This is a genomic window from Kocuria marina, from assembly GCA_014652975.1.
In the GTDB taxonomy this organism is placed as follows: Bacteria; Actinomycetota; Actinomycetes; order Actinomycetales; family Micrococcaceae; genus Kocuria; species Kocuria marina.
Genome location: BMZV01000001.1, coordinates 512,874 through 568,915 on the forward strand (window position 1 = coordinate 512,874; position 56,042 = coordinate 568,915).

The 56,042-nt window shown below is 69.1% G+C and carries 54 protein-coding genes, 1 tRNA gene, 2 pseudogenes and 1 riboswitch (2 of these 58 cut by a window edge); of the genes and pseudogenes, 23 read left to right on the forward strand and 34 right to left on the reverse strand.

Annotation, left to right across the window (positions count from 1 at the left end):
• The 5 genes from IE157_RS02440 to IE157_RS02460 all read left to right on the forward strand — a co-directional run.
• Positions 1-697 carry the 3' portion of a BCCT family transporter gene (locus IE157_RS02440; RefSeq protein ID WP_193519011.1) on the forward strand. 1,292 nt of this gene lie to the left of the window's left edge, so 697 of the gene's 1,989 nt are visible here — the last part of the coding sequence; its start codon lies off the left edge, out of view; the stop codon is at positions 695-697.
• Positions 698-823: 126 nt separating this feature from the next.
• A complete protein-coding gene (locus tag IE157_RS02445; protein ID WP_193519012.1) occupies positions 824-1,720 on the forward strand; it encodes a TetR/AcrR family transcriptional regulator in 897 nt (298 codons plus the stop codon).
• A gap of 40 nt (positions 1,721-1,760) precedes the next feature.
• Positions 1,761-2,252 carry a low molecular weight protein-tyrosine-phosphatase gene (locus IE157_RS02450; protein ID WP_193519013.1) on the forward strand — a complete coding sequence of 164 codons (492 nt, stop codon included), beginning with the start codon at positions 1,761-1,763 and terminating at the stop codon, positions 2,250-2,252.
• Positions 2,249-2,875: a nucleoside/nucleotide kinase family protein gene (locus IE157_RS02455; RefSeq protein WP_193519014.1), complete on the forward strand. Its 627-nt coding sequence runs from the start codon at positions 2,249-2,251 to the stop codon at positions 2,873-2,875. The genes IE157_RS02450 and IE157_RS02455 overlap by 4 nt, the downstream gene beginning before the upstream one ends.
• A complete protein-coding gene (locus IE157_RS02460; protein ID WP_318281268.1) occupies positions 2,872-3,825 on the forward strand; it encodes an aminotransferase class IV in 954 nt (317 codons plus the stop codon). The genes IE157_RS02455 and IE157_RS02460 overlap by 4 nt, the downstream gene beginning before the upstream one ends.
• Positions 3,826-3,909: 84 nt before the next feature.
• Here IE157_RS02460 and IE157_RS02465 read toward each other — a convergent pair whose 3' ends face one another.
• The 10 genes from IE157_RS02465 to IE157_RS02510 all read right to left on the reverse strand — a co-directional run bounded on the left by IE157_RS02465 (position 3,910) and on the right by IE157_RS02510 (position 14,307).
• On the reverse strand, positions 3,910-4,713 hold the full coding sequence (locus tag IE157_RS02465) for an energy-coupling factor transporter transmembrane component T family protein (protein WP_193519015.1): 804 nt from the start codon (positions 4,711-4,713) through the stop codon (positions 3,910-3,912).
• Positions 4,710-6,476 (reverse strand): ABC transporter ATP-binding protein, encoded by a 1,767-nt coding sequence (locus IE157_RS02470; RefSeq protein ID WP_193519016.1) that lies wholly within the window; start codon positions 6,474-6,476, stop codon positions 4,710-4,712. The genes IE157_RS02465 and IE157_RS02470 overlap by 4 nt, the downstream gene beginning before the upstream one ends.
• Positions 6,473-7,096, reverse strand: a complete 624-nt coding sequence (locus IE157_RS02475) for an ECF transporter S component (protein WP_035964079.1) — start codon at positions 7,094-7,096, stop codon at positions 6,473-6,475. Before IE157_RS02475 ends, IE157_RS02470 begins: the two co-directional genes overlap by 4 nt.
• A gap of 58 nt (positions 7,097-7,154) precedes the next feature.
• A riboswitch (TPP riboswitch) is annotated at positions 7,155-7,261 on the reverse strand.
• A 118-nt stretch (positions 7,262-7,379) separates the two neighbouring features.
• On the reverse strand, positions 7,380-7,652 hold the full coding sequence (locus IE157_RS02480; RefSeq protein ID WP_035964077.1) for a DUF4235 domain-containing protein: 273 nt from the start codon (positions 7,650-7,652) through the stop codon (positions 7,380-7,382).
• Positions 7,653-7,779: 127 nt separating this feature from the next.
• A complete protein-coding gene (gene mnhG / locus IE157_RS02485; protein WP_035964074.1) occupies positions 7,780-8,145 on the reverse strand; it encodes a monovalent cation/H(+) antiporter subunit G in 366 nt (121 codons plus the stop codon).
• The gene (locus tag IE157_RS02490; protein ID WP_035964181.1) at positions 8,142-8,405 is read right to left on the reverse strand and encodes a monovalent cation/H+ antiporter complex subunit F; all 264 of its coding nucleotides are present in this window, start codon (positions 8,403-8,405) and stop codon (positions 8,142-8,144) included. The genes mnhG and IE157_RS02490 overlap by 4 nt, the downstream gene beginning before the upstream one ends.
• 2 nt (positions 8,406-8,407) lie before the next feature.
• Entirely contained in the window at positions 8,408-9,055 is a 648-nt protein-coding gene (locus IE157_RS02495) for a Na+/H+ antiporter subunit E (protein WP_064847505.1), read from the reverse strand.
• Positions 9,052-10,689: a Na+/H+ antiporter subunit D gene (locus IE157_RS02500; RefSeq protein WP_064847504.1), complete on the reverse strand. Its 1,638-nt coding sequence runs from the start codon at positions 10,687-10,689 to the stop codon at positions 9,052-9,054. Before IE157_RS02500 ends, IE157_RS02495 begins: the two co-directional genes overlap by 4 nt.
• Positions 10,679-11,209: a Na(+)/H(+) antiporter subunit C gene (locus IE157_RS02505; protein ID WP_064847503.1), complete on the reverse strand. Its 531-nt coding sequence runs from the start codon at positions 11,207-11,209 to the stop codon at positions 10,679-10,681. Before IE157_RS02505 ends, IE157_RS02500 begins: the two co-directional genes overlap by 11 nt.
• Entirely contained in the window at positions 11,206-14,307 is a 3,102-nt protein-coding gene (locus tag IE157_RS02510) for a Na+/H+ antiporter subunit A (RefSeq protein ID WP_193519017.1), read from the reverse strand. Before IE157_RS02510 ends, IE157_RS02505 begins: the two co-directional genes overlap by 4 nt.
• A 219-nt stretch (positions 14,308-14,526) precedes the next feature.
• Between IE157_RS02510 and IE157_RS02515 the strand changes: the two genes are divergently transcribed.
• Positions 14,527-15,894, forward strand: a complete 1,368-nt coding sequence (locus tag IE157_RS02515; protein ID WP_193519018.1) for an MFS transporter — start codon at positions 14,527-14,529, stop codon at positions 15,892-15,894.
• Between the two features lie 36 nt (positions 15,895-15,930).
• Here IE157_RS02515 and dcd read toward each other — a convergent pair whose 3' ends face one another.
• Entirely contained in the window at positions 15,931-16,509 is a 579-nt protein-coding gene (gene dcd / locus IE157_RS02520; RefSeq protein WP_085106262.1) for a dCTP deaminase, read from the reverse strand.
• A 125-nt stretch (positions 16,510-16,634) separates the two neighbouring features.
• On the opposite strand from dcd, the gene IE157_RS02525 reads away from it, so the two are divergent.
• From IE157_RS02525 to IE157_RS02555, 7 genes are all read left to right on the forward strand, one after another.
• A tRNA-Gly gene (locus IE157_RS02525) sits at positions 16,635-16,705 on the forward strand.
• Positions 16,706-16,853: 148 nt separating this feature from the next.
• On the forward strand, positions 16,854-17,306 hold the full coding sequence (gene panD / locus IE157_RS02530) for an aspartate 1-decarboxylase (protein ID WP_085106147.1): 453 nt from the start codon (positions 16,854-16,856) through the stop codon (positions 17,304-17,306).
• 51 nt (positions 17,307-17,357) lie between these two features.
• Positions 17,358-18,278: an AEC family transporter gene (locus tag IE157_RS02535; protein WP_098053692.1), complete on the forward strand. Its 921-nt coding sequence runs from the start codon at positions 17,358-17,360 to the stop codon at positions 18,276-18,278.
• Between the two features lie 158 nt (positions 18,279-18,436).
• Complete coding sequence (locus IE157_RS02540) at positions 18,437-19,753, forward strand: extracellular solute-binding protein (RefSeq protein ID WP_312918465.1); 1,317 nt, start codon at positions 18,437-18,439, stop codon at positions 19,751-19,753.
• Complete coding sequence (locus IE157_RS02545; protein WP_131332297.1) at positions 19,750-20,718, forward strand: carbohydrate ABC transporter permease; 969 nt, start codon at positions 19,750-19,752, stop codon at positions 20,716-20,718. The genes IE157_RS02540 and IE157_RS02545 overlap by 4 nt, the downstream gene beginning before the upstream one ends.
• Positions 20,719-20,723: 5 nt before the next feature.
• Complete coding sequence (locus tag IE157_RS02550) at positions 20,724-21,560, forward strand: carbohydrate ABC transporter permease (RefSeq protein WP_064847496.1); 837 nt, start codon at positions 20,724-20,726, stop codon at positions 21,558-21,560.
• 46 nt (positions 21,561-21,606) lie between these two features.
• Positions 21,607-22,929 (forward strand): ABC transporter ATP-binding protein, encoded by a 1,323-nt coding sequence (locus IE157_RS02555; protein ID WP_241246970.1) that lies wholly within the window; start codon positions 21,607-21,609, stop codon positions 22,927-22,929.
• 354 nt (positions 22,930-23,283) lie between these two features.
• On the opposite strand, the gene IE157_RS02560 is transcribed toward IE157_RS02555, so the two are convergent.
• Positions 23,284-23,934, reverse strand: a complete 651-nt coding sequence (locus tag IE157_RS02560) for a hypothetical protein (protein WP_064847494.1) — start codon at positions 23,932-23,934, stop codon at positions 23,284-23,286.
• 171 nt (positions 23,935-24,105) lie between these two features.
• Here IE157_RS02560 and IE157_RS02565 point away from each other — a divergent pair, with 171 nt between their 5' ends.
• Positions 24,106-25,086 carry a hypothetical protein gene (locus tag IE157_RS02565; protein WP_193519020.1) on the forward strand — a complete coding sequence of 327 codons (981 nt, stop codon included), beginning with the start codon at positions 24,106-24,108 and terminating at the stop codon, positions 25,084-25,086.
• Between the two features lie 118 nt (positions 25,087-25,204).
• Here IE157_RS02565 and IE157_RS02570 read toward each other — a convergent pair whose 3' ends face one another.
• From IE157_RS02570 to malQ, 11 genes are all read right to left on the reverse strand, one after another.
• The gene (locus tag IE157_RS02570) at positions 25,205-27,094 is read right to left on the reverse strand and encodes an NHL domain-containing thioredoxin family protein (RefSeq protein WP_193519318.1); all 1,890 of its coding nucleotides are present in this window, start codon (positions 27,092-27,094) and stop codon (positions 25,205-25,207) included.
• A 169-nt stretch (positions 27,095-27,263) separates the two neighbouring features.
• Entirely contained in the window at positions 27,264-29,525 is a 2,262-nt protein-coding gene (locus tag IE157_RS02575; RefSeq protein ID WP_318281270.1) for a cytochrome c oxidase assembly protein, read from the reverse strand.
• A 55-nt stretch (positions 29,526-29,580) separates the two neighbouring features.
• Positions 29,581-30,852 (reverse strand): Dyp-type peroxidase, encoded by a 1,272-nt coding sequence (locus IE157_RS02580; RefSeq protein ID WP_193519021.1) that lies wholly within the window; start codon positions 30,850-30,852, stop codon positions 29,581-29,583.
• Positions 30,842-31,543: a copper chaperone PCu(A)C gene (locus IE157_RS02585; RefSeq protein ID WP_064847402.1), complete on the reverse strand. Its 702-nt coding sequence runs from the start codon at positions 31,541-31,543 to the stop codon at positions 30,842-30,844. The genes IE157_RS02580 and IE157_RS02585 overlap by 11 nt, the downstream gene beginning before the upstream one ends.
• Before the next feature lie 379 nt (positions 31,544-31,922).
• A complete protein-coding gene (locus IE157_RS02590; RefSeq protein WP_193519022.1) occupies positions 31,923-32,609 on the reverse strand; it encodes a copper resistance CopC family protein in 687 nt (228 codons plus the stop codon).
• Between the two features lie 107 nt (positions 32,610-32,716).
• Complete coding sequence (locus IE157_RS02595) at positions 32,717-33,262, reverse strand: hypothetical protein (protein WP_318281271.1); 546 nt, start codon at positions 33,260-33,262, stop codon at positions 32,717-32,719.
• 226 nt (positions 33,263-33,488) lie between these two features.
• Positions 33,489-33,773: an HU family DNA-binding protein gene (locus tag IE157_RS02600; protein WP_064847404.1), complete on the reverse strand. Its 285-nt coding sequence runs from the start codon at positions 33,771-33,773 to the stop codon at positions 33,489-33,491.
• A 76-nt stretch (positions 33,774-33,849) separates the two neighbouring features.
• The gene (gene rpsN / locus IE157_RS02605; protein ID WP_064847405.1) at positions 33,850-34,155 is read right to left on the reverse strand and encodes a 30S ribosomal protein S14; all 306 of its coding nucleotides are present in this window, start codon (positions 34,153-34,155) and stop codon (positions 33,850-33,852) included.
• Between the two features lie 3 nt (positions 34,156-34,158).
• On the reverse strand, positions 34,159-34,326 hold the full coding sequence (gene rpmG, locus IE157_RS02610) for a 50S ribosomal protein L33 (protein ID WP_012397435.1): 168 nt from the start codon (positions 34,324-34,326) through the stop codon (positions 34,159-34,161).
• A gap of 1 nt (position 34,327) precedes the next feature.
• Positions 34,328-34,564, reverse strand: a complete 237-nt coding sequence (rpmB, locus tag IE157_RS02615; protein WP_012397434.1) for a 50S ribosomal protein L28 — start codon at positions 34,562-34,564, stop codon at positions 34,328-34,330.
• A gap of 585 nt (positions 34,565-35,149) precedes the next feature.
• Positions 35,150-37,381, reverse strand: a complete 2,232-nt coding sequence (gene malQ / locus IE157_RS02620) for a 4-alpha-glucanotransferase (protein ID WP_193519023.1) — start codon at positions 37,379-37,381, stop codon at positions 35,150-35,152.
• Positions 37,382-37,507: 126 nt separating this feature from the next.
• Between malQ and IE157_RS02625 the strand changes: the two genes are divergently transcribed.
• A complete protein-coding gene (locus IE157_RS02625) occupies positions 37,508-38,218 on the forward strand; it encodes an HAD family hydrolase (protein WP_193519024.1) in 711 nt (236 codons plus the stop codon).
• A 47-nt stretch (positions 38,219-38,265) separates the two neighbouring features.
• On the opposite strand, the gene IE157_RS02630 is transcribed toward IE157_RS02625, so the two are convergent.
• Positions 38,266-39,111: an HpcH/HpaI aldolase/citrate lyase family protein gene (locus tag IE157_RS02630; RefSeq protein WP_167318053.1), complete on the reverse strand. Its 846-nt coding sequence runs from the start codon at positions 39,109-39,111 to the stop codon at positions 38,266-38,268.
• Positions 39,112-39,528: 417 nt separating this feature from the next.
• Positions 39,529-40,626, reverse strand: a complete 1,098-nt coding sequence (locus IE157_RS02635) for a glutathione S-transferase family protein (protein WP_098053684.1) — start codon at positions 40,624-40,626, stop codon at positions 39,529-39,531.
• 162 nt (positions 40,627-40,788) lie between these two features.
• On the opposite strand from IE157_RS02635, the gene IE157_RS02640 reads away from it, so the two are divergent.
• Together IE157_RS02640 and IE157_RS02645 are read left to right on the forward strand one after the other, a co-directional pair.
• The gene (locus IE157_RS02640; RefSeq protein WP_193519025.1) at positions 40,789-41,664 is read left to right on the forward strand and encodes a hypothetical protein; all 876 of its coding nucleotides are present in this window, start codon (positions 40,789-40,791) and stop codon (positions 41,662-41,664) included.
• Positions 41,665-41,720: 56 nt separating this feature from the next.
• Positions 41,721-42,206, forward strand: a complete 486-nt coding sequence (locus tag IE157_RS02645) for a MarR family winged helix-turn-helix transcriptional regulator (RefSeq protein ID WP_193519026.1) — start codon at positions 41,721-41,723, stop codon at positions 42,204-42,206.
• Positions 42,207-42,828: 622 nt separating this feature from the next.
• Here IE157_RS02645 and catA read toward each other — a convergent pair.
• Positions 42,829-43,713 (reverse strand): catechol 1,2-dioxygenase, encoded by an 885-nt coding sequence (catA, locus tag IE157_RS02650; RefSeq protein ID WP_064847435.1) that lies wholly within the window; start codon positions 43,711-43,713, stop codon positions 42,829-42,831.
• Positions 43,714-44,109: 396 nt separating this feature from the next.
• Between catA and IE157_RS02655 the strand changes: the two genes are divergently transcribed.
• Entirely contained in the window at positions 44,110-44,724 is a 615-nt protein-coding gene (locus tag IE157_RS02655) for a Rieske 2Fe-2S domain-containing protein (protein WP_318281272.1), read from the forward strand.
• Positions 44,725-45,064: 340 nt separating this feature from the next.
• Here the strand turns inward: IE157_RS02655 and IE157_RS02660 are convergent, their stop codons facing one another.
• The 7 genes and pseudogenes from IE157_RS02660 to IE157_RS02690 all read right to left on the reverse strand — a co-directional run bounded on the left by IE157_RS02660 (position 45,065) and on the right by IE157_RS02690 (position 50,334).
• Positions 45,065-46,165, reverse strand: coding sequence for a mandelate racemase/muconate lactonizing enzyme family protein (locus IE157_RS02660; protein WP_064847413.1), 1,101 nt, complete (start codon positions 46,163-46,165; stop codon positions 45,065-45,067).
• A 31-nt stretch (positions 46,166-46,196) separates the two neighbouring features.
• Entirely contained in the window at positions 46,197-47,078 is an 882-nt protein-coding gene (locus tag IE157_RS02665) for a LysR family transcriptional regulator (RefSeq protein WP_064847414.1), read from the reverse strand.
• A 116-nt stretch (positions 47,079-47,194) separates the two neighbouring features.
• A pseudogene (locus IE157_RS02670) lies at positions 47,195-47,575 on the reverse strand (MFS transporter); the annotation flags it as partial.
• Positions 47,576-47,629: 54 nt separating this feature from the next.
• On the reverse strand, positions 47,630-47,977 hold the full coding sequence (locus tag IE157_RS02675) for an AMP-binding enzyme (protein ID WP_193519028.1): 348 nt from the start codon (positions 47,975-47,977) through the stop codon (positions 47,630-47,632).
• Between the two features lie 163 nt (positions 47,978-48,140).
• Positions 48,141-48,335 carry an AMP-binding protein gene (locus IE157_RS02680; RefSeq protein WP_193519029.1) on the reverse strand — a complete coding sequence of 65 codons (195 nt, stop codon included), beginning with the start codon at positions 48,333-48,335 and terminating at the stop codon, positions 48,141-48,143.
• Between the two features lie 115 nt (positions 48,336-48,450).
• Positions 48,451-48,546: pseudogene (locus IE157_RS13050) on the reverse strand (hypothetical protein); the annotation flags it as partial.
• A gap of 78 nt (positions 48,547-48,624) precedes the next feature.
• Positions 48,625-50,334 carry a long-chain-fatty-acid--CoA ligase gene (locus tag IE157_RS02690; protein ID WP_193519030.1) on the reverse strand — a complete coding sequence of 570 codons (1,710 nt, stop codon included), beginning with the start codon at positions 50,332-50,334 and terminating at the stop codon, positions 48,625-48,627.
• A 156-nt stretch (positions 50,335-50,490) separates the two neighbouring features.
• Between IE157_RS02690 and IE157_RS02695 the strand changes: the two genes are divergently transcribed.
• From IE157_RS02695 to IE157_RS02710, 4 genes are all read left to right on the forward strand, one after another.
• Positions 50,491-51,456: a hypothetical protein gene (locus IE157_RS02695; RefSeq protein ID WP_098055077.1), complete on the forward strand. Its 966-nt coding sequence runs from the start codon at positions 50,491-50,493 to the stop codon at positions 51,454-51,456.
• Between the two features lie 63 nt (positions 51,457-51,519).
• A complete protein-coding gene (locus IE157_RS02700) occupies positions 51,520-52,236 on the forward strand; it encodes a LuxR C-terminal-related transcriptional regulator (protein ID WP_064847420.1) in 717 nt (238 codons plus the stop codon).
• A 19-nt stretch (positions 52,237-52,255) separates the two neighbouring features.
• Positions 52,256-53,563, forward strand: a complete 1,308-nt coding sequence (locus IE157_RS02705; protein ID WP_231885654.1) for a sensor histidine kinase — start codon at positions 52,256-52,258, stop codon at positions 53,561-53,563.
• The gene (locus IE157_RS02710) at positions 53,560-54,585 is read left to right on the forward strand and encodes a hypothetical protein (RefSeq protein ID WP_064847421.1); all 1,026 of its coding nucleotides are present in this window, start codon (positions 53,560-53,562) and stop codon (positions 54,583-54,585) included. Before IE157_RS02705 ends, IE157_RS02710 begins: the two co-directional genes overlap by 4 nt.
• Before the next feature lie 58 nt (positions 54,586-54,643).
• Here IE157_RS02710 and IE157_RS02715 read toward each other — a convergent pair whose 3' ends face one another.
• On the reverse strand, positions 54,644-55,282 hold the full coding sequence (locus IE157_RS02715; RefSeq protein ID WP_193519031.1) for a hypothetical protein: 639 nt from the start codon (positions 55,280-55,282) through the stop codon (positions 54,644-54,646).
• A 217-nt stretch (positions 55,283-55,499) separates the two neighbouring features.
• Between IE157_RS02715 and IE157_RS02720 the strand changes: the two genes are divergently transcribed.
• Positions 55,500-56,042: the 5' portion of a DNA-3-methyladenine glycosylase I gene (locus IE157_RS02720; protein WP_082943480.1), read on the forward strand. It continues 123 nt past the right edge of the window; only the first 543 of its 666 coding nucleotides appear in the window; its start codon is at positions 55,500-55,502; its stop codon lies beyond the right edge, outside the window.

A 56,042-nucleotide genomic window follows, 5' to 3' on the forward strand; every position in this document is an offset into this window, starting at 1 on the left:
CATGTTCTTCGCGAAGAACGGGGCGGACCTCTCCGTGGAAAACGGCGCTGAGTCCATGCTCTTTGGACTCTTCGACCAGCTCCCGCTCACGGCCGTCACCTCGGTGCTGGCCATGGTCGTCATCGGCATCTTCTTCGTGACGAGTGCGGACTCCGCCTCCGTGGTCATGGGCACCATGACCCAGCGCGGGCGCCCGGACCCCAGCAAGTGGATCGTCATCTTTTGGGGCGCGTGCCTCGCCGGCATCGCGATCGTCATGATCCTGGTGGCGGGCAACGACGCCCTGGCCGGTATGCAGCGCTTGGTGATCGTCTCGGCGCTGCCGTTCGCGGTGATCGTGGCCATGATGATGGTCGCCCTGTACCGGGACCTGCGCTACGACCCGGCCACGCTACGCACCAAGTTCGCGTACTCGGCTGTCCAGAAGGCCGTGGCCTCCGGGCTCGCCGAGCACGGTGACAACTTCGCCCTGCAGGTGGAGCGCGCCGAGGGCCATCGCGCCGCCGGCGACGCGTTCGACTCGCACGATCCGGCAATCACCGAGTGGTATCGCCAGACGGACGAGAACGGGGACGAGACCGACTTCGCGTACAAGTCGGCGTGGGTCTCCTCGGCCGTCGACGACATCGCGGACGGCACCCCCGAGGGCGAGGCCCCGTGGGAACAGACCACGCCGAAGCACCGCAACGACCAGTGACACCGATGGCCCGCTGAACCGGGCCCCCTCCCGAACGCGGGGTGCACGTCATGGGACGCGCACCCCGCGTTCGCGTACCGGGACACCGTTTGGTCCCGCACGGCCACGCTGCGTACGTTGGTGCGCATGAACGACGGCCCACCACAATCCCCCGATCCGGATCCCGATTCCCGGCCCCGGCCCATAAGCCCATCGGGAGACGGGCCCGACGACGCCGCGCGCGAGCACGCGCCCGGCGCCCCCGGCACGGGCGGGGCGAGCGGGAAGGGGACCCAACGGCGTCGTGCGTCGCTGTCCCTGGAGACGATCGTGGACACCTCGATCGCGGTACTGGACCGCGAGGGGTCGCGGCGCCTGACCCTGCGCAGGCTCGCGACCGAGCTCAACAGCGGCGTGGCGAGTCTCTACTGGTACACCACCGGCAAGGACGACCTCATGGCCCTGGTCACGAGCGAGGTCCTGGGCCGCGCGCTGGGCCAGTTCCACGCGCTGTGCGGGGACGGCGAGCCGGGGCCGGAGGAGTTCGCGGCCTTCCCGGCACCCAGGGCGGATCCCCGTACGAGCGCGGCCACGGCGCAGGCCCTCGAGGAACTGCAGTGCCTGTGCCTGTGCTTGTTCTCCCAGATGCGCGAGCACCCGTGGCTCGCCGGGCAGCTGCTCAGCACCGCCCGCAGCGAGGAGAACGCGTTGCGCACGTGGGAGTGCACGGGACAGTTGCTGCAGCGCATGGAGCTCGACGCCGAACAGCGGTTCTACGCATCCCTCGCCGTGGCCAACTACGCGTTCGGAACGGGCGCGGGAATCGCCCACCGTCACAACCGGCCCGCCGCGGAGGAATCCGCCCGGCAGGTGCACGAAAAACTGGAACGGGCGGGCCATTCGGGGCCGGGGATGCTCCCGGTGGTGCGTGCCATGCTGGGCTCGTTCGGTGACCACGACGACCGCTCGGAATACATCGCGGGCCTGGAACTGCTGCTCGCGGGCATCGAACGTCAGACGTGGGGTGGCTCCTCGACACCTTGAGGCCACTCACGGGGAACGGATTTTTCGTACAGTGGAGGTCATGTTCTCCATCGTCACGGTTTGCACCGGCAACATCTGCCGCTCGCCCATGGCCGAGGCCCTGCTGCGATCCGAGCTCACCGACGCCGGTTTCGCGCAGCGCGTCCGCGTCAGCTCGGCGGGCGTGAGTGACGAGGAACACGGCAACCCCGTGGATCCCCGCGCCAGCACCGTCCTGAACAGGAACCACCTGGAACTGCCGGAGCATCAGGCACACAAGATCACGGACGCCGAGCTCGCGGACGCGGACCTGATCCTCGCCATGACCCGGTCCCACAGGGACCAGCTGCAGCGCCGACTGCCCACGGACGACGCCCGGAAGGTCCGGCTCATGCGCAGCTTCGACCCGGCCGTGGCCGACTCACAGGCGGACCTCGACATCGCCGACCCGTGGTACGGCGGTTCGGACGACTTCGACACCGCGTGGGAACAGATTACGGCCGCCACCCCGGGCGTGGTCTCGTGGGTCGAGGATCGGATCGACGCGCGGTGATCTCCCCGGACGAGGGTTTCCAGGACGACGAGATCGCCCAGTACCCGGAAGGCGTCAACCTCGCACGGTTGCTGCCCCCACCCACGCGCAAGCCGTTCATCGTGGGCATCGACGGCCGTTCCGGAGCGGGCAAGACCACGCTAACCGAGCAACTCTCGCGGGTGCTGGAGCGCTCGCACGACGTCGTGAGCTTCCACCTCGAGGACATCTACCCTGGGTGGAACGGACTGCTCAAGGGCATGGAACGGTACCGCGGTGAGATCCTCGAACCGCTGCGCCGCGAGGAGGACGCCCACTGGACCGCGTGGGACTGGCTGACCAACGAGCCCGGCACCCCGCGTCTGACCCGCACCGCTCAGATCGTGCTCGTGGAGGGCGTCGGGGCGTGCCACCGCGAGGCCCGGGCGTTGTTGGACGTCTCGGTGTGGGTCGAACTTCCCGCCTCACAGCGCAAACAGCGCGCCCTGGACCGGGACGGCGCCACGTACGAGAAGTACTGGGACGTGTGGGCGGAGCAGGAGGAGCAGTACCTCGGTGAGGACCCCGTGTGGGAGTCCGCCGAGATCCTCCACCCCGGACCCTCACCCCAGGAACCGGGCATGGAACAGCGGGACACCCCGTGATTTCGCCCGGTGCCGGGACGCCCGCTCCGTCCCCCGCAGCACCCGGACCCGCCGCGGCCGTGCTGATCTCCCCGATCGGTGCCCCGCCGCGGCTCGTGGACCCGCATGAGGCCCACGTGAGCCTCGAGGACCAGGGGCTCACCCGCGGGGACGGCGTTTTCGAGACCCTCCACGTCCTGGACGGCACCGCGTACAAGCTCGACGCCCACCTGGTCAGGCTGGGGCATTCCGCGGGGACCGCCCAATTGCCCGCACCGTCCGCGAATACGTGGCGCGAGGCCCTGACGACGGCGCTCGCGGCGGCCGGTCCCGGCGCCCGCGACCCCTCGGCCGATCTCGGGGCGGAGCACACGGTCAAGTTGAGCATCAGCCGCGGTGTCCCCGGTGACCAGCCGTGGGCGTGGCTCACGGTCGCGCCCGTCCCCAAGCGGACGTTCGCCGCTCGGCGCACGGGGGTGTCCGTGGTGTTGCTCGAGCGCGGCCACGACCCCGCGGAGGACGCCGGGTTGCCGTGGCTGCTCCCGGGGGTCAAGACCCTGTCCTACGCGGTCAACATGGCCGCGGTGCGCTACGCCCACGCCCACGGCGCGCAGGACGCCGTGTTCATGACCTCCACGGACCACAGGATCCTGGAGGGCGCCACGTCCTCGGTGGTGTGCGCACGGCACGACGACGGAGCTGCGCCCACCCTGCTCACGCCCGAGCCGTCCCGCGGGGTCCTGCCGGGGACTTCGCAAGCCCGGATCTTCGACGCCGCCCGCGAGCGCGGCTGGGCCGTGGACTACGGACCGCTGTACCCCGAGGACCTCTTCGCAGCGAGCGCCGTGTGGCTCACGTCCTCGGTGCGGCTCGCGGTCCCGGTGACGAGCGTGGACGGGCGGCCCGTGGCCTCGGACCCGCAACTCACCCGCACCCTCACGGATTTCCTGCTGGGCCGCCCGGGGCGCTGAGCGCGCCACGGGTGGTCGCGCCCGCACCGCCCGTCCAATCTCGACATGCCCGGGCGCGAGTGCTCCCCCGTCACCTTCGGCGCATCACTGCCAGATGAAGCGGTGCGCCCCCGTGAGCAGGGACAGCGTCACCGCGGCGACCGCGATGAGCACGGTGGCACACCCCACGACCACGTCCACGCGGCCGAAACGGGGCACGCGCGCCCATGTGCGCGGACCCGCCCCGAAACCGCGCGCCTCCATGGTCATGGCCAGGCGCGTGGCCCGGCGCAAGGACTGCACGAGCAACGTGAACGCGAGACCGGCGAACTCGGTGAGAGCGGCCCACGGGCCCCGCGCTCCCCCCGCACCGCGGGCGCGCCGGGCCGCCGCGAGCACACCCCACTCGGTGACCATGACCTCCACGAGCCGCAGGGCTGCGAGCGCCGCGAGCACGAAGCGTGCCGGCAGCTTGAGGGTTTGGGCGAGACCGTCCGCGAGGTCCGTGGGGTCGGTCGTGAGCAGCACGGTGATCCCGGGCAGCGCGATCGCGAGACCACGCAGGGCGATCGCCCCACCGGCCGCGAGCGACCCCGTGGTGATCGTGATCCACCCCAGGTGTAGCAGGACGAGACCGCCCTCCGGGGAGAGCACCGCGGTCCCCCACCCGCTGATCAGGGCGGCCACCACGATCGGCCATAGGGTCGTGAGCAGCCGCCACGGACCGATCCCGGCGGCAGCGAGCAGGAGCAGTTGGCCCCCGAGCGCCACGCCGCTCGTCACGGGGTCCGCGCTGACCACGAGCACCGCCGTGATCACGAGAGCCCCGAGCAGTTTCACCACGGCATTCGTCCGGGCGAGCAATCCCGTGCGGGCCACGGCGGGCAGCACGCTCGCGACCGTGCTCATGAGCCGAGCCTCAGCTCGTGCGCACCCAGGGCCGCGACCAGATCCCGGTCGTGGGTCACGACCACCACGGCCGTTCCCCCGTCCAGTTCCTCGACCAACAGGTCCACGAGCTCCTTCCAGGTCCGGGCGTCCTGCCCGAACGTGGGTTCGTCCAGGATCAGCACCCGCGGGGACGCCGCGAGAACCGTGCCCACGGACAGCCGCCGCTTCTGCCCGCCGGACAGGGTGAACGGGTTGGCCTCGGCGAGCTCCTCGAGGCGCAGCCGTCGCAGCAGCTCGGCCACCCGGGCGTCGTCCTGGTCCTCCATCGCCTCGAGGGCGCGCGCATCGCGACGGCCCACGCGGCGTCGTCGTTGCCGGGGACCGAACTCGAGTTCCTCGCCCACGGTGGGGCGCAGGAACTGGTGTTCGGGATGCTGGAACACGGTGCCCACGCGGGAGACCAGTTCCGCGCCGTCCCACAGGGAGGGATCAGCGGGCGCGTCGGTCGCGAGGGCGTCCGTGGCCCACACGGTACCGCGCACGGGCAGCAGCAGTCCGGCGAGGGTCAGCGCGAGGGTGGACTTCCCCGCGCCGTTGACGCCTGTGACGGCCAGCGCGTGCCCCGCGCGGACGTCCACGGTGATGTTCTCGGCCGCCGGCGCCGCCCCCGTGCGCACGTCCGGTTCCGGGTACGCTTCCCCGCGCCGCCACGCGGCGAGCGCCCGACGACGCCGCCGCGCGAGCGCCCGCCGGCCCGGTTGGCTCCGGGACACGGCGAGATCGCGGGCGCTCAACAAGGTGGTGCCCGGTGCGACGGCGGCGGGCACGGTGGCAAAACCACCCGTATCCTGCGCAGACTCCGCGACATCCGAAGCCCTCATCGACGACGCGGCCGGCGCATTCTCCGTAGGCGCAGCGGGCGGCGTGATGTCGTGTGGCGCCGCGGAGACAGCCGTCTGCCGTACCGCGGGGTCCATGCCATTCGAGGCATGCACGGGAGTGCGAGTGCGCGGCACCCAGCCGGGGACCCACGTACCCTGGTGCTGCAGCAGCTCCCGGGCGTCCTGCAGGGTCTGCTGCGCGGGACCGTCGAAGGCCACCCGACCGTCGTCGCCCAGCACGATCACACGGTCCACGACCGGTTCCCACAGGGCCACCCTGTGCTCCACGACCACGAGGGTCGTCCCGTCCTCGCGCACCGCATCGGCCACGGCGCGGCACAGCTGCTGCGCCCCCTCGTGGTCCACGCTCGCCGTGGGTTCGTCCAGCAACAGCAGCCGCGGGCACATGGCCAGGGTCCCGGCGAGCGCGAGACGTTGTTTCTGCCCCCCGGACAGCGCCGTGGTGGGGCGGTCGAGCGGGAGCTCCAGACCCGTGCGCGCGAGCGCTTCCCTCACGCGCGGCCAGATCCGCTCGCGAGGGACGGCGAGGTTCTCGAGGCCGAACGCGACGTCGTCCCCCACGCGCGAGAGGACCACCTGCGTCTCGGGGTCCTGATGCATGAAGCCCACCGTGCCGCGGGCGTCGCGCGGGTCGACACCCCCGACGGTCAACCCGCCCGATGCGGAGCGGCCGTCAGGGTCCTGGTCCACACCGGCGAGCGCCTGCAGGAGCGTGGACTTGCCCGCCCCGGACGGGCCCAGGAGCAGGACACGTTCACCGGGCTCGATGATCAGGTCCAGGTCCACCAGACTGGGCGTCTCGCGGCCGGGGTGATGCCATCCGAACCCCTCCAGGACCACCCGCGCGCCCGTGAGCTGCACGGTCGGTTCCGCGGTCATCGGCGCACGGCGCCGGAGGCCAGTGCTCCGAGGACACCCGTGGCCTGCAGGGCCTTCATCACGGCCCACATGAGCAACCCTGCGATCACGGCCCCGGAGAGCGTGGTCAGCGCCGCGTAGACGACCTGCTGATCCAGGGCCCACTCGAAGTTGTACATGATGTTCTCGCTCACGCCCAGGAACAGCCCGGATACCGCCCCACCGATCGCCGCGGTCACGGGACCAAACCGGCGGTAACGGGTCAGGAGGAACACGACCTCCACACCGAGGCCCTGCACCAGACCGGAGAGCACCACGAGCCACCCGAAATGCGTACCCAGGAAGCCCTCGATCACGGCCGCGAGCAACTCGCAGAACAGGGCCGCGCCCGGTTTGCGGATGATCAGGGCGCCCAGGGTACCCGCCACGAGCCAGCCCCCCGCGATGAGGCCCGCGGACGGCGGGTAGGCCACCGTGCCCGCCGAGACCGCCGGGTACAGGAGGTTGGACCACATCCAGAAGATCACGGCGCACACCGCGGCCAACACGGCGGTGACCACGATGTCCACGACCCGCCACGACGAGCTGCGGTTGCCGCCTGCGCGCGGTGTACGGGTGGGGGTGTTACCGACCTGCGTCATGCTGAATCCTCCTGAAGATCCCAGGAGGGGAAGAACACCACCCGCCGTTGCGAGCGGGTCCTTGAGATACTCGACTCCCTAGCGCCGGTACGAGCCGGATCAGGTTCGAGGGTCTGCGCTCACGCGCACTCTCAGCGCCGCGGTGGCGCTCCCCTGTCGTTAAGACGCCAGTCTAGACCACGACGGCGGGTGGCCGGGCATCTCGCGTGCCCGGCCACCCGCCGTCGTACGTGCGTCCTACGCGGCCCCGGCCCACCCGTACGGGTGGCGCGGGACCCGCGGCTCAGATCTCGCTCTGGGAGCTGCGGGAGGGATCGGAGTCCTTGGACTCGAACTTGGCCACCTGGCGGGAGATCCCCACCTTGATGACGGTGCCCACGACACCGGTGATCACGGCCCAGATGATGATGTCGGTCCAGGCCTCGTCCGGGTCCGGGTTCTTGGCGGGGGGCTCGTTGCCCGTGACCTGCTTCCACACCGCGGACAGGCCCTTGTTGGCCAGGGCCACGCCACCCAGGGACGCCACCGTGCCGAAAATGTCCATTGCCTTGTTCATGAGGTTCTCCTTGTCCTGTGGGTGTCGGCGGCACCGGGCGGCCGACGACGTCGTGCTCGTTGCCCAGCATACGAAGCGCCGGGCGCGACGGGGCGGAAGGAACCCGGCCCCACCGAGAATTACGTCCTCAGCGAGATTCTTCCTCGCCGGCGCGCGCGACGACCTCGCGCAGCTCGTCCTCCACGAGGTTCTTCTCGTTCAGGTGCTTGGAGCGGTAGGCGGCGCGGCCCACCATGTGCGCGGACACGGGCACCGTGAGCAGCTGGAACAGCCACGCGAGGATCATCAGCGGGATCATGCCGGGATTGCCGCTCTCGATCGCCACGGCCGTGAGCAGCAGGAGCAACCCCAGGACCTGGGGCTTGGTCCCGGCGTGCATGCGCGAGAGCAGATCGGGGAAGCGCACCAGACCCACCGCCGCGGCCAGGGACATGAGGGAGCCCCCCACGAGGCACAGCAGCGCGATGACGTCCAGGACGGTGTGCCAGTTCATGAGCGCTCCAACCCCACGTTGCGCGCGACCGTCACGGAGCCCAGGAAGCCCACCAGGGAGATGATCACGAGCAGGATGATGTTGCTGGAGTGGTGGTTGTACACCATCTCGATGGCGAGACCCGCACCCACGATCGCGAGCAGCACGTCCGTGGCGATCACCCGGTCCAACAGAGACGGGCCCTTGGCCAGCCGGTAGATCGTGCCCGCGGCCGCCACGGTGAGAATCGCACCGCACACCCACACGGCGACGTCGAACATGGTCATGGCCGCTCCTCCCTGAGGCCGTCCAGGGCCTTGTTCATCTTGGTGGTCGGCGACGCGACGGCGCCGGAGGCGTCCGCGCCACCCGCGTCACCCGAGGCCTCCAGTTTCGCGAGGTCCTCCTTGGAGCCCATGATCTTGATCCACGCCGCCTCGATGTTCAGCGCGGACTCCCGGAACGACTCCGCCTCCTCCGGCGTGGAGACGTCCAGCACGTGGAAGTACAGGATCCCGTTGCCGCGATCCACCTCCACCACGAGCGAGCCCGGGATCAGCGCCATGGTGTGACCCACGGCCGTCATGAGCAGGTCGTTGTTCTGCCGCAGCTTCACCCGCAGCACCGCGTTGTGCACCTTGGGGCCCTGCATGAGCGCCACACCGAACACGTGGACGCTGGCCCGGGCCACCTGCCAGATGAACGTGATCACGAACAGCGCGAAATGCAGGACGTTGAACCGCCCGGACAACCGCACCGGGGGCAGCGTGAGCGTGCGGGTCACGAACACCGCGAGGATCAGCCCGAAGACCAGGTTGCCCACGCTCCAGTCACCCCACAGGGCACCCCACACGACCACGAGCCACAGGATCAGGGGCAGCTCGGCCCGCAGGGAGTTCCGGGAGCGGCGCTGCATCGGGGACGTACTCATCGGCCCTCCTCGCTCACACCGCCGGGACCCACGGGGGCCAGCACGGCATTGACGTATCGATCCGGATTGATCAGGTTCTCGGACGCGTTGTCCGCGAGATCGAACAGCGGCCCGGCGAAGACCGTGAGCGCCACACCCACCGCCACGAGCGCGGTGGTCGCGCCCACCATGGTCCCGGGCAGCAGTACCACCGGGGACCGGCCGGAGAAGCGGCTACCGGACTCGCCCGCGACCGCGCGGGACGTGCGGGGACGGCGGCCCTCCGCGGTGGTGGCGCGCAGCACGGGGTCCGGGTACTCGGCGTCGTCCACGTTGCGCAGGAACACACGGTTCCACACGCGGATCAGGGCCATGAGCGTGAGCAGCGAGACGAACACGGACACGCCCACGAGCAGGTAGCTCAGCCACGTCCCGGCCTCGACACCGGCCTCCAGCAGGCCCACCTTGCCCAGGAAGCCCGAGAACGGCGGGATGCCGCCCAGGTTCAGGGCCGGGATCATGTACAGCACACCCAGCAGCGGGGAGATCTTGAGCATCCCGGCGAGACGGTCCACGTTGGTGGAGCCACCGCGGCGCTCGATCAGCCCGGCGATCAGGAACAGGCTGGTCTGGATCACGATGTGGTGCGCGATGTAGTAGACCACCGCGGCCAGCGCGGCCTGCGTGCCCAGTGCGATGCCGAAGATCATGTAGCCGATGTGACTGATCAGCGTGAACGAGAGCATACGTTTGATGTCGATCTGGGCGAGCGCGCCCAGGATGCCCACGACCATGGTCAACAACGCGACCCACATCAACAGGTCGTTGATCTGCGTCCCGGGGAACAACAAGGTCTCGGTGCGGATGATCGAGTAGACGCCCACCTTGGTCAACAGACCGGCGAACACCGCGGTCACCGGTGCGGACGCGGTCGGGTAGGAGTCGGGCAGCCAGAAGGACAGCGGGAAGATCGCGGCCTTCACCCCGAACGCGATCAGCAGCATCAGGTGCAACTGCATCTGGGTGCCCTGCGGCAGGTCCGCGAGCTTCACGGACAGGTCCGCCATGTTCACGGTGCCCGTGGCGCCGTAGATCATCCCCAGGGAGATCAGGAACAGGATGGAGGAGATCACCGAGACGACCACGTAGGTCACGCCCGCGCGGATCCGCTGCGCCGTACCACCCATGGTGAGCAAGACGTAGGAGGCGGTCAACAGGATCTCGAAGCCCACGTAGAGGTTGAAGAGGTCACCCGCGAGGAACGCGTGGGACACACCCGCGACCAGCAGCAGGAACGTGGGGTAGAAGATGGAGATGGGGCCCTCGTCGTCCCCGCTGGCCACACCCTCACTGACCGCGTAGATCAACACCGCGAGGGACACCACCACGGAGACCACGAGCATGAGCGCGGACAACTGGTCCACGACCATCACGATGCCGTACGGGGCGGCCCAGTCCCCCAGGTGCACGACCTGTGGGCCCTGGTTCCATACGTTCGCGAGCATGAACGCGTTCAGGATCAGCGTGAGCACCATGGCGCCCACGGTCACCCCGCGCTGCAGCCGGTTGCGGTGGACGATGATGAAGTTCAGGGCGGCGCCGAGGAACGGGATCAGGACCGCGAGCGGCGCGAACTGTGCCGGATCAGTGGTCATGCGGGCTCCTCCCTCGCGCCTCGGAGAACTTCTCGGCCCTGTAGTGACCAGGCGATTCGGCGGCCTCTTCCTCATTGTGACGCGACGGCGCGAACCGGGCGTCCGCGTGGTTGAACTCGGAGGTGTCCTGCGGCAGGGCGTCGTCGTCCTCGGCGTCGTACGAGGACTGCTGCGCCACGCGACGGTCCTCGAGGTCGTCCTGGATCTCGTCCCGGCGGGCCAGGATCCACGAACGCCAGATCATGCTGAGGATGAAGGCGGTCGTTGCGAGCGAGATCACGATCGAGGTGAGCACGAGCGCCTGTGGCAGCGGGTCCGAGTACTCCGAGGGGTCGCGGGCGGCGTCGTACAACGGCGCGATGCCGGGCGTGCCGCTCGTGTGCAGGATCAGCAGGTTGGCCCCGTTGGTGAGCAGCATGATGCCCAGCAGTACGCGGGTGAGCGAGCGTTCCAGCAGGAGGTAGACCCCCACGGAGAACAACACACCCATGATCACCAGGAGTGTGAGATTCACGGTCATCGCTGTGCCTCCTGGGGCTCGTCCCCGGAGACCAAGGAGCCCTCGGGAGCATCGGGGTCGTCCACCCGGTGCGCGGTGACCCCGGGGCCGTTACGGGTCAGGCGGATCCGGGCGCCGCGGCCCGCGCGCTTCTTCCGGGACTCCACGGCGGAACGCTCGATGTGTTCGTCGATCCGCCCGCCCAGGGAGCGCAGGATGTCCAGCACCAGGCCCACCACGATCAGGTAGACACCGATGTCGAAGATCACCGCGGTGACGAACTTGACGTGACCGAAGACGAGCATGTCCCACTCGAACGTGTAGCTCTCCATCACGGCCCCGCCGAAGAACACGGGGACGATCGCGTACAGGGAAGCGATCGCCAGGCCCGCGCCGAGCATCCAGCCCGCATTGACCGGGGTCGCGCGTTCGAGTTCGTAGCGTCCGCCCGCGAGGTAGCGCATGGTCAGGGCGAGGGAGGCCATCAGGCCGCCGGCGAAACCACCACCGGGGATGTTGTGCCCCGCGATGAGCAGGTAGAAGGACACGAGCATGAAGGTGTGGAACAGCAGTCGGGCCACGACCTCGAAGATGATCGAGCGCCGCTCCGGGGCCAGCGTTCGACCCGCGAGCAGGAACGGGTCCGCGTCCGGGCGGGAGGTGAACCGGCGGGCGACCTCGAGCTGGCGGGTGTTCGCGTGCGGGGAGTGCGCCGCGGAGTCCGCGCCACGCACGACCTTCAGCTGCTGGGTGTCCAGCTCGTGGCGCTCACTGCGCAAGCGGTCCCCGCGTCCCTTGACGAAGATCAAGGACGCGATGCCCGTGGCGGCCACCGTGAGCACGGTGATCTCACCCATGGTGTCCCACGCGCGGATGTCCACGAGCAGGACGTTGACCACGTTGGCGCCGTCGCCCATCTCGTAGGCCATCCGCGGCAGTTCCAGGGAGATCCGTTCCGCCGACCGCGAGGAGATGGAGAACACCGCGAGCGCCATCATGAACAGTCCGAACACCACGGCGAAGACCGCGCGGAACACCCGGTGCCCGGCGGGCCGGCGGTTCCACAGCGGGCCCGGCAGGGAGCGCAGCGCCAGGACGAACGCCACGAGGGAGATCGTCTCCACGAGCGTCTGGGTCAGGGCGAGGTCCGGCGCGCCGTGGAGCGCGAACGTCAGGGCCAAGCCGTAACCCGTGACCGAGACCAGCAGGACGGCCAGGAACCGCTTGCCCGCGGTGAGCACGAGCAGGGCCGCCACGATCATGGCGATCCCGGTGACCAGCTGAGCCGGGGAATCCGCGTAGCGGAACCCGGCGAGCGGCGGGGTCTCGTACCAGAACAGGGCCACGAGCGGCACCACGATCGCGGTCACGAGGATCACGGACAGGTAGAACATCAGCGAACCACGCTGGGTCCGGCCGGTGAGCCACACCGCGACCATGTCCAGCACGTTGATGATCTTGCGGTAGACGAAGTCACCGGTGGGCAGTTTCGGCAACCGGTCCTGCAACGAGCCCACGGGCCGGCGCGCGACGTACAACAGCGCGCCCACGCCGATGATCAGCGCGGAGAGCCCCAGCGCCGGGGTCAGCCCGTGCCACAGCACCAGGTGCACGTGGGATTCGGCGACGTCCGGGAACTGTTCCTGGTAGCGCACGATCCCTGCCTCCACGGGTGCGGGCCACAGGCCGAACACCACCGTGAGCAGGGCCAGCACCGCGGGCGCCACGAGGAAGGCCCACGGCACCGGGGTGAACTCGCCGATGACCGACTGACCGTCCTCGGCGGCGTCGAGATCGGAGAACTGCGCGGGCTTGCGCGCGAAGCCGCCCCACAGGAACCGCGCGCTGTACGCGAAGGTGAGGATGGAGCCGAGCACCACGCACACGAGCGCGATCATCGCGAGCGGGTCCGCGGCGTGGTCCACGAACGCCGTGAGTACCGCTTCCTTGGTCACGAAGCCGAGCAGCGGCGGGATGCCGGCCATGGACGCCGCACCGATCATGGCCACCACGAACAGCATGGGTGCCGTACGACCCACACCGGAGAGCCTGCGGATGTCACGGGTCCCGGCCTGGTGGTCGATGATGCCCACGCTCAGGAACAGGGTGGCCTTGAACAGACCGTGCGCGATGACCATGCCCATGCCGGCCATCGCGGTGTCCGCCGTGCCGAACGCCACGACCGCGGTGATGAAGCCCAACTGGCTCACCGTGCCGTACGCGAGGATCAGCTTGAGGTCGAACTGGCGCAGCGCGACCCAGCCGCCGAAGATCATGGTGCCCAGGCCCAGGGTCAGGGTGACGGGCAGCCACCACTGGGTGTCCACGAACCCGGGAGCGAGCCGCGCCACGAGGTAGATCCCGGCCTTGACCATGGCCGCGGCGTGCAGGTAGGCGGAGACCGGGGTGGGCGCCGCCATGGCGGCGGGCAGCCAGAAGTGGGTGGGGAACAGCGCGGACTTGGAGACGGCGCCGGCCAGGATCAGCACGAGCGCCACGTCCACCGTGGTGGAGCCCAGGAGCTCGGGGGCCGCCTCCAGGACCCCGGAGATCCGGAAGGTCCCGGCGGCGTTGCCGAGCATCACCAGGCCCACGAGCATCGCCAGACCGCCCGCGGTGGTGATGATGAGCGCCTGCAGGGCCGCTCGACGCGCGGCGAGCTTGGTGCGCGAATAGGAGATCAACAGGAAGGAGAGCACCGAGGTGATCTCCCAGAACACGAACAGCACCATGAGGTCGTCCGCGGTGACCAGACCGAACATGGCGCCCGCGAAGGCCACGAGCTGGGCGGCGAACGGGCCGATGCCCTGGGCGTCCGACTTGAAGTAGCGCGCACAGTACGCGAGGACGAGGGCCCCCACGCCCAGCACCAGCAGGCACATCATGTACGCGAGGGAATCCATCCGGAAGGACAGCGAGATCCCCAGCTGGGGAATCCATTCCACGGTGGTGGTCCACCCGTCCACGTCCGCGTGGGCGCGGGATGTCTGGGTGAAGAGCCAGATCAGACTCGCGAGCGGGACGAGGGCCACGAGGTAGAAGCCGGAGCGTCCGGTGCGCTTGAGGATCGCGGGTGCGCACAGGGCCGCGAGCCCGTGGACAAGCAGCACCGCGATCATGGGACCTTACCTCTCGAGCCACGGTCTATCCACTGGTACCTGAAAATGGGCCCATTGGGATCCGGGCGGAAATGGGGTGTGAGTTTCGAGTTCCCCAGCATAGCAAAGCAGGGTGACGGCCCGTTTCGCTGCACGTCACGGGCCCCTCGCCGCGGCGCCCCCACTGCCCAGGTGCGCCGGGCCCTGGGCGGGAGGGCACAGGGCCCGTAGGGTGAGCCCATGACCGGTCAGCACCCGTCCGCGGCGGCCCCTGGACGTCCCCCGCGCGCCCCACGCCCCGGCGAGGGCAGTTCGCGCGCCCGCGTGCTCATGTGGTGCCTGTGGGACACCGGCACGTCCGCGTACAACGCCGTGATACTCACGTTCGTGTTCACCGTGTACCTCACGAGCCCGGCGTTCGGGTCGAGCGAGTACACGTCCACGGTGCTGAGCGTTGCCATGACCGTCGCGGGTTTCGCGATCGCGTTGACGGCGCCGCTGATCGGCCAGCGCAGCGATTCCCCGCGGTCCCGCGCCACGTTCCTCACCGGCAACACCGTGGTGCTCGTCCTGTGCACGGGTCTCGCGTTCCTCGCCCGACCCGATCCCGCCTTCCTGTTCCTGGGCGTGGGGCTCGTGGCCGTGGGCAGCGTGGCCCAGGAGTTCGCCACGGTCAGTTACAACGCCATGCTCCCCGCGCTGGCCGGTCCCCAGCGCATGGGTAAGGTCTCCGGGTGGGGCTGGGGCGCGGGGTACGTGGGCGGGATCTTCGCCCTCGCTTTCGTCCTGTTCGGTTTCGTCACACCCGGGTTCCTGGGCATCCCCACCGACGACGCCCTCAACTACCGCGCCGTGGCACTGTTCAGCGCGGCATGGATCCTCGCGTTCTGCCTGCCCCTCATGCTCAAGGCGCGAAGTATGCCGTTCCGGGCATCCATCAACGACGCCGCTGCGGTCCCCGCACAGCCCCGCCACCGCGGCATCCTGGGCGCTTACGCCGAGCTCTTCCGCACCATCGCGGCCCTGTGGCGGGTTTCGCGTGCCACGGTCGTCTTCCTGCTCAGTTCCGCGGTCTACCGGGACGGACTGGCCGGGGTCTTCACATTCGGCGGGGTCCTGGCCGCGGGTAGCTTCGGGTTCTCGCTCACCGAGGTCGTCATGTTCGCGGTCGCGGCCAATCTCATCGCGGCGCTGGGCGCGTTCGTGGGCGGCGCCCTCGACGACGCCGTGGGCCCGCGCGCGGTGATCACCGCGTCCCTCGTGGGTGTGCTCGTGGCGGGAACGGCCCTGCTGTTTTGGCACGGCAAGATCGCGTTCTGGGTGTGCGGGCTGGCACTGTGCCTGTTCGTGGGACCCGCACAGGCCGCGTCGCGCACGTACCTGGGGCGGCTCATCCCCCCGGGCCGTGACGGGGAGATCTACGGTCTGTACGCCACCACGGGCCGCGCGGTGAGCTTCATGGCCCCCGGGTTGTTCGGGATGTTCGTGACCCTGATGGGCGCCCAGATCTGGGGCATCCTGGGGATCCTGGTGGTCGTGGCCGCGGGACTCGTGCTGTTGTTGCTCACGCCCCGCCCTCCCGAGGGGTTCACCACGGCCCGCGTGTGAGCCGCACCCACGCGCAGGCTCACTCGATGCGCGAACTCACTCGATGATCGTGCGGTGGAAGTTCAGGTGGCTGCGCGACGCGGTGGGGCCCCGCTGGCCCTGATAGCGGTTACCGTAGGCGCCGCTGCCGTACGGGTGCTCGGTCGCGGAGGAGAGCTGGAAGAAGCACAACTGCCCCACCTTGGAACCTGGCCACAGTTTGATGGGCAGCGTGGCCATGTTGGACAGCTCGAGCGTCACGTGCCCGCTGAACCCCGGGTCGATGAACCCGGCGGTCGAGTGCGTGAGCAGGCCCAGCCGCCCCAGGGAGGACTTGCCCTCGAGGCGCGCCGCGACGTCGTCCGGCAGGGTGACCTTCTCGTACGTGGCCCCCAGCACGAACTCCCCCGGGTGCAGCACGAACGGCTCGTCCGGGGCCACCTCCACGAGCCGCGTGAGATCGGGCTGCTCCTGGGAGGGGTCGATGTGCGCGTACTTGTGGTTGTCGAACAGCCGGAACCAGCGGTCCAGGCGCACGTCCACGCTCGCGGGTTGGACCATCGCGGGATCGTACGGTTCCAGGTGCACGCGCCCGGAATCCAGGTGGCGGCGGATGTCGCGATCTGAGATGAGCACGTGTCCACGGTAGCCCACGGCCCCGCCCGCTCCCCGGTCACGACGCCTCGGAACAACCACGCACCGAAACGTGTTGTAGAGTGGTGGGCGTTCAAACGTGGACCACACGGTCCCGCACGAACGATGCGGCTGTAGCTCAATGGTAGAGCGCACGCTTCCCAAGCCTGATACGCGGGTTCGATTCCCGTCAGCCGCTCCGCACGAATCGTGAAACGCCCCGGGACCCATCTGGTTCCGGGGCGTTTCGCGCCGAGGACCCGCCCCGAACACCACCCCGGCCCTCACGGCGGGCGGCCGGCGGGTCTGGACCGCGAACCACACCACCCATCGCATCAGGAGCGATCATGCTGCGCACCATGTTCACCGGGAAGATCCACCGGGCCACCGTGACCCAGGCGGACCTGCATTACGTGGGGTCCGTGACGGTGGACCAGGACCTGCTGGACGCCGCGAACATCCTGCCCGGCGAGCTCGTGGCGATCGTGGACGTCACCAACGGTGCGCGGCTCGAGACGTACACGATCGCGGGCGAGCGCGGTAGCGGCGTCGTGGGCATCAACGGCGCCGCGGCGCACCTGGTGCACCCGGGTGACCTGGTAATCCTGATCGCGTACGGTCTCATGGACACCGCCGAGGCGCAGAACTACGAACCCCACGTGGTACACGTGGACGAGCACAACAGGATCGTGGCGCTCGGTTCGGACCCCGCGGACGCCGTGGTGGGGGACATGCTCCGCCCGCCGCACGCCCGCGCCCACCTGCAGGCCCAGGAGGACGCGGCCGTCGCGGGCCTGTGACCCTGCCGCGCTCCCGGGGGCGCGGACCCGCCGACGCGAGGAGATGAGCTCATGAGCGGAGTCGTCTCCGGGTTCTTCATCGTATGGGCCGTGATCGGGCTGGGTTACGTGATCGGGCGCGCGGGGGTGCTCGGCCCGGACGGCCAGCGGGTGCTGTCCAAACTCGCGTTCTACGTGGCGTCCCCGCCGCTATTGTTCACCACCATCTCCGAAGCGGACATCCACCACATCTTCTCCGCGCCGCTGCTCGTGGCGGCCGCGTCCGCGTGGCTCACCATGATCGCGTACGCACTGCTCTCCCGGTTCGTGTTCTCCCGGGACGCCGCCACCGTGGTGATGGGCGCGCAGGCCGCCGGGCAGGTCAACGCCGCCAACCTGGGGATCCCCATCGCCTTGTTCGTCCTGGGGGACGCGTCCCAGGTGGCCCCGGTGATGCTGTTTCAGCTGGCGATCAACACGCCGCTGTACCTCACGATCATGGACACCCTCACTGGCGGGCGGCGCCCCACGGTCGGCTCGGTGCTCAAGAACATCGTGACGAACCCGCTCATCATGGGCTCCGCCCTGGGCATCATGTCCGCGGCCACGGGGATCCGCCTGCCCGACCTCGCGATGGAGCCCGTGCGCATCGTGGCGGGTGCGGCCGTTCCCGCGATGCTGCTCGCCTTCGGTCTCTCGCTGGTGGGCTCCCGCCCCCTGGCCTCCCCCGGCGCCCGGGTGGACACGCTGCTCGCGACCGGGGCCAAGGTCGTCGTGCACCCCGGGCTCGCGCTGTTGCTCGCGTGGGCGCTCGGGCTCACCGGGCACGCCCTGTACGCGGCCGTGATCATGGCCGCGCTGCCCACCGCGCAGAACCTCTACGTAGCGGCCGTGCGCTACGACCGGGCCACCACGGTGTGCCGGGACACCGTCCTGCTCACCACGGTCGTGTCCATGGCCACGATGGCGGTGGCCGCGGTCTTCCTCTCCTGACACACCGGCCGCCACGCCACCATCCCCGAAAGCGGGTAACACACGGCCCGTGACCCACGCCACGCCTACACTGAGCAGATGCTGAAATGACCGGTATTCCTACGGGGAGCGCCGGACCCATTCCGTCAGTACAGGCGCTCATCAGGGGAGGAACCATTGTGAAGTCCACTCACCACTCTCGCAGGGCTGGCAAGCCTCGCACGGTCCGCAGCGTAGCGGCCGCTGCGGCGGCGTCCGCCATGCTGCTCACGGGGTGCAGCGGCGGGGAGTCCGGCCCGCCCACGCTCACGTGGTACATCAACCCGGATGACGGCGGCCAGGACGTCCTCGCCCAGCAGTGCTCGGACGCGTCCGGCGGCAAGTACAAGATCCAGACGTCGCTGCTCCCGCGTGACGCGGCGTCCCAGCGCGAACAGCTGGCCCGCCGCCTCGCCGCGGGCGATACGTCCATGGACATCATGAGCCTGGACCCGCCCTACGTCCCAGAGCTCGCGGAACCCGGCTTCCTCGCCAAGCCCCCGCACGACGTCGTCGAGGCGACCACCAAGGACACCCTCGAGGGCCCGCTGGAGGGTGCCAAATGGAACGGCGAGATCGTGGCCATCCCGTTCTGGGCCAACACGCAGCTGCTGTGGTACCGCGAGTCCGCGGCCAAGGCGGCGGGTCTGGACATGTCCGAGCCCGTCACGTGGGACCAGCTCATCAAGGCGGCCAAGTCCCAGGACAAGTACCTGGGCGTGCAGGGCGTGCGCGGTGAGGCCATGTCCGTGTGGGTCAACGGCCTCGTGGAGTCGGCTGGCGGCCAGGTGGTCTCGGACGGCCAGGACGGTCAGGACGCCAAGATCACGTTAGACTCCGACGCCGGCAAGAAGGCCGCGGAGATCATCGGCACCATCGGCAAGGAGGGCCTCGGCGGACCCGGCCTGGCCACCCAGGACGAGAACGCCTCCATGATCCAGTTCCAGGGGGACAAGGGCTCGTTCATGGTCAACTGGCCGTTCATCTACTCGGCCACGAAGGCCTCCGTGGACGAGGGCACCCTCGACAAGTCGGTGCTGGACGACATCAAGTGGACCACATGGCCCCGTGTCGACGCGGATACCGAGGCGCACCCGCCGCTGGGCGGCATCAACCTGGGCGTGGGCGCCAAGTCCGAGAACCAGGACCTCGCGTGGGAGGCCGTGCAGTGCATCGTCTCCCCCGAGCACCAGGCCCAGTACTTCGCGACCAACGGCAACCCGCCGTCCTCCATGAAGGCCTTCGACGACCCCGAGGTCAAGAAGGCGTACCCCATGGCCGACACCATCCGGAAGTCCCTCGACGCCGCGAAGCCCCGCGCGCAGACCCCGTACTACAACGAGATCTCCACGGCCATCCAGCAGAACTGGACCCCGCCGGCGGAAGTCACCGAGGACACTCCGCGTGAGACCACCGAATTCATCCAGGAAGTCCTGAAGGGAGATGCGCTGTTGTGAGTAGCACCGTCGATTCGCGCGCTCGCGCGTCCACGCCGGAGGAGTCCCGCCGTAGAGGCCATCTCTCGGACCGGGCCCGTTCGGAGCGGAAACTGGGGTGGCTGCTCGCCGGCCCCGCGTTCGTGATCATGCTCCTGGTCACGCTGTACCCCATCGTCCAGGCGTTGTGGGACTCGCTGTTCTCCTTCCGGCTCACCGCACCCGGTGACAAGGAGTTCGTGTTCCTGGGCAACTACTCCACGGCCCTGTCGGATATCGTGTTCTGGCGGGACCTGGGCGTGACCCTGCTGATCACCGTGGTCACGGTGGTCGTGGAACTCGTCCTGGGCCTCGCCCTCGCGCTCGTGATGCACAGCGCGATCAAGGCCACGCGCGGCCTGCTGCGCACCGCCATCCTGGTGCCCTACGGCATCATCACGGTGGTCTCCGCGTTCGCGTGGTTCTACGCCTTCGACATCACCACCGGCTACGTGAACAACTGGCTCTCGTGGCTGCCCATGATCGGTCCGGACTTCAACTGGTTTGCCTCCGCGGGCCCGTCCCTGTTCGTGATCATGGCCTCGGAGATCTGGAAGACCACCCCGTTCATCTCGCTGCTGCTGCTCTCCGGGCTCGCACAGGTCCCCGGTGAGCTCACCGAGGCCGCCCGTGTGGACGGCGCCTCGGCATGGCAACGCCTGAGCAAGGTGGTCCTGCCGAACATGAAGGCCGCCATCATGGTGGCCGTGGTGTTCCGCGCCCTGGACGCCTTCCGCATCTTCGACAACGTCTTCATCATGACCAAGGGCCAATACGGCACCGAGACGCTCTCGCTGCTCGCGTACCGCACGTCCATCGGTCGTCTGGAAATCGGCCTTGGTTCGGCCATCTCGGTGATCCTGTTCATCTGCGTGATGCTGATCGCGCTGGTGGCCATCAAGGTCTTCAAGGTGGACCTCACCGGTGGCTCTGGGAAGGGGAAGTAACCGCCATGTTGAGCACCAAGCAAAAAATCGGATGGACCGTCATCAGCATCGCGGTGCTGGTCTACGCGCTTTTCCCCGTCCTGTCCATCCTGATGACGTCCTTCAAATCCTCCTCGGACCTGAACTCGGGCAAGTTCATCCCCACGAAGTTCGTCACGAGCAACTACGAACAGATCTTCGTGGGCGATGCCAAGGACCTGTTCCTGCCGGCCCTGTGGAACTCGATCGGCATCTCACTGATCTCCACGTTCGTGGCCGTCGTGCTCGCGACACTGTGCGCCTACGCGATCGCACGCCTGGACTTCCCGGGCAAGAAGATCGTGCTGACCACCGCACTGATGGTCTCGATGTTCCCGGTGATCTCCATCGTCACGCCGCTGTTCAACCTGTGGCGCCAGGTGGGGCTCTACGACACGTGGCTCGGCCTGATCATCCCCTACCTGTCCCTGACCCTGCCGATCTCCATCTGGACCCTGGCGGCGTTCTTCCAGCAGATCCCCTGGGACCTGGACCGCGCGGCCCAGGTGGACGGCGCCACCACGTGGCAGGCGTTCCGCAAGGTGATCGTGCCGCTCACGCTGCCGGGTGTCTTCACCACGGCGATCATCGCGTTCTTCATCGCGTGGAACGACTTCGTGTACGGCATCGGCCTGACCTCGACCTCCGCGGCGCGTCCCGTCCCGGCGGCACTCGCGTTCTTCACCGGCGCCTCGCAGTTCGAGGCCCCTGCGGGCGCGATTTCCGCGGCGGCGATCATCGTGACCATCCCTGTGGTGCTGCTCGTTCTGGCGTTCCAGCGCCAGATCGTCTCAGGCCTGACCCAGGGCGCGGTCAAGGGCTGAGCACGCCGCACCATCCACGCTTAGACATAGATAGGACTGAGTAGATATGGCAGCAATCACCATGGAACACCTCGTCAAGAAGTACGACGACGGTTTCCCCGCGGTCAACGACATCTCCATCGACGTCGCCGATGGCGAGTTCCTGATCCTCGTGGGCCCCTCCGGCTGCGGAAAGTCCACGCTCCTGCGCATGGTCGTGGGCCTCGAGGACATCACCTCCGGGGACCTGAACATCAACGGGGTGCGCGTCAACGACAAGCAGCCGCGTGATCGCAACCTCTCAATGGTGTTCCAGAACTACGCGCTGTACCCGCACCTGTCGGTGTACGAGAACATCGCCTTCCCGCTGCGCCTGTCCAAGGGGCAGTTCAGCGAGGAAGAGATCGACCGCAAGGTGCGCGAGGCGGCGGACACCCTGGACCTCAACGAACACCTCGAGCGCAAGCCGGCGAACCTCTCCGGCGGTCAGCGCCAGCGCGTGGCCATGGGGCGCGCGATCGTGCGTGACGCGGACGCTTTCCTCTTCGACGAACCCCTGTCCAACCTGGACGCCAAGCTGCGCGGCCAGATGCGCACGGTGATCGCGCAGCTGCAGCGCCGCATGGGCATCACGTCGCTGTACGTGACCCACGACCAGACCGAGGCCATGACCCTCGGTGACCGTGTGGCCGTGCTCAAGCGTGGTCAGCTCCAGCAGATCGCGTCCCCGCGGGAGCTCTACGAACAGCCCGTCAACCTGTTCGTGGCGGGGTTCATCGGCGCTCCGTCCATGAACTTCATCCCGGCGCGCGTGAACGGCTCGGTGTTCCACACCCCGATCGGGGACATCGAGGTTCCGGAGCGCGTGCAGGGCAAGCTCACGAACGCCCCCGAGATCGTGCTGCTGGGCCTGCGCCCGGAGCACTTCGAGGACGCGAAGTTCGTGGACGAGACGAAAATCCCCCACGGGACCGTCTTCGACTCCGAATTCACGCACACCGAGTGGCTGGGCAACCAGCAGTACGGCTACATCCACTACCAGCAGGATGCCGCCGTGCAGCACAAACTCAACGAGCTGGCCCAAGAGCTGGACGCTGACGAGATGCCCGCCCAGGTGGTCGTCTCCCTGGACGCGTCCTCCCGCATCCGCGGTGGCTCCACGGCAAAGATCTGGCTGGACAGCCGCAAGATGCACGTGTTCAACCCGGAGACGGGCGAGAACCTCACGCGTGACGCGGAGGCCGGTGCGGAGCTGACCCGCGAGGCCAACGAGGAGCGCAAGGCGGAGATCGAGCGTTCGCGTCGGCACGTGGGCTCGGCGGGTTCCACCGAACGGTCCGACGGCGCGGTCACCGGCAACCACATGGACGGCAGCACCGCCGCTCGCTGAGCATCCGGCACGGGCCGTGGCACACCGCGGCCCCGCCGACCGTACGACGGCCGGTCCCCGAGAAGGGGGTCGGCCGTCGTCGTACCCGGAACCGCCCGGGCCCGCTCGGGCGCCACGCTCCGCGGCCGAGCCGGAAGGCGGAAGGCGCGGGGCACGTCTCCGCCCGGCCCCCGAAAGGAACCGAGCGACCTCGTCGCCCAGGGAACCGAACGTCGTCGTGGTCCAGGGCAGCGCTGGAGGCGCCACGGCCCGCGGTGGGACCCGAAGCCGGGGGTCAGAGCCCGGCCTGGCCCCTGCACGGGAACCGAGCGCCGTCGCACCCGGACGGCTCTGCTGCCGACTGGGGCGGGTGTATCAGGCGGGGCCCCGCGTGAAGGCCCACCACACGAACAGGGCGACCGCCGCGATCAGCGCGCACGACGTCGCGACGTAGCGCACACGCGGGTAGCGCACCCGCCACGCGACGAGCCGGGGCCAGTGCTCCGTGAGCTGCGCCGGCGTGGCCCGCTGGAAGTTGACGTGCTGGGCGCCGCTCGCCCGGGCCAGCTCGTCCAGGGTGCGCGCGTCCCAGACCGTCCCGTCCAGGAAGAGCGCCGAGCGCCCGGCCTGGGTGACGAACCAGAGGCAGGGTCGACCGCGGGACCCGCGGCTGCGCGGGCGCGCCGCGAGCAGCGTCCGGACCGTGACCACCTGGGCGATCCGCTCGCGGGGCACGGCCCGGAAACCGACCCAGCGGGAGAGCAGGACGTGGTGCGCGGTGAGCACCACGAGCGCGGGGCGCAGGTAGGCGTAGGCCGTCACGAGGCCCACGAGGGCGAGCAGGAGCAGCACGCCCATCGCGGGGCCGGCCGGGCGGCGGTACCCGATCACGAACACCGCGACGACCACGAGCAACAGCGGGGGAAGTGCCGCGCCGAGCCGGCGGCCGTACGACCCCATTCGGGGGTGGAACACGTGTTCCGGTGCCCCGTACTTCGCCGGGATCTGTCGGATGGTTTCCGCCATGAGCCGCCCTCGTGCCTGCCGTCCTCGGGGATCACACCGGAGTGGGCGATCGCGCCGTCCGGGGGCGGTGCCCCCGCGCCGCCCGGTTCAGCCTAGCGGCCCGGCAGCGGGCGGGTCATCGCCGGGACACGCGGGGCCCGCTCCCCGGGACGTCCACTAGCGTGGGGACTCATGGAACCCAGTGAACGCATCGTCAGGGCCGTGGGGGCATGGTTCGTCCTGATCCTGCTGGCGCTCGCGGGTGCGGCTGTGACCATTGCGCTCGTTAACAAGTACGCGTACGGGCCCGAGACGGACGTACGCGATTACTTCCAGGCACTCCAGGCCGGCGACGGCGGCAAGGCCCTGGGGTTGCTCAACGCCCAGGTCCCGGACTCCAACGCGGCCCTGTTGGACGGCGAACCCCTGGCCGAGGCGAGCAAGGGACTCGAGGACGTGTCCGTGCGCACCGTCGCGTTGTCCGGGGACCGGGCGGTGGTGCGGGCGAGCTACACGCTGAACGGTCATGAGGTGTCCTCCGAGTTCACGCTCCACCCCGCGGAGACGCAATGGGGGTTCTTCACGGTGTGGGACTTCGATCCCTCCACGCTGCCCACCATGAACGTGGCCATGCCGGGTTCCACCGCGGTGGACATCAACGGCGCGTCCGTGGCGCTCCCCGGGTCCTCCCGTGAGTTCGCGGTCTTCTACCCCGGGATCTACACGGGCTCCTACACCTCCCCCATGGTGCGCGCCGAGCCGCAGGAGGTGGCCGTGAGCGACGCCCGGGAGAACACCACCATGAAGCTCGAGGCCGAGCCGTCCGAACGCCTCACCCACCAGGTGGACAAACAGATCCACGAGCACCTGGACGAGTGTGCCGCACAGGACAGCCTCTACCCCGCGGGATGCCCCTTCTCCTATCAGTTCGACGGACGCATCCAGGGCCGCGTCTCCTGGAGCATCAAGGACTACCCCACGCCCTACGTCTCCTTGGAGGACGCCGCCGCGGGCCGCTGGCACGTGCCCGACAGCCGGGGGATCGCGCGCATCGAGTTCACCGCGGTGGACCTCTATGACGGCACCACATCCCAGGTCACCGATGAGGTCCCGTTCCTGCTGAGCGCGGACGTGAGGGTCACCGGGGACGAGGTGACCCTCACGCCGCGCTGACGGGCGGACGCCGCGCTGACGGGTGTGCCCCGGGTGCATCTGCGCCCGGGGCGGGTGGTGGGAGACGGATTGGGCGGGGCGTGGGAGAAGGACGGGCCGTGGTGCCCGTGGGCCCCGCTCAGTCCGTTCCGCGCAGGTCCAGCGTGAGTCCTGCCGGGGCCTGCGGGTCCACCGTGAACGGGATCCCCCAGTCCTGCTGGTACAGGTGGCACGCCGCGTGCTCCGGGATCTCCCCGTCCGGGGAGCCGTCGCACGCCGCCGCGCGGGCCGTGATGTGCAGGACCCCCTCCGTGACACCGTCCGCGATCCGCAGGGAGCGGGTCAGCCCCTGGGCGGTCCCGTCACCCTGCACGAGCGCGTCCTCCGGGGACGAGGACACCTTCAGCTGCGTGGGATCACCCCACCGGGTGTCGAGCTTCTGACCCGTGGGGGCCGAGAACCGCACCGTGAGCTCGAGCTCCCCGGGGGCCACCGGCGTGCGCTTGCGCTGCATGCTGGCCGCACCCTCGTCTACGGTCTGGGCCTGCTTGGGCACCGCCACCCGCACGAGGCGGTGGGCATTGGCCTCCACGACCACCAGGACGGGCTCGTCGTGGCTCGTGTCGAGCAGGACGTCGGAGGGCTCAGCGAGTCCGCGGGTCAGCGTGGAGACCTCACCGGTTGCGGGGTCGAACCGGCGCACCGCACCGTTGTAGGTGTCGGCCACGGCCACGGATCCGTCCGGGAGCACGCACACCCCCAGGCAGTGCTGGAACCGTGCCTGATCGGCCGGCCCGTCCCGGAACCCGAAGTCGAACAGTCCGAGTCCCACGGCGGATTCCACCGATGCGGACCCGTCCTCGCCGAAGCGCACGCTGCGCAGCGCGGAGGACTCGGAGTCCGCGACCCACACGGCCCCGTGGGCGTCTTGAGCCAGGCCGGAGGGCTGGGCGAACCAGCTCTCGGGCGCGGAACCGTCGCGCAGTCCCTCGTCCCCGGTCCCGGCCAGCACGGCGAGCGCCCCGGTGCGCGGGTCGAACGAGAACAGTTGGTGCGTCCCGGCCATCGCGACCACCAGGGTGTCCGCGGCGTCGGACCACGTCACGTCCCACGGGGAGGACAGCGCCACGGACGTGGCCGGGGCATCCTGCGGGATCTCGTTGGGGTCCACGCCGCGCGCGCGGGCGTCGTCGAGCAGGCGCTGGACGCCATTGCCCGCCAAAGTGCGCACCGCGCCGGTGCCCAGTTCCACGCCGCGCAGCCGGTGGTTGACGATGTCCGCGACCACGAGGTCGTAGCCGACGTCGGCACGCACGCGCTCGGGGAGCACCGCGATGCCCTGGGGTTCGTTGAACCGCGCGGCGTCCCGGGGGCCGTCCGCCCAGCCCTTGGTGCCCGAACCGATGGCCCGACGAACCGTGGTGAGGTCCTCCTCGAGCTGGACCAGGCGGTGGTGACCGGTGTCGCTGACCATGAAGGAACCGTCCGGAAGGACCACGACCTTGCCGGGGAAGCGCAGGTCCCCCTCGGGCTGCGGGCGCGGGACGTAGGGGCCGTCCCCGCGGTGCAGGGTGCCCTTGGCGTCGTGCTCGGCCACGAGTTCGGACACGAGGGATTCCAGCCCCTGGACGTGGCCCTCACCCGAGAGGTGCGCCACGATGTACCCCTCGGGATCCACGACCACCAGGGTGGGCCACGCGCGCGCCGTGTAGGCGTCCCACGTGCTCAACCGGGGGTCGTCGAGCACCGGGTGGGTGATCTCGTAGCGATCCACCGCCGCGGCCAGTGCGTCCGGGTCCGCCTCGTGCTCGAACTTGGGGGAATGCACACCCACGGTCACGAGCACGTCCGCGTACTTCTCCTCGAGGGGGCGCAGCTCGTCCAGCACGTGCAGGCAGTTGATGCAGCAGAAGGACCAGAAGTCCAGGATCACGATCTTGCCCCGCAGCGCCTGCAGGTCCAGTCGCTCACCGCCGGTGTTCAGCCAGGCTCTGCCCTCAAGTTCCGAGGCGCGGACGGGTGTGTTCATGCGTGCGGAGGTCACGGTGTCTGGGTCCTTCCACCGGGGGTCAGGGGTTTCTTCCTGGGACAACGTTATCCACGGGGCAGAGCTTCCCGTGCGTTACGTGACGTTCCCGAACACCCCGCGGACCCGTCCGCCACCCGCCCGGCCTCGCCCGCGCCCGTCCCGGCGGACGTCAACGACGCCGCTCGTCCCGCTCCGCGAGCTCGGCCATCATCTCGTTGTAGGCGCGCAGTTCGGCGTCGTCCGTGCGATCGGCCTGCCGGTCCACCCGGCGGTTCTCCTTGGCGCCCTCCATGGCCCACAGCACGGCCACGATGACGGCGAGCAGGAACGTGGGGAACTCGCCGATCCCCCACATGAGCATGCCGCCGAGCTGCTGGTCGTCCAGGGCGCTGGGACCCCACGGGCGGCCCATGTTGCCGAACCACGAGGCCTGCAGCACCGTGGTCAGGCTCATGATGCTGATGCCGATGAACGCGTGCGCGGCCATGGTCGCGAGCAGCAGCACGAGACGCATGGGGTAGCTGGGCCGGCGCGGGATGGGGTCGATGCCGATCAGCACGAGCGCGAACATGTACCCCGTGAACAGGAAGTGCACCATCATGAACTCGTGGCCCACGTGGTAGCGCAGCGTGAAGCGGAACAGGTCCGTAAAGTAGAACAGCACGATCGAGAACGCGAAGTTCGCGGCCGCGAAGATCGGGTGCGTCACGATCCTGCCCCACGTGGAGTGCACGAGACGCAGGATCCACTCACGCGGGCCGCGGGTACCGTCCCGGCGTGGTTCGAGGGCCTTGAGCACCACGGTGACGGGGGCGCCCGAGACCAGGAACAGCGGCACGATCATGGTCAGGCTCATGTGCTCGACCATGTGGGCGGAGAACAGCACGCGGGCGTAGACCGCCACCCCGCCGCTCGTCGCGTAGAGCAGTGTCGCCAGACCCACGAACCAGGACACGGTGCGCAGCACGGACCACGAGTCCCCGCGGCGCCACACCTTGATCGCGGCCCACAGGTACACCACGGCCAGGAACACGACCACGGCCACCCAGAACCAGTCCAGACGCCACGTGGTGAACCAGCGGGCGAACGTGGGCTCCGGGGGCAGTTCGTACCACGTGAGGATCCGCGCCGGGGAGGCGTCCGGTGCGAGCTCCTCCGGGACGGGCGGGGCGGTGCGGCTCAGGGCCGTGGCGATGCCCATGAGCAGCCCCATGAGCACCACTTCCACCACGAGCACGCGCCACATGGTGGCCGCGCGGGACCGGGAGCCGTCCGCGACCCCGGGGATCAGCCACTGCCGGTGCGCGAAACCCGCCAGGGCCAACAACAGGGTCAGCACGAGTTTGGTGAGCGCCAGGATCCCGTAGGAAGACGTCAGCTGCTCCCACGTTCCGATGCGCACCGCGGCATTGATGATCCCGGAGAGCAACACCAGCAGGTAGCAGCCCAGAGCCACCACGGAGTAGCGCCGCAGTACGACCGCGAGCAGGGGTTCGGTGTGGCGGGAGCCCCCGCGGCCGCTGACCGTGAACTCGCGGGACAGCAGCGGTCCCACCCAGATCAGCACCAGCAGCCCGCCAACCCACAGGCACACTCCCAGCAGGTGCAGCCCCAGGGAGTTCACCGCACCCATGTGGTCCGCACCGCCTGCGGCGTGACCGTTGAGGGCCAGCGCCACGATCGCCACGAAGGACAGCGCGAGGGTGCAGAACAGTCCCAGCAGCGCACGCACGCCGAACACCAGGGTCGTGACCACGGCGGCCACCATCACGATCGCCGCTTGGGACTGGCCCGTGGCGATCCCGGTGATGTAGTGCAGCAACTGTTGGGTGTAGTTGCCCCCCGTGCCGATACCGGATCCGGAGACGTCCGAGTACGTGAAGATCAGCACGGCCACGGCCGCCACGGTCCACACCACGGCCGCGGCCTCCACGAGCTGCATGACGCTGCGGAAGACCGGGTGTTCCGGTTCGCCCGCCTGGTCCTTGCTGTTGCGCGGTGGCCGTTTCCGGGAGCGGTCCGCGAACCGGGGCACCACGCCGATCGCCAGCAGCAACCCGCCCATCACCACCGTCATCGCGATGTTGTGGACGGTTTCCACCACGGGCAGCCCCCAGCGCACGAGCGTTCCCGGGTCCGCGACCTGCCGGGGGGCGGCCGCTCCCCCGTAGACCAGGGCCGCGGTCATCCCGATCATGGCCGCGACGAGCACGACCGTGATGGTCCACGGGCTCACGCTCACCGCTCCCGCGGGAGCGGTCCCGCCGTTCGGTGAACTCGCACCGTTCGACGAGCTCGCGCCCCTCGACGAGCCGGCGCCGAGCGGGCGTCCGGCATCCGGCGCGCTGTCGCGCTCACGGCCGGGAGCGACGTCGCCCCGCGAACCGTCCCGGCGCGGGCCGGTGTCCCTGGTGCGTGCGCTGGTACTCATCGTGGCGTTCCTCCGGCCCGTTGATTCTCTCGTTGTGCTGCTCCGCGCGCGGGGGTCACATGAACAACGTGTCCCCGATGAACCCCCCCGCTTCGCAACCCGGCGGGACAGCGAACACGGCGGATCCGATGGGCACGGTCCACGTGTTCAGCATGTCCAACTGCGCCAGCCGCCGCTGGATGGGCACGAACTGTTTCACGGGGTCTGACTGGTAGGACGCGAAGATCAGCCCCGTGTTGGACACACCGCCCCGGACGTCCCCGGAGCGGCTGTGCCCGGACGCGTCACTCACCGCCAGATCGTAGTTGTACACCCTGCGGAAGATCTTCTCATCCGGGTTGTCGCTGCGCGAACGCCGCACATGACTGTAGGACGAGATGACCGGGAATCCCAGGGGACCCTTGGCCTCGAAGTCCGGTTCGTCGTGCTCGGCGGCGCCCGTCAACGGTGCGCCGTTCGACAACCGGCGCCCCACCGAGTCCTCGCGCGCGGGGGTGTCGGCCTCGTCCCACGTGTCCAGGTTCATGTGGATCCGCCGGATCACCACGGATGTCCCGTTCTCGATCCACGGGGTGAACCCGCCCTGACCGTAGACGACCTTCTCGTGATCAGCCTCCCCCGGGTACGGGTTCACGGTGCCGTCCACCTGACCGAAGAGGTTGCGCGTGGTCTGACCGTCCGGGGTGGCGCCCACGGTGTTGCGGAACCCGTCCTGCACCCAGCGCACGGTCGCGAAGGACCGGACGTCCTTGAGCAGCACCCGCTGGGCGTGGGCCATGGTCAGCTTGTCGTCGCAGCACAGCTGCAGCAACAGGTCCCCCTGATTCCACCGGTCCTGCAGTTTGTCGATCGTGAAAGCGGGCAAGGGCTTGAGCCATTGCGGGGCCCGGTCGGCGTCGATCACGGCCATGGCCCGCGGTCCGAAACCCACCGTGACGGTCAGCCGCGAGGGGTTCTGGGCGAGCCAGGGTTCCTGGTCGTTGACGGGGGCGGTGCCCTGCGTGAGGGCCGCGGCGTCGTCCGTGAGCACGCGCAGCAACCGCCGCAGTGCGTCCCGGTCCACGTCCCGGTGCAGGTTCAGGGCGATGAACACGCAGAACGCCTGCGGCAGCGTGGCCACGCCCGCCTGTCGTGGGCCGTGGAAGGCTTCGGTCCGCAGCCCGGGCCGTTGGCTGTCCTGTCCCGCCGCCGCGAGCCGGGGGTCCTCGGCGCCGAGGGCCGCAGCGGAAACCGCCCCGAGTCCCGTGGCGCCGGCGCCGGCGACCGCGCCCGTGAGCAACGATCGCCGGCTCCACCCCGAAGCGGAAGGGCCCCGATCAGTGGTCATGACACGTGGGCAGTGCGCTCGAGGATGGACTCGTGCTCATGCCCTCGTGCGACCCGTGGTCGTGGGCGGCATCCGACGACGAGTGTCCGCCCCCCGAGCCGTGCTCGCCTCCGTGGCCCGCGTGCTCGTCCTCGCCGGGCGCGTACCGCTCCTTCGCGCCCGTGAAGTCGCGCACCGGGACGGTGACGTCCCGGATCCCGCTGTCGGTGCGCAGCTGCAGCGTGAGGTCACTACCGGCCTTGAGCGAGCACGTGAGCCCCATGAGCATGATGTGATTGCCGCCCGGCTTCAGGTCCAGGCTCTCCCCCGGTGCGAGGGTGAAGCCACCCTCCATCTGCCGCATCTGTGTGGCGCCGGAGCCGCCGTCCGCCACGGTCTCGTGCAGCTCGACCGAGCGCGCGACGCCGTCCGCGCCCGCCCCGGTGAACGTGACCTCCTGCCCGGAGATGTTCGTGAGCTTGCCGAACACGGCGGTCATCCCGGAGTCGGCCGCCTTGGCCCAGCCGTCGCTCAGTTCCAGGGGCGCGGCGGCGGTGCTGTGCGTCGCGGAGTCCGTCCCCGCGGGCGACGCCGCCTCCCCACCCTGCGCCGAGCACCCGCTCAGCGTAGCCAGGCCGAGGCCCAAGACGGCCACAGCGGCCAGCGCACGGCGCGGGGCGGGAACGGACGTGGTGTTCAGGTTGTAGTTCATATGTGAGTCCTCAGGAGTGAATCGTGCTCCGGCTCGCCCGTCCGCTGCGCGTGTCGTCGGACGCGGCGTCGAGTGACGCGGCACTGCGCCTACTCGACACCGGGACCATGCCCGCTCGACAGACGGGCTGTGCCCACTCGATGCCCGAGCCACAGGCCGCTCCCTGAGTACCGGGGTGCCAGAGCAGCCGGTGTCGTACGAACGGTGCTCGTCCGAGCGGCAGCGCGGTCACGTCCGTCGATCACATCGAGCCGGTATCGAGTCAGCGGTGGGCCGAGTCAGTGACGGGCCGCATCAGCGGCGCGCCGGAACGCGTGAGCGCGGCGGCGGGAGCCTGACGAGAAAAGGATGATCCGGGCGGGCCGCCCGGATCAGGGAATCAGCGCTGCTTGGGGCGGGTGGCGAAGGCCAGGATCACCAGCAGCAGGACCAGCGCGATGGCGCCACCGGCCACGGGCAGTACCCAACTCGGGATGCCCGTGCCGCTCACGTCCTCCTGGGCTCCGTTCGCATCCTGGGCCGCGCCCTGGGAGGCGTCCGCAGAGGCCACGGGGGCCGGGGACGCAGCGGTCGCGGCGCCGTCGCCCACGGTGTACGTGAACGTGCCTTCGATGGGGTGCCCGTCCTGGGAGACCACGCGCCACGTGACCGTGTAGGTCTCGTCCTCGCCCCCGCCCTCGCGCAGAGGCTGGGACACCGTGGTGTTCTGCGCGGCCAGCGTGCCGCGCGTCATGTCCGTGCCGTGGGAGTCGGTGACCCGGACCTCGCTGCCGATGTCCTGGATGTTCCCGGAGAACGTCAGTTCGAGCGCCGTGGGGGCCTTCTCGAGCTTCGCGCCGGCCTGCGGGTTGGTCCGCACAAGTTCGTCGTGGGCGCTCGCGGGCCCCGCCGTGGTGACGACCAGCGCGAGGGCCAGCAGCGCGGCGAACAGGGCCGCGAGCGACGTCGCCGAACGTTGCGAAAGGCGGGCGTGCGGCGCGGCCGACGACGCCGCGGTGTCACCCGTCCGCGCCGGGGTCCGCAGAGTGGGCCGTGGCTGAGGTGGTGTTGAGTACGAAGGGTTCATGGGTGTTCTCTCCTGCGCCCTGGGGCGTGGGGGCCGCGAGGTGGGCTGCCGATGGATGCGATGGATGCTCGGGGCGGCATCGGATCCAGGGGTGTCCCCGCCGATGCCTAGGCGAGGGCGGGCGGTCCGCGGTATCCGCAGACGGAGGAGAGCAGGAGCTGATCGGCCAGGGCGCGCGGCGAGGTCCAGGAGGTCCGCCGCGGCACGGCCGTGGTGACCGGGCGCAGGGCCAGGACAAGGAGGCGCAGCACGCGCAGGGACACGGCGTCCAGCAGGCGGAACGCCGCGGTCTCGCCGTGGCGCAGCAGAGCGTAGGTGGCCACGGCCGCCACGGCGTGGGCGGCGAGCATGCCGCACCCGTGATGCGCCGCGGGCAACACCGAGATCACCACGGCGGGACCGTCCGCCGTGGGGGCCGCGTGGTGGTGGGTGTAGTCGATCGCGTGGACCATCCCGCCGGACTGGGCGTACAGGGTGTGCAGCAGCGCCTGACTCAGCAGGACGCTACCGGCCACGCTCCAGCGTGAGAGCACCCGTCCCGCCAGCAGCATGCACAGCGGGGCCGCCAGACACATGGACAGCGCGATGATCAGCGGGGAGGGCCAGGTCCCGTCCACCGCGGCGTGCGAACCGGCCGCAAGAGTGGTGGCCACGAAGGCGACCATCCAGCCCCGGGCAAGTCGGCGCGCGCGAGGGGACACCGAACACCTCCGGGACTCACGGGGAAAGGATGGGATTCCATTATGCGCCACCGCGCGGGGAACCACGAACCCGGCGGCCCGCGGAAGAGGTGGAGTGGCGCACATGTGGAAGGGACCGTTCACGGAGTGAGTGAACGGTCCCTTCGAGCACCGGGTCCTGGGACCCGCTGGTCTTACCTCACTTGGAGGAAACAGCAGCCTTCAGCTTGGAGCCCGCGGTGAGCTTGACACCGTGGCCAGCCGGGATCTGGATGGCCTCGCCGGTTTGCGGGTTGCGACCCTGACGTGCGGCGCGATCGGTGCGCTCCACGGAGAGCCAGCCGGGGATGGTGATCTTCTCGCCCTTGGAAACGGAGCTCTCGAAAACCTGGAACAGGGAGTCGAGAACGCCGTTGACGGCGGCCTGGGTGCTACCGGACTTCTCGGCAACCTCTGCGACGAGTTCGCTGCGGTTCATAGCCATGTGCTTGTCCTCCTGGACTGGGTTGGCATTCGCTGGGGAAGGGGCGACCGGGGGTCGGGTCCTTCCGGTGCAGAAATTACCAGCTGGACTTGTAGATACCGGGCAATTCGCCGCGGTGAGCCATGTCGCGGAAGCGCACGCGGGAGATCCCGAAGCGCTGGAAGGTGCCGCGGGGGCGACCGTCGATCTGGTCGCGGTTGCGCACGCGCACGGGGGAAGCGTCACGGGGGAGCTTCTGCAGACCCAGGCGGGCCTCCTCGCGAGCCTCGGGGGACGCGTTCTCGTCCACGAGGGTCTTCTTCAGTTCAGCGCGCTTGGCGGCATAACGCTCGACGACGACCTTGCGCTGCTCGTTCTTGGCGATCTTTGACTTCTTGGCCATGTCTCAGCGCTCCTCGCGGAAATCGACGTGCTTGCGGACCACCGGGTCGTACTTCTTCATGACGAGGCGATCGGGGTTGTTGCGGCGGTTCTTACGGGTGACGTAGGTGAACCCGGTACCGGCCGTGGACTTGAGCTTGATGATGGGACGTACGTCCTTGTCCTTGGCCATCTCAGATCTTCTCCCCACGTGCGATGAGTTCGTTGACCACGGCGTCGATGCCGCGCGCATCGATGACCTTGATGCCCTTGGCGCTCAGGTTGAGCGTGACGTTGCGACGCAACGAGGGCACCCAGTAACGCTTCTTCTGGATGTTCGGGTTCCACCGACGCTTGGTGCGGCGGTGCGAGTGCGAGATGCTGTGGCCAAAGCCCGGCTGGGCCCCGGTCACCTGGCAGTGCGCTGCCATAGTGTTCTCCTCCAATGTCCAATGTCGACGAAATGACGGCACGCATGGTCGCCGCCGAGCGGTTTCCCGCCGGCAGCCATAGCCAAGAGTGGTCCGTCACCTCAAGAAAATGCCACCGTTCGCGCGCCGGGCGTGATGGGTTTACCCCGCGGCAGTACCGGTCAGGGCACTCGCTACGACGAAGACGGTGAAGATCAAGGCGCCGGTAGATGGACTCCACCACACGACAGCCTTAGATTCTAGGCTTCTACGGACTCGCTCGCAAATCCGAAGGCGGAAGCGGTGCGATTGCGCGCCCCTCGATCCTAGCCGCTGGTTCGCAACGGACCAACTCGTCCGCCCCGCCGTGACAGGCTCCACGAACGGCGCACCCAGGGGAGAATCCCTCCGGCAAGAGCCCCCGGAAAAGCCGCCGAAGAACACAACGGGAAACACGCGAGGGTGGCGGTCCGTCCATGACCCGGTCCGCCACCCCGACACGTTTTCTTCGGCCCCATCCCCTCACCCGGGAGATTAGGTAAGGCAATTCTTACCTAATCCCTCCGGCGGGGCAACCCCCTGACAGGATCGCGCCGGAGCGAGTGCTCAGAACTCGCCCGTGAACGGGTCCGCCACGTCCCGGTGTTCGGGCTGTTCCGGCGCCTTGGCCTTGGGATCCCGGCGATGCGTACCCAGCGCGCCGTTGACCACGTCCACGAGCGAGTTGACCCGCTCGGACCCCGGGAGGGATTCGAGCATCACGGGCCGGCCATCCGAGTCCGCGAGCGGGACCCGCCAATTCGGGTACTCATCGCTCGTGCCGGGCTGGTTCTGGATCCGCTTCTCCCCGACCGCGTCCACGAGGGAGACGTTGATCAACACGGACGGTGCGTCGCACAGGTAGCGGTGGATCGCCTCGATCCTGGCCTGCTCCCCCGGGTCCTCATCCCGGGGCAGATAGCCAGCATCCGCAACCGCGGTGAAGAAAGTGTCCAGCTGACGGCGTGCCTCCTCCCGTTCCTCCTCCGGCGAGCGCGCGAGCAGTCCCAAGTCCTCGCGCAGTTGCAGCTGCACGCCCTCGAGGTAGCCCGCCGTGGGCGGGAGGTCGTGGGTGTTCACGGAGGCCATGCACAGTTCGCGGTAGCGGGAGGGGTCCAGGGGGACGTCCCCGTCCATCTCGAACCACATGATGGAGGTTCCCAGCACGCCCTTGCGCTCCAGGAACTCGCGCACACTGTCCTCCACGGTGCCGAGGTCCTCACCCACGACCACCACGCCGGCGAGCTCGGCCTCGAGGGCCAGGACGCCCACCATGGCCTCGTGGTCGTAGTACACGTAGGTCCCGTCCGAGGCCTGGTTGCCATCGGGGATCCACCACAACCGGAAAAGTCCCGCCACGTGGTCGATCCGCACACCCCCGCCATGACGGAAGATGTTGCCGAGCATCTGCCGCCACGGCCGGTACCCCGCCTCGGCGAGCTTGCGGGGATCCCACGGCGGCTGACTCCAGTCCTGACCCAGCTGGTTGTACATGTCCGCGGGGGCACCCACGCTCACCCCGGGGGCCAGGACGTCCTGCAACGCCCAAGCGTCCGCGCCCTGCTTGTGCACCCCCACCGCGAGATCGTGCACCACACCGATGTCCATCCCGGCCCGGTACGCGGCACGCTGCGCGGCCTCGAGCTGCTCGTCGAGCAGCCACTGCAACCACACATGGAAACTGATCCGGTGGCGCAACCGGGTACGCGCCTCCTGGGCGTACGGCGCCTCCGGGGAACTCGCCTCGTCCCGCCACAGGGGTGAGTCCTCCCCGAGTTCCTCCCGCAGGGCGCACCACAGCGCGAAGTCCTGCAGGGGTTGCCCGGCATGCGCCACGAACGCCTCGAGCTGTTGCTGGCGGTAGGGCGAACGGCGCACGGTGAACAGCAGTTCGAGACTCTTCAGCTTCGCGGCGTAGGCGGAATCGCGGTCGATCGTGCTGGGGTCCAGCACGGCCTTGCGTTGCACCGCGGCGAGTTGGGCCACGACCTCACGGTCCCCGGGACGCAGGTACGGGAACTCCGCGACGTCACTGATCCGCAGGTACAGCGGGTTGAAGAAGCGTCGGCTCGAGGGCAGGTACGGGGAGGGCTCCACGGGAGGCGTGGGTTCCGCGGCATGCAGGGGGTTGATGAGCACGTAGTCCGCGCCCTGCACACCGCTGATGGCGGCCAGGGACGCGAGGTCCGAGAGGTCCCCCACGCCCCACGAGCGGGAGGACATCACCGAGTACAGCTGGGCCATGTAGCCCCACCGGCGGCGCCCGCGCAGCCGGTCCGTGGTGCTGAGGCGCTGCGGGGTCACCGCCACGTCGATGCTATTGCGCTGCCCCGAGCCCGTCCGGGCCTCGAGACGGTACCAGCCCAGCGGGAGGTCTCGGGGCAGTTCGTAGGGCACGCGCTCGCGGACCGTGTCATCGACCTCGCGGGTCTCGGGAGCCACGTCGGGCGCCGGGTGCAGCTCGCGCACCGCGTCCGGATCGTCCTCGGGCCACAACCGCACCCGCACGGTGTCCCCCTGCGTGGTAGCCACGGGCACGATGGCCTCACACTGCTCCTCCGCGATCACCACGGGCGGCAGCAGCTCGCGCCACGGCGCCAGCTCGCGGTCGCGCAGACTGCGCCGCGCGGCGTCGTCGTCCGAGACGTCCGCGCCGAGTGCCGTGAGGACACGGCGCAGCGTCCGCTCCGGCACGGTCTCGACTCCCCCGTCGAAGCCCCGGTACTCGGTGGCCACCCCGTACTCGGTGGCCAAGCGCTGCACAGTCGTTTCCCCTGAAGTTCCTGCGTTCTCCGCCATGCCCCCACTCTAGCCAGCGGGGACGGGTCCCCTCGGTCGACGACGACGCCGCTGTCCACCGGGATCACGCCCGGAGCGCCGCGCGGACACGCCGGACGCGTCGGGGGCGCGTGGTTGACTGGGGGCATGGATACCACCCTGCCCGGCCCGGGCCCGCACTGGCGCCCGCGTGCCGTCGTCTTCGACTGCGACGGCGTGCTCATGGACACCGAGAGCGCGTGGGCGCGTGTGCAGGCCCAGGTCGCCGAATCGTTCGGCGTGACGCTCGACGAGCGCGCGGGCACGTCCCTCATGGGGCTGTCCGCCGCGGACGTGGCCCGGGACATCTCGCGGCGCGCGGCAGCCGTGGCCGAGCAGCGGGGCGAGCCCGCTCCCGGGTTCGATGCCGTGTACGAGCGGCTCGTGCGCACCGAGGAGGACGTGGTCGGTGAGGTCCTGGAACCGTTACCGGGCGCGATCGAGACCGTGCGGGCGTGCGCCCAGCGGGTCCCGGTAGCCGTGGCGAGCAACTCCACCCGCGGGATCCTGGATCGGAAGATGCACGCGATCGGCCTCGCGGACGTCGTCGTGACGTGGGTCAGCGCGCAGGACGTACCCCGCGGCAAACCCGCCCCGGACATCTACGAGGAGGCCGCGCGGCGCCTGGGAGTGGTGCCCGCGGACGCGCTCGCGGTCGAGGACTCCCCCGCGGGCACCGCAGCCGCGGTCGCCGCGGGACTGTGGGTGCTGGGAGTGCCCCACGGCCACGACGAACCCATCACGTCCCACTTCCGGGCGGAGTCGCTGGCCGACCCCGCGGTCGGGGACATGCTGCGGGTGTGGGGACTGCCGCTGTAGGTGCGGGGAGTCCGCAGCTGGGCCCGCTGGACGGACCCCGCGGCGGATCAGCTGTTCCAGAGACCGTAGGTCTCCGCGAGTTCCGAGACCTTCTTGGCGCGCGCGAGGCGCGGGAGGTAGGAACCGTCCGCACCGGCGTGACCGGACTCGGCCTGCTCGATCATCTCACGGGCCCAGCGGATCTCCTGATCACTCGGGGCCAACGCGTGATTGATGCCGTCCGTCTGGTCCGGGTTCAGGCACAGCTTGCCCGTCATGCCCATGGACTGCGTGACCTTGCACGCGGCCTCGAGCTCCGCCCCGGACACCCCGTTGGTGGGGCCGTCGATGGGACCGGGCAGCTCACCCACCCGCGACGCCGTGACCAGGGTCGAGCGCGCGAACGCCAGGGCCATGGGGTCCCCCGAGGCACCGGTGTCACGGCGGAAGTCGCCCACACCGAACGCGAGCCGGAACACGCCCGGGGCGCGCGCGATGTCGTACGCGTTCATGAGGCCCACAGCGGACTCGATCAGTGCGACCACAGGGATTCCCGCGTGGCTCATCATGGCGGTCTTGGTGATGTGGTCCGGGTGCTCGGTCTTGGCGAGCACGATGCCCCGCAGGTTGTCGACCTCATTCAGCGCAGCCAGGTCCTTCTCCCAGTGCGGGGTGGTGATGTCGTTGATCCGCACCCATGCGCTCACGCCCTGGTGCATGGCCTCCATCATGTCCTCACGGGCGCGGTCCTTGTCCTCCTCCGGCACCGCGTCCTCGATGTCCAGGATCACGGAGTCCGCTTCCGAGGCCAGCGCGGGCGCGAACAGCGACGTGTCCGCCGCGGACGTCAGCAACCACGAGCGGGAGAGTCGCGCGGGAAGTGCAGCGGCGCGTTGGTTACGGTACGGGGCCATGGGTCTCCTGGGGAAGTGGGTGGGATCGGTCTGGGGGCGTTCGGGGCGGCTCGTCACACCCCGCGGGACGACGGCGTCAGGGCGCGATTCGTAACCGTGGGATCGGGGTGTCGTTCGGGACCGCGGCGAGCGCCCATCGGGTGCGGTACGGCGGCGGTGCCGCGCGGGTGAAGTCACCCGACACGCGACATCAACCCTAGTACGAGGGGCCATCGAGCGCCGTCGGTCCGGGGCACAAAAGCCCCCGCCGGGGGTTTGTGGGGACCCCACGAGGATGCGCGAACCACCCCGGCGTCGCGCGATGAGAAGCGACCTCCGTACGGCATGGCGTACCCCCGGTGAGGGTGCTCACCACCACACGGGCGCACGCGGCCCCCGGACGGGTCCTGCGCATCGTCCGGGGGCCGCGTGAGGTGATCAGGAGGCGAGCGGGGTGTGGTCCGGGTCCACTCGCTCGTCGTCCCGCACGGGACCCGATGCCGTGGCACCGGGGGCGAACGGGGAGCCGCCCAGCGACTCGCGACCGTGGGGGCTCGTCCAGTTCTCCAGGGACGGGCCGAGCGGCACGATGCCGGACGGGTTGATGTCCCGGTGCACGACGAAGTAGTGCTCCTTGATCTGCTGGAAGTCCACGGTGTCACCGAAGCCCGGGGTCTGGAACAGATCGCGCGCGTAACCCCACAGGTTGGGCATCTCCGTGAGCTTGTTCCGGGACGCCTTGAAGTGGCTCACGTACACCGGGTCGAAACGTGCGAGGGTGGTGAACAAGCGCACGTCCGCCTCGGTGATGTGATCGCCCATGAGGTAGCGCTGGCCGGAGAGCCGTTCCTCGACCCAGTCCATGGCCGCCCACAACCGCTCGTACGCAGACTCGTAGGCCTCCTGCGAGCCCGCGAAACCGCAGCGGTACACACCGTTGTTGATCTCGGTGTAGATGCGGTGCATCACCTCGCGCATCTCGGGCACGAGCTCCTCGGGCCACAGATCGGGGGCGCCCTCCCTGTGGAACTGCTTCCACTCGGTGCTGAAGTCCTCGGTGATCTGCGGGAAGTTGTTGGTCACCACCTGGCCCGTGGGGATGTCCACGATGGCCGGCACGGTGATCCCCCGGGGGTAGTCCGGGAAGCGCTTGAAGTAGTTCTCCTGCAGCCGCTCGGTGCCCAGCACGGGGTCGCGCCCGTCCGGGTCCAGGTCGAAACGCCACGAACGGGAATCGTGCGTGGGTCCGGGCAGGCCCACCGAGATGGCGTCCTCCAGGCCCAGCAGGCGGCGCACGATCAGCGTGCGGTTGGCCCACGGACACGCCCGCGCGGCCACCAACCGGTACCGACCGGCCTCCACGGGCCACGCCCGGGCGCCTTCGGCCAGTTCCGCGTGCTCCGGGTCCGCCACGATGCGGTCCTCGATGTAGGTGGTGTCGCGGTTGTACTCCTCGCCCTCGTGGACGTAGGCCCCGGCGGTGGAGTAGCGCCCGTCCTCGGCCTGTTCGATGTTCTGGGTCGTGGAATCCGACATGCTGTACCTTCCGTGAATATATTTTGATGATACGTCACCAATCCTCGAGTGGGGTAGCCCCGGGGTGCCCTGGACCGCGCGGAGGACTCGCGCGGAGGGCTACAGTGGCCCTGTCGAAACACCCCGCGTGAGCCCGTTGTCCCCTCACCCGAGAACTTGCCCATGACTTCTGCCCAACACCCACGGGACGAGCACGACCCGTCCGATTCCCCCTCCCAGGACGCACCGTCACGCGGCGGCGCGCGGTCACCCGTGCCCGCTCCCCGCGAACGCCCGACCTACGGCATCCGCACCACGGGTCCCGGGGACGCGCAGGGTCCCGGGGGCCCGCAGGGTTCCGCTGACCGGGACACCCAGTCTGCTTCGGGCGGAACGACGGCGCCCGGCTCGGCCGCCTCCCCCGGCTCCCCGACCGCGGCGCCGTCCACTGGGTCCCCGTCCGCCGCGACCCCGCGCCTGGCTGCGTCCCCGTCAGCGGAGGCCCGCGCGGCGTCGTCGCGTGCGGCGCGGCGCATGGGCCGCGGGCTGTCCTTCACCGTGGTCCTGCTGGGGCTGCTCGTCGGCCTCGGTCTGATCGCGCAGGGCGCGTGGCTCGGCTGGGTCACCGGGGCGGTCCTCACGGTGGCCGGGGTCGCGGGGTACGCGCTCGTGCAGACCCGGGCGCTGCCGATCTTCCGGGATCCCACGCAACCCGTGCGCCGTGCGTGGTCCAAGCTGTGGCTGATCCCTGCGGCCCTGCTGCTCCTGGGCCTCGGCTGCATCGCCACAGCCTTCGTAGTCCCCTCGTGGCTCGGGCCCTCCGTGCCCGCGGACCTGCTGGACGACTACATCCTGGCGTTCATCGTGGGTGGGATGACCATGATCGTGGGTGCCGGGCTCGGTTTCGGCCTCGTGGCCACGTCCCGGCTCACCCGGCCCGACGACGACGATTCGCCCCTTCGTCCCACGGACTACGCCGAGCGACTGCGTGACCGGGACCGGCGGGACGAAGGCAACTATTACGATTCGGACTGGATCAGACACGACCCCCGGGACTGACACCCCCGTCCACCCGCCAGCCCCCGCCCCGCGCGGCGCACCACGAGGAAACACCCATGGACAGCACGACCGGCACCCGGCACACGCCGTGGCTCAGCGACACTGAGGACCGGGTGTGGCGCAGCTTCCTGACCCTGTCCCGCAGCATGGAGCGCGCGGTGGACCGGCAGCTGCAACGTGACAGCAAACTGTCCGGATCCGAGTACGAGGTCCTCGTCCCGCTGTCCGAGAGCGACTCGGGGGAACTGCCTTCGCGTGAATTGCTCCGGGAACTGGGCTGGGAACGCTCGCGGTTGTCCCACATGCTCTCCCGTATGGAACGGCGGGACATGATCTGCCGCTCCCCCAGCCCCACCGATGCCCGCGGGCTCGTGGTGGGGATCACCGAGCACGGACGCGAGGTCATCGCGCGCGCGGCCCCCGCCCACCTGGACATGGTGCGTGCCGCGTTCATGGACCGGCTCAGCAAGGAGGAACAGACGGCCCTGGTGAGCATCGCGGACAAGGTGTTGCCGCGCTTGCGGTCCATGGATCTCGCCTGACGGACCTTCGAACCGTGGTCCTCGCGGTGGACCCCGGGGCTTGCTGCGGCCGGCGGGTCCAGCGGGTTTCCACGAAAAAGGCCCGTTAACAGGGGACGGGTCCTGCCACTTGGGGGATCGGCAGGACCCGTCGGACATCCCGAATCTGGGGGAGATCGGGACGCCGGCCAGCCGGGGGATCATCCGGGCGCGTATTTGGGGGGATGCGCCCGGGCCACTTCGGCCGACAACCCGATTTTATGCAGCAACTACATTGATACGCAAGTAAAGCTACTGATGATCCCGAGAATCGACGAGGACCCCCGGAAATCCGGGGGTCCGCTGCATCACAAGTAGACTTATTTCGTTATATTCACATGCTTTGTATTGTCCCCCGGTCAGGTGTGATCGTCTACACCTGTTTCCCTTCGAGGTTCGGCACCCTTGACCGGTGCAACTGACCGCTGCAGTCGACCGTTGCAATGACCCATCCTCGGCTGGCGCAGCTGTCCGCTGCCGGTGACCCACCTCCAGCCGGCATCGCTGACCGACGCCACCGGTGGGCACGCCAACGAAGGCACCCCACCGCCGTGCGCGAACACGGGGTCGGGGTGCGCCGTCGTAACGGGACCGAGCGAAAGACTCAGCGGCTCTCGCCTTCCTTGGCGAGCACGTAGTCGTACTGAACCTCGTTGCCGGAGCCGTCCGCGCGCTCCTGCACGTCCAGCATGAGCTCGGGCTTCACGGCCGAGGCGATGTCGTCCTCGTTGTGCGGGTCATCCGGGAAGTAGAGCTGCTGGGTGACCAGCTGGTAACCGGGAGCGGAGACCTTGATGTGGATGTGCGCGGGGCGCCACGCGTGCCAACCGGCGGCGGCGATCAGCTGACCGCACGCACCGTCCGTGGGGATCTGGTACGGAGCGGGCTGCATGGTGTGGATCTCGAAGTGCCCGTTCTCGTCGGCCTTGACGGTGCCGCGGAAGAGCCACTCGGGCATGTCCGGCGCGTACTGGGAGTAGAACCCGGCGGCGTCGGCGTGCCAGATCTCCACCTGGGCGTCCTTGATGGGGTTGCCGTCGGTGTCGGTGAAGTCACCGTGGAACAGTAGCGGGGTGCCCTCCTCATCCTCGCGCATCTCGAGCGTGGCAGGGGTCTGCAGTTCGGGGGCGTTCGGCACGTAGTAGGGGCCCTCGATGGTGCCCACGGTGCCCGGGCGCTCCTTGGAGTTGACGTCCTCCACAGTGTGCTCGAGCCACACGTCCAGGAACAGCGGCCACTCACCATCCGTGCCCACCTTGATGAGCCAGGCCTTCAGGGCGTTGTACTCCTCATAGGTGACCTCGTGCTCTTCCACGATGTCGTTGGCAGCCTTGATGAGCGCACCCGCGAGCAGCGAGACGCGCTCCTTGGGGACGTCGAGCTTGGACTTCTTGCCGGAAGCGGCGAAACGCTCGGTGGCCTTGGTACCGGCTTCGACGGCGGTGCCCTGGCTCTCCTTGAGGTGTGCGGCGGAAGGGTTGTCAGTCATGGTGACCTCCACGGTTCTCGTAGCAGATGGGGACGCCCGGGGGTGATGGCAGCGGCCCCTCGCTCCGCGCTCCGGACCCGTCGATCGGATCCCTGGCCGGATGGCGACCGTGAGGCACGCAACTGCGATCCGTGACGTCCATCTCAGATTAGTGCGGCGAATCTATATTCAACAAATATTTAATCCGGTGTTACTCATTCTATAAAGCGAAAAAATGACCCCAGGTTCAGCCTAGGGTTCCCCCTGATATGAGTGGGGTCACCCTCCATCAGTATGAGGGATACGCACCTGCTGGTTCACCTGCGGGATCGCGCCCCTCAGGCCCCTCGGCCCCGCACCCGCACCCGCACCACCTCGTGGGCTGACGTCGGCGCCCAATGTTCAAGGAGTTACGCCATGACCGAGACCCTGAGCCGTTTGCACGACGTCCTCGACGGCGCCGTCGAGGACGACCGCACGGAGGGGATCATCCGCGCCAAGCGCGAGATCTTCACCGACGCCGAGATCTTCGAGCTCGAGATGAAGCACATCTTCGAGGGCAACTGGGTGTACCTGGCCCACGATACGCAGATCCCCAACGTGGGCGACTACTTCACCACGTACATCGGCCGTCAGCCCATCGTGATCTCCCGGGACAAGAACGGTGAACTGCACGCCCTGATCAACGCGTGCGCCCACCGCGGTGCCATGCTGTGCCGCCGCAAGACCGACAACCGCACCACGTTCACCTGCCCGTTCCACGGCTGGACGTTCCACAACTCCGGTGAGCTGCTCAAGGTCAAGGACTCCCGCGGCGCCGGCTACCCGGAGAACTTCAACAAGGACGGCTCCCACGACCTCACCAAGGTAGCCCGTTTCGAGAACTACAAGGACTTCCTGTTCGGATCGCTGAACCCGGATGTCCTACCCCTCGAGGAGCACCTGGGTGACGCCACCAAAGTGATCGACTCCATCGTGGAGCAGTCCCCGGAGGGCCTCGAGGTGCTGCGACTGCATCGCTCCCAAGGGTGAGTCGGACAAGTCCCGCGCCCACCGGATCCGCCAGTACGAGGACTTCTTCAACGCCACCGGTATGGCCACCCGGACGATCTCGAGGAGTTCCGCTCCTGCCAGAAGACGTACCAGGCCACCTCCGCGCCGTGGAACGACATGAGCCGCGGCCGGGATCTATACCAAGTTCGGCATCTATTCCCGCAGCGAGCTCGCGGCCCTGTACCGGAGCAGGAATAACGGGCCCTGCTGGGCCGGGAGTCGAGAGCCGGGACGACCCCGGTGTCGCCACCCGCCCACGACCGCACGCAGGATGCGGCCCGCCCACCCCGCCCCGCGCGAGGGACGGGGTGGGCGGGCCTCAGCGGGCCCGGTAGTAGGCGAGTTTGTCCTCGTCGATCACGGTGCCGACCCCGGGGACGTCCCGCACGTGGATCTTCCCGTCCACGATCCGCAGGGGCTCGGTCAACAGGTCGTCCGCCATGTCCAGGAAGTTGGACAGCTCCCCCGCGCGCTTGGACGTGTGGGAGAAGGCCGCGCCGAAGGTCACGGACGCGATGGTCCCCACCTGGGTGTCGATCTGGTTGCCCACGTAGACGTCCACGCCCAGGCCCTCCGCGAGACCCACTATCTTGGTGGCCTCAGTGAAGCCCGAGCGCGCGGTCTTGATCGCGAGCAGGTTCGCTCCCCCGCTCAACAGTTCCTTGGCCGCCGTGCCCAGGTTCGGGGCGGACTCGTCCGCGGCAATCGGGATGGGCGAGGTGCTCACGAGGCGACGTCGGCCCATGACTTCCCGAGCGTCGTCGGGCTCCTCGAGGAACTCCATGCCGAGGTCCGCGGTGAGGCGCAGGACCTCGGAGGCCTCGTTGGCGCTCCACCCGCGGTTGGCGTCCATGTAGATCCGCGCCTCGGGACCCAGGCCCTCGCGCAGCACGCGGGCGGCCTCGACGTCGAGCGAGACGGGGTGGCGCCCCGTCTTGAGCTTGAAGGTGGTGATCCCGTAGGTCTCCCGGAACTCCAGGGCGATCTCGAGGAGCTGTTCCGCGGGCTTGAACCCCAGCATGTGGGAGACGCTCATGTGGTCGGTGTACCCGCCCAGCAGCGTGGACACGGGTTGTCCGAGCAGCTGGCCGATCGCGTCCCACACGGCGATGTCCACCGCGCCCTTGGCGGTCTGGTTGTGGAAGGTGCGGTCCATGACAGTCTGCATCCGCTCCCGGGCGAAGGCGTCCAGACCGCTGAGCTGCGGGGAGAAGATGTCCTCGATCACCGCCACGATGGACTTCTGGGTCTCACCGTAAGTGTACGGCCGGGGCGGGGTGTCCGCGGTGCCCACGATGCCCTCGTCCGTGTGCACCCGCACGAGGACGTGGTCCGCTTCCGTCACGGAACCCGAGGCGAAGTGCAGGGGGTGCACGTAGGGGATCGAGTAGGGGATCGCCTCGATGCGGGTGATGTTCATGGTCGCCTTTCTTGAGCGGGTGGTGCTCGGGTCAGTCGTGGTCGGTGACGTCCATGACGAGGTTCAGGAAATTGCCCAGCAGGGCCGAGCGGTCGTCCCGCCGCCAGGCCACGGCCATCTCGGTCACGGGGGAATCCTCGAGACCCGCGTAGAGCACGCCCTCGAGCTGCAGCGCCCGCACAGACTCGGGGACCACGGCGATCCCGCTGCTGGCCGCGACAAACGAGAGCATGGTGGAGGTCTCGTGGGTGACCTGCGCGATGCGCAGCTGGAAGCCCGCCCGGCGGCACATCTCGGACACGGTGCGGTACACAGCCGATCCCGGCGGGTAGGACACGAAGTTCTGCTCCTGCAGTTCGTTCGCCGCCACGGGCCGCCCGGACGCCAGGGGGCTGTCGCTGGGCATGGCCACCACGAGCTTCTCCCGGCCCACGATCCGGTACTCGATGTCCTGGGATGCCACGGGAGGGCGCAGGATCGCGGCGTCGAGCGTGTGGTCCCGCAGTCCTGCCTCCATGGCTGGCGTCAGCATCTCGCCCTGCAGGGTGAGGGAGACTCCGGGCAGCTGCTCCTTGGCGTGGCGCACGAGCCGCGGCATGACGCTGTAGGTGGCCGAGCCCGAGAAGCCCACGCGCAGCACCCCGGTGGCGCCGTTGCCCACCTGGTAGACGTCCGCCTTGAGCGTCTCCACCTCGTTGATGATCTGACGTCCGCGGTCCAGCAGCTCCTGTCCGGCCGGAGTCAGGTCCACGCGCCGGGTCGTGCGGTCCAGCAGTTTGACGCCGAGCTGTTCCTCGAGCTGACGGATCTGTTGCGACAACGGCGGTTGCGCCATGTGCAAGCGTTTGGCGGCACGGCCGAAGTGCCGCTCCTCCGCCACTGCGATGAAGTAGTTGAGTTGTCGAAGCTCCATGGTTCTCCCCGGTCCGCGTCCGCCACCTTGATATGGAGTTTAGCCATAATCACAGGGATTAGAAATAGATATTGTCAGAATTTGACGACGCCGAAGTGCACACCGGCGGAAGCCGGGATGCCATGGAATACGCGCAGCAGGATGAGCAGGATCGCACCCCACGAACCGATGCTCGCGGAGGACGGGATCAGCCCGATCAGCGTGGAGCCGATACCCATGACGAACATGGGCAGGATGAGCATCTTCTTCCGGCCCAGTTTGTCCCCGAAGTGACCGAAGATCGCACCGCCCAGGGGCCGCGCGAGGTAGCCCGCGGCGAACGTCCCGTAGGAGGCGATCACGCCGGCCACCGGGTCCAGGTCCTGGAAGAACACGTGCGGGAACACCAGCGCGGAGGCGGAGGCGTAGAGCAGGAAGTCGTAGTATTCGATGGTGGAGCCCAGGTACCTGGAGAGGATCACGCGGTGCGCTTCCCTGTCCTGCGGCCTGCGATCCATGGACCGCAGCTCGGTCCCCGGGGCGGTGGTTGATGACATGGTGATTCCTCGGGATCAGGCACGTTCGCGCAAGACGTTCTTCTGGATCTTGCCCGTGGTGGTGCGCGGCAGTTCGGCCACGACCTCCACCCGGGTGGGAAGCTTGTAGGTGGCCAGCCCCTCGCGCAGCCGGGTGAGGATCTCGTTCCCGCTCAGCTCGGGGGCGTCCTCGAACAGCACGACGAACGCGCGGCCGGTCTTGCCCCAACGCCCGTCCGGCACACCGATCACGGCCGCTTCCTGGATCTCCTCGAGACCCGGCAGGGCGTTCTCCACCCCCGCGGGGTACACGTTCTCCCCGCCCGAGATGTACATGTCCTTCATGCGGTCCTTGGTGTAGAGGTACCCGTCCTCGTCCTCCACGGCGATGCCCCCGGAGTCACCACGTCCGGGGTGCGGAACTGACGGTGGATGATAATGGTCCCGCCCAGCATGAATGTGGGCAGCGTCATCATGGTCAGCCCGGCAATGTGGAACAGGGGCGCCACGGCCAGGTGGTCCTCGTCCTGGCGCGGGTCCTGACCGATCAGGGTGTTGACGTACTGGTAGAAGAGGTTGCCTGGTGCGTGAGCGTGGCACCCTCGGGCCGGCCCGTGGTCCCGGACGTGTACATGATCAGGGCCAGGTCGTCCTGCTCCACCGGTTCGTCCACGAGCTCCTCGGAACCGGAGGCCAGGAACCGCTCGTACTCCTCCCCGGGTCCGCCGCCGTCCACACTCACCCAGGAGCGAGCGCACGCCGGTCAGTTCGGCCTCCAGGCCCGCAGCAATCTCGCGTTGGTCCTGCCCGAAGACCACGGTGGTGGCACCGCAGTCGCCCAGAATGTACTCCACTTCCGCCTGCCGCAGTTGGGGGTTCACCAGGACTGCGGCCGCCCCGATCGACCCCGCGGCGAAGAACGTCTCCAGCAGGGCGGGGTGGTTGAGCCCCATGTAGGCCACCCGGCCCCCGTGGCGCACGCCCGTTCGGCAGGAGTTGTTCCGACCGAGCTGATCCCGGCCGATGAGGTGTCAGGAGTCCAACAGGTTGTTCTTGATGATGTCCTGCTTGACCGCTCGCCGCAGGGTCTTACCGAGCATCGTGCGGGGCAGGTCGTCCATGGCCACGATCCGGCGCGGCACCTTGTAGCGGGTGACCTTGTCGTAGCAGTGCTTGCGCAGGGCGTCCTCATCTAGGGTGACCCCGGGTTCCAGCACGACCGCCGCAACCACGGTCTCGTTGCCGTCGTCGTTGGGGATGCCCACCACGGCCGCGTCCGCGACACTGTCATGCAGTTTCAGGGCGGTCTCCACCTCGGAGGGGGCCACGTTGAAGCCGCCCGTGATCACCACTTCCTTGATCCGGTCCACCACGCGCAGGAAGCCGTCCTGGTCCACCGTCACGATGTCACCGGTGCGCAACCAGCCGTCCTCCGTGAACAGTTTCGCGGTCTCCTCGGGGCGCTTCCAGTAGCCCTGCGTGACCTGGGGGCCCTTGACCAGCAGCTCACCCTCCGCGTCCACGGGAACGTCCTCACCTGTCTCCGGATCCACCATGCGCACGTCCGTGCTGGGGAAGGGGATGCCGATCGAACCCGAACGGCGGTGCTCGTTGAGGGGGTTGCACGCGACCAACGGGGAGCACTCGGTGAGGCCGTAGCCTTCAATCAGCACCCCGCCCGTGGCGTCCTCCCACGTCTCGACCAGGGGCACGGGCAAGGTCATGGCTCCGGACACCGCCACCCGGATGCCGGTGAGATCCTTCCCCTGCTCAGCGGCGGCGTCGAGCACCTTCTGGTACACGGGCGGGACGGCCGGCAGCACCGTGGGCATGCTCTTCTTCATGGCCCGCAGGATGAGGTCCGCGCGCACGGTGGGGAACAGGACGAGCTTAGCGCCCAGGGACATCGCGAACGTGACACCCAGGGTCAGCCCGAAGGCGTGGAACAGGGGCAGCACGCCGTAGACGACCTCGTCGGACGAGCTGTCCAACCAGTGCTGGCCCATCACGGCGTTGGACTCCAGATTGCGGTGGCTCAGCATGGCGCCCTTGGGCAGGCCCGTGGTCCCGGACGTGTACTGCAGCAGGGCGATGTCCGTGGCCGCGGGCCGGGGGTGGTCCTCACGGATCGGGTCGGAGTCCACGAGGGACTTCCACGCGATGGTCCCCGGGGCCGGCTGGGTGAGCTCTCGGCGCTGCTCGGCGAGCTTCTTGAGGGGCAGGCGCAGTCCCACGCGCATCATCGTGGGCATGCTCGCGGTGATGTCCACGGCCACGACGTGCTCGACGGCCAGGTCCTTGGGCATCCCGGTGATCCTCGCGGCGATCTTGTCCCACGCGATCACCACGCGCGCACCGTGGTCCTCGAACTGGTGGCGCAGTTCCGGGGTCGTGTACAGCGGGTTGTGTTCCACCACGATGGCCCCGAGCCGCAGGGCGGCGTAGAAGGCCACGATGTGCTGGGGGCAGTTGGGCAGCACGATGGCCACGCGGTCCCCGGCCTGCACGCCCAGCAGCCGCAGTCCTTCCGCGACCCGTCGCACCTGGTCACCGAGCTGCGCGTACGTCATTCCCGCGCCGAAGAACTCGACCGCCGTCTTCGCGCCGTGGCGGGCCACCGATTTCTCGAGCATGTGCACCAGGGAGGTCTCGGGCAGCTCCAGGTCTCGGGGAACGCCGGGGTCGTAGCTCGCCGTCCACGGGCGGGTCGCCAGGAAGTCTCGGGAATTCGTCTCAGCCATGTCAGCGAGGCTACCGTCCCGCCCGTCCCGCCGTGGGACATTCGCCCGCGTCCCACGACGACGTCGCACCCGGCGTCCCGGACCCGTCCCACGGTCCCGGTCTCGATAGACTTCTGGGGACCCGCCACCGGAATCCCCGCCGAATCGAGGCCCTCCATGTCCCCCTCCACCGCTCGCGATCCTCTCGATGACGGCAACGCACCCTGGACCGAGCCGACCTCCCGGGTGAGCCCCGCCGGCGATGCCCAGGCCACGCGCCCCCTCCCCCGTCCCGGGGTCCGGCACGACGACGCCGCGGCCGGCGACACCGCCACCCTGCCGTCGGTCTCCCCGTACGACGACGTCCGCTCCCCCGCCCGGGACACGGCACCGCGCACGGGACGCACCGGCGTCGCCTCCGGACGCCTGCACCCGCGGGACGAGCGCTCCGGCAACACGGACCCCGTGGGCGACGACCACCTCACACCCCCGAGCGAGCGGATCTCGGCCGAGGCCGCGTGGGACTCCATGCGCCCCGCGGTGCGCCCGGAGGGCTCCACCGCCGCGGCCCGGCCCACAGTGGAGGAACTGCGGCGGCGGCAGCGCCAGCACTTCGGCGGTATGCAACTGATCCCCGGGGTGTTGGGACTGCTCACGGCCATCTCACTGGGTGGCCTGTTGCTCACGCTCGCCGGGCTGCTGGGACCCCAGCTGGGCCTCGACGTGACCCGGGGAGCGGGCGACACCCTGGCCCGGGCATGGCAGGCGCCGGGGGCGGCGCAGTCGTGGATCGCCGTCGCCGTCCTGGGCGTCGTGGAACTGCTCTCGATGATCGCGGGAGGGTACGTGGCCGGGCGCATGGCGCGCTTCTCGGGGGTCGCCCAGGGCGTGAGCGTGTGGCTGTGGTCCCTGCTGGCGCGCGCCGTCGCCTCGGTCGCGGTGTTGCTGTGGGCCGACGCCGCCACGGCGGCCGGTCCCCGCTGGGTCGCGCAGGAGCTGATCGGGAGCGATGTGGGAATGGGTCTCATCGCGCTCGCGGGTCTCGTGCTGCTGGGACTCGCGGGCGCGGTCCTGGGCGGGGTGTGGGGCATGCGCTACCACCGTAAAGTGGACGCCTGGACGGTTTCGAATGCAATAAGCTAGTAGACTTCCGTTCTGTCGAGGGTCTGGGCTGGGTCCTCACTGGGGAGTACGGAGGAAATTTCTATGCCTTCAACACTCGTCGCCGTAGTCGACGATCATGAAGTGGTCCGTGAAGGCGTGCGTCTGGTGTCCATGACATCGCTCGCGGACGTCAAGCTCGTGGGGTCATCGGATTCCGTGTCCACCCTGTTGGACCAGTTGGGCCGGGACCCGGAGAATCCCGCCCTCACCGCGCAGGGCTCGAAACGCATCGAGTGCGACGTCGTCCTGCTGGACCTGTCCCTGGCGGACAAGTCACGCCCGGCGGGCAACGTGGAACGGTTGCGCAGCGCCGGGATGAAGGTGCTGATCTTCAGCATCGGCGAGAACGCCGGGTTGATCCGCGAGGCGCTGCGCGCCGGCGCCCTGGGGTTGGTGCGCAAATCGGACCCGCTCGAGCACGCCATCGAGGAGGCGCGGGCGATCGCGGACGGCAAACCCGTGATCACCAAGGAACTGGCCGCGGCCATCGACGGGGACGTCGAGTTCTCCCGCGCCGCCCTGTCCCCGCGCGAACGCGAGACCCTGCGCCTGTACGCCTCCGGGTTCGCCCAGGTGCAGGTCGCCCGCCGCATGGGGATCAAGCAGTCCGCGGTGAAGACCAACATCGACCGGATCCGTGAGAAGTACGCGCGGATCGGGCGCCCGGCCCCCACCAAGATCGACCTGCGGATCCGCGCGATCGAGGACGGTCTCGTGGACCCCGAGGACGACGTGGCGAGCGCCGAGAAGAAGCTGTGATTCCCCCACCGGACACCCCGTGATCCTGCTGGGGAGGCCACCGGAGGGCCGGGCCCGCTCCTACCGGACGGTCAACACGCGGTTGCGGTGGAAGCGCTTCTTCGCGACCACCGCCCCGGACGAGCTCGGGCTGAACACCTACCGCGCCCACTGGTTCGCGATGATCGGCTTCGGCGTGTTCGCCGTGACCCACCTGATCGAGGCGCTGCCCATCTTCGCGCAACAGCAGCACTCCCTCCACGGGTGGTACACGATCTTCCTGTTGGCGCTCGCGGTGCTCCCCGGCCTCACCCTGTTCTACGGGTTGCGCCATTCCGTGCGCCCCTGGGTGTTCCTGGCCTACACGGCCGTGGTCTCCGCGGCCATCCTGGCCCTGCCGCTCGCGTGGACGGGTGAGCCCATGCCCCAGAACCCCTGGATCTCGGGGTTCATCATCCTGGCGGTGGGAGCGGCGGCGGTGCTGTGGAGCCCCACGGCCGCCATCCTGTACATGATCATGAACGAGGGCGTGTACGCCCTGATCTCCGCCCTGCTCATCACCGCGGAGCCCATCCCGGAGTCATGGCTCACGGCGGGACTCTCCCGCATGGTGTTCAGCCTCATGCTCGTGGTGGTCCTCACCGCCGGCAAGCACGGTGTCGAGCGCATGGACATCGCCTACGCCGAGGCCTTGTCGCAGACGCTCGCGCTGCGGCGCAGCCGTTCGGAGACCGCCGACCAGGAGCGAATCGACCGGTTGATCCACGACAACGTGATGGCCGCCCTGTTGGACGCCTCCCGCACCCGGGGTGTCCTACCCAAGCGCACGCGCCAGCTCGCCGCACGGGCCCTGGACATCCTGGCCGAGGAGTCCGACCGCCCCTCCGCGAACCACACCGTGATGGTCCACGTGCTCATGGACGAGCTCATGGAGGCCCTCGCCCCGTGGCGCGCACGTGTGCGATTCACCAACCTGCGGGCACCCATGCGGCCCGTGGGCGAACCGCGGGTGTTCGTCCCCGCGGACGTGGCGCACGGTTTGACCCAGGCCGTGACGGAAGCGGTGTCCAACAGCGCCCGGCACTCGGGCAGTGAGTACACGACCGTGTCGATGGAGGGTGAGCTGTGCCCCGCCAGCGGGACCAATCCCGAGGGCTTCTTCCTGCGGTTCACGATCAGTGACGACGGCCGGGGCTTCAACTACTACGACGTCCCCAACCGGCGGCTCGGGGTGCGCGTGTCCATCGTGGAGAACCTTGAGTCCATCGGCGGACGAGTGTCCCTGGACACCGCACCGGGGCGTGGGACGCGTGTGACGCTGGTGTGGCCCAAGGACGTGACGGCATGAGCGGGTCCACGCGCGCGGTCTTCGCCCACCGCCACATGCGCCTCACCCTGCTGGCGGCATTCTGCGCACCCTTCGTGGCCGCCGTGGGCTACCTCCAGGATTCCATCCGACCCGAGCAGTTGGCCGTGTCCGTGGTGAACTACGCGCTGGCCGGGTCCATCATCGCGCTACCCCGCTGGGACGGTTCCCAGTTCCCCCTGATCCCCACCGCGTTGACGTCCGTCCTGTTCCTGGTGGCCGCCCAGCAGGGCTACGCCGCGACCCCCGTGACGCTGCAGGCGGGACAGACCCCGTGGTTCCATCTCGGGTTTATCGCCCTGTTGTTCGGCCTGGGGATGCGACGCCGCCCCGGCTGGGCCTTCGCGGTGTGGCTCGGTGTCACGGTGTTGTCCGTGAGCCGGTGGCCCGTGGTCAACGGGGTGATCATGCCCATCGAGGCATATCACGTGGTGGGCATCGCCGTGGTGCTCGTGACGTGGATGGTCGAGCGGCAGTACGACTTCTTCATGCGGGGCAGACAGGACACCCAGCGCCTACTGGCCACCGCGCGCAGCCGCGACGAGGCCGAGAAGGGGATGCGCTATGCCTCCAACCGGCGGGTGGACGAGGTCCGCCGGTTGGCCGGTGGGCTGCTGGAGCAGATCGCCAAGGATTCCTCCGAGGTGACCGACTACGACGTCCAGCAGTTCCGCCTCACCGAGGCCCAACTGCGGGACAGTATCCGCGGTCGCTCCATCGCGACGCCCTACATCCTGGAGCTCACCCGCGCGGCACGTGCCCGGGGGATCACCGTGGACATCCTGGACGAGCGCGGCAGTGCTCCGTCGCCCGAGGTTCTGGAAGCCACCACACAGCAGCTCTCGGCGATCCTCGCGAACGCCCGCTCCGGCGCCGTGACCGTGCGGGCTCTGCCCCCGGGTGACCCCACCGCGGTGTTCATCGTCCACGACTCCCAGGACCCGGACGCCGATCCCGTGGCCGTGGAGATCGCAGACGGCACGGGGGCCGTTTCCGTTTTCTGACCCCGGATGCCTCGAGCGTGCATTCCGCATGACGACGCCGCGGCGCTGCGTCTCCCGGTCAGGCCACGCAGAAGCTGATGCTGGGAATGGCGAGGAATTCCCACCCGCCCGCGACCGGCGCCGTATAGGTGAAGGTCAGGGACGAGAACCGCGATGTCGTGTTCGTGCTCATGACGTTCCGTACCGTTTTCGTCTGTGAACTCACGTACTCCGCCGAACGAAAAAAGGTGGCCCCCGCAGCACCCCTCGTCGCGTTGGCGGACGTCAAGTCCCCCGTCATGACCCAGGGTTGATCGATCGTCACGGTGTCTGTGTACTGGTATGCGCCACTCGACAGGGTGCTGTTTAACCGGGTGATGTCCAGGATGGTGATGCTCGCCGACGTCAGTGGGACCGGGAATTCGAACGTCACCCTGGTGGTCGTGTTGTACCCGATGTTCAGCACGAGCCCGGGAGATGCCTGGGTGAGCCCGGAGATGGGATAAGGGGCTGTGCTCGTCGGGTAGCCGTTCTGCTCGCCTTGGTAATCGAACTTGCCGTTGAACTTCGAACTGTACATCCCAGTTGACGGGCCGACACTGCGCGGATTCACCGCCTCAGCTTTGCCGCCACGGACAACTCTCGTGGTGACCGTGACGGACGGCGCGTTCACCTGCGAGATGGCTGTGCCCGTCAGCCCGTTCGCGTCCGTACCCACCGCGAATTGGGAAAAGCTGTAGTTGTAGCACCCCCCCGCACCGGCCGGACCCCGCCATGGACCGGCCCCGCCCACCATGTACCCGCCTCATCCACGACGGTCCCGCCCCGCGGCAATCGCCCTGCACAGCGCGCCCGCCGGGCGGGTTCACACGCCGGTGATACCCGGGGGCCCGCGAGCGCGGATCACAGGACACCACCCGCCCTAGCGTGCTGCCATGACGACTTCATCGGAGACCACCTCGGCAGATGCCCAGGACACCTCACATTCCACGCCCCACACCGCCTTCCGGGTGGTGCACTGCGGGGACGGGTTGGGGCGCTGCCCGTGGGCCGTGAGCACACCCGGGGCGCTCGCGGATCACGATCACGACTGGGGGACGGCCCCCTCGAGCGCGGACGAGTACTTCGCCACGCTCACCCTGGAACTCGTGGACTCGGGGCTGGCCCGGTGGTCGCAGTCCGCGCGCCACGGTTCGTGGTACCTCCACATGGCCGATCTCGAACCCGCCCGCGTGTCCCTGTTCGACGAGGACGACGTGGACGACCTCCTCGTCAACGCCGAACTCATCCGCAACCGCGCCAAGATCGAGGCCGTGATCCACAACGCGGAGGTGTGCCGGGACTGGGACATGGACCGGTGGCTCGCGCTGCTCGAGGAGGCCGGGGTGCCCTTCCCGGGTGACGCCCCGGAAGCGGCGCCGGACAACGCGCTGGAACTCCCGGACAGTTCCACGGAGTCCCGCCGACTGTCCCAGGTG

What these genes read in the sequence shown, in the direction of transcription:
- IE157_RS02445 (WP_193519012.1), top strand. Translation starts at nt 824, where the DNA reads ATGAACGACGGCCCACCACAATCCCCCGATCCGGATCCCGATTCCCGG.
- IE157_RS02450 (WP_193519013.1), top strand. Translation starts at nt 1,761, where the DNA reads ATGTTCTCCATCGTCACGGTTTGCACCGGCAACATCTGCCGCTCGCCC.
- IE157_RS02465 (WP_193519015.1), bottom strand. Translation starts at nt 4,713, where the DNA reads ATGAGCACGGTCGCGAGCGTGCTGCCCGCCGTGGCCCGCACGGGATTG.
- IE157_RS02470 (WP_193519016.1), bottom strand. Translation starts at nt 6,476, where the DNA reads ATGACCGCGGAACCGACCGTGCAGCTCACGGGCGCGCGGGTGGTCCTG.
- IE157_RS02475 (WP_035964079.1), bottom strand. Translation starts at nt 7,096, where the DNA reads ATGACGCAGGTCGGTAACACCCCCACCCGTACACCGCGCGCAGGCGGC.
- IE157_RS02480 (WP_035964077.1), bottom strand. Translation starts at nt 7,652, where the DNA reads ATGAACAAGGCAATGGACATTTTCGGCACGGTGGCGTCCCTGGGTGGC.
- mnhG (WP_035964074.1), bottom strand. Translation starts at nt 8,145, where the DNA reads ATGAACTGGCACACCGTCCTGGACGTCATCGCGCTGCTGTGCCTCGTG.
- IE157_RS02490 (WP_035964181.1), bottom strand. Translation starts at nt 8,405, where the DNA reads ATGTTCGACGTCGCCGTGTGGGTGTGCGGTGCGATTCTCACCGTGGCG.
- IE157_RS02495 (WP_064847505.1), bottom strand. Translation starts at nt 9,055, where the DNA reads ATGAGTACGTCCCCGATGCAGCGCCGCTCCCGGAACTCCCTGCGGGCC.
- IE157_RS02500 (WP_064847504.1), bottom strand. Translation starts at nt 10,689, where the DNA reads ATGACCACTGATCCGGCACAGTTCGCGCCGCTCGCGGTCCTGATCCCG.
- IE157_RS02505 (WP_064847503.1), bottom strand. Translation starts at nt 11,209, where the DNA reads ATGACCGTGAATCTCACACTCCTGGTGATCATGGGTGTGTTGTTCTCC.
- IE157_RS02510 (WP_193519017.1), bottom strand. Translation starts at nt 14,307, where the DNA reads ATGATCGCGGTGCTGCTTGTCCACGGGCTCGCGGCCCTGTGCGCACCC.
- IE157_RS02515 (WP_193519018.1), top strand. Translation starts at nt 14,527, where the DNA reads ATGACCGGTCAGCACCCGTCCGCGGCGGCCCCTGGACGTCCCCCGCGC.
- panD (WP_085106147.1), top strand. Translation starts at nt 16,854, where the DNA reads ATGCTGCGCACCATGTTCACCGGGAAGATCCACCGGGCCACCGTGACC.
- IE157_RS02535 (WP_098053692.1), top strand. Translation starts at nt 17,358, where the DNA reads ATGAGCGGAGTCGTCTCCGGGTTCTTCATCGTATGGGCCGTGATCGGG.
- IE157_RS02550 (WP_064847496.1), top strand. Translation starts at nt 20,724, where the DNA reads ATGTTGAGCACCAAGCAAAAAATCGGATGGACCGTCATCAGCATCGCG.
- IE157_RS02555 (WP_241246970.1), top strand. Translation starts at nt 21,607, where the DNA reads ATGGCAGCAATCACCATGGAACACCTCGTCAAGAAGTACGACGACGGT.
- IE157_RS02560 (WP_064847494.1), bottom strand. Translation starts at nt 23,934, where the DNA reads ATGGCGGAAACCATCCGACAGATCCCGGCGAAGTACGGGGCACCGGAA.
- IE157_RS02565 (WP_193519020.1), top strand. Translation starts at nt 24,106, where the DNA reads ATGGAACCCAGTGAACGCATCGTCAGGGCCGTGGGGGCATGGTTCGTC.
- IE157_RS02570 (WP_193519318.1), bottom strand. Translation starts at nt 27,094, where the DNA reads ATGAACACACCCGTCCGCGCCTCGGAACTTGAGGGCAGAGCCTGGCTG.
- IE157_RS02575 (WP_318281270.1), bottom strand. Translation starts at nt 29,525, where the DNA reads ATGAGTACCAGCGCACGCACCAGGGACACCGGCCCGCGCCGGGACGGT.
- IE157_RS02580 (WP_193519021.1), bottom strand. Translation starts at nt 30,852, where the DNA reads ATGACCACTGATCGGGGCCCTTCCGCTTCGGGGTGGAGCCGGCGATCG.
- IE157_RS02585 (WP_064847402.1), bottom strand. Translation starts at nt 31,543, where the DNA reads ATGAACTACAACCTGAACACCACGTCCGTTCCCGCCCCGCGCCGTGCG.
- IE157_RS02590 (WP_193519022.1), bottom strand. Translation starts at nt 32,609, where the DNA reads ATGAACCCTTCGTACTCAACACCACCTCAGCCACGGCCCACTCTGCGG.
- IE157_RS02600 (WP_064847404.1), bottom strand. Translation starts at nt 33,773, where the DNA reads ATGGCTATGAACCGCAGCGAACTCGTCGCAGAGGTTGCCGAGAAGTCC.
- rpsN (WP_064847405.1), bottom strand. Translation starts at nt 34,155, where the DNA reads ATGGCCAAGAAGTCAAAGATCGCCAAGAACGAGCAGCGCAAGGTCGTC.
- rpmG (WP_012397435.1), bottom strand. Translation starts at nt 34,326, where the DNA reads ATGGCCAAGGACAAGGACGTACGTCCCATCATCAAGCTCAAGTCCACG.
- rpmB (WP_012397434.1), bottom strand. Translation starts at nt 34,564, where the DNA reads ATGGCAGCGCACTGCCAGGTGACCGGGGCCCAGCCGGGCTTTGGCCAC.
- malQ (WP_193519023.1), bottom strand. Translation starts at nt 37,381, where the DNA reads ATGGCGGAGAACGCAGGAACTTCAGGGGAAACGACTGTGCAGCGCTTG.
- IE157_RS02625 (WP_193519024.1), top strand. Translation starts at nt 37,508, where the DNA reads ATGGATACCACCCTGCCCGGCCCGGGCCCGCACTGGCGCCCGCGTGCC.
- IE157_RS02630 (WP_167318053.1), bottom strand. Translation starts at nt 39,111, where the DNA reads ATGGCCCCGTACCGTAACCAACGCGCCGCTGCACTTCCCGCGCGACTC.
- IE157_RS02635 (WP_098053684.1), bottom strand. Translation starts at nt 40,626, where the DNA reads ATGTCGGATTCCACGACCCAGAACATCGAACAGGCCGAGGACGGGCGC.
- IE157_RS02640 (WP_193519025.1), top strand. Translation starts at nt 40,789, where the DNA reads ATGACTTCTGCCCAACACCCACGGGACGAGCACGACCCGTCCGATTCC.
- IE157_RS02645 (WP_193519026.1), top strand. Translation starts at nt 41,721, where the DNA reads ATGGACAGCACGACCGGCACCCGGCACACGCCGTGGCTCAGCGACACT.
- catA (WP_064847435.1), bottom strand. Translation starts at nt 43,713, where the DNA reads ATGACTGACAACCCTTCCGCCGCACACCTCAAGGAGAGCCAGGGCACC.
- IE157_RS02655 (WP_318281272.1), top strand. Translation starts at nt 44,110, where the DNA reads ATGACCGAGACCCTGAGCCGTTTGCACGACGTCCTCGACGGCGCCGTC.
- IE157_RS02660 (WP_064847413.1), bottom strand. Translation starts at nt 46,165, where the DNA reads ATGAACATCACCCGCATCGAGGCGATCCCCTACTCGATCCCCTACGTG.
- IE157_RS02665 (WP_064847414.1), bottom strand. Translation starts at nt 47,078, where the DNA reads ATGGAGCTTCGACAACTCAACTACTTCATCGCAGTGGCGGAGGAGCGG.
- IE157_RS02690 (WP_193519030.1), bottom strand. Translation starts at nt 50,334, where the DNA reads ATGGCTGAGACGAATTCCCGAGACTTCCTGGCGACCCGCCCGTGGACG.
- IE157_RS02695 (WP_098055077.1), top strand. Translation starts at nt 50,491, where the DNA reads ATGTCCCCCTCCACCGCTCGCGATCCTCTCGATGACGGCAACGCACCC.
- IE157_RS02700 (WP_064847420.1), top strand. Translation starts at nt 51,520, where the DNA reads ATGCCTTCAACACTCGTCGCCGTAGTCGACGATCATGAAGTGGTCCGT.
- IE157_RS02710 (WP_064847421.1), top strand. Translation starts at nt 53,560, where the DNA reads ATGAGCGGGTCCACGCGCGCGGTCTTCGCCCACCGCCACATGCGCCTC.